Annotated in this window: 52 protein-coding genes, 5 tRNA genes, 1 pseudogene, 2 riboswitches and 1 other annotated feature (2 of these 61 only partly in view); of the genes and pseudogenes, 50 read left to right on the top strand and 8 right to left on the bottom strand. The window is 42.8% G+C overall.

Translation table 11 applies throughout. The annotated features are described in order from the left end of the window. The 5 genes from DOZ58_RS10820 to DOZ58_RS10800 all read left to right on the top strand — a co-directional run. Nucleotides 1–157: the end of an HAD family hydrolase gene (locus tag DOZ58_RS10820; RefSeq protein ID WP_111888289.1), read on the top strand. 518 nt of this gene lie to the left of the window's left edge; only the last 157 of its 675 coding nucleotides appear in the window; its start codon lies off the left edge, out of view; it ends in the stop codon at nt 155–157. Between the two features lie 221 nt (nt 158–378). Further along, entirely contained in the window at nt 379–921 is a 543-nt protein-coding gene (locus DOZ58_RS10815) for a CDP-alcohol phosphatidyltransferase family protein (protein WP_111888288.1), read from the top strand. A 26-nt stretch (nt 922–947) separates the two neighbouring features. Next, a complete protein-coding gene (locus DOZ58_RS10810) occupies nt 948–1,655 on the top strand; it encodes an HAD family phosphatase (protein ID WP_204355391.1) in 708 nt (235 codons plus the stop codon). A 125-nt stretch (nt 1,656–1,780) separates the two neighbouring features. Next, nucleotides 1,781–2,374 (top strand): TetR/AcrR family transcriptional regulator, encoded by a 594-nt coding sequence (locus tag DOZ58_RS10805; RefSeq protein ID WP_111888287.1) that lies wholly within the window; start codon nt 1,781–1,783, stop codon nt 2,372–2,374. Between the two features lie 26 nt (nt 2,375–2,400). Beyond that, complete coding sequence (locus DOZ58_RS10800) at nt 2,401–3,006, top strand: hypothetical protein (RefSeq protein ID WP_242988478.1); 606 nt, start codon at nt 2,401–2,403, stop codon at nt 3,004–3,006. Here the strand turns inward: DOZ58_RS10800 and DOZ58_RS10795 are convergent. After that, nucleotides 2,994–3,821 (bottom strand): alpha/beta fold hydrolase, encoded by an 828-nt coding sequence (locus DOZ58_RS10795; protein WP_111888286.1) that lies wholly within the window; start codon nt 3,819–3,821, stop codon nt 2,994–2,996. The genes DOZ58_RS10800 and DOZ58_RS10795 overlap by 13 nt on opposite strands. Before the next feature lie 230 nt (nt 3,822–4,051). Here DOZ58_RS10795 and DOZ58_RS10790 point away from each other — a divergent pair, with 230 nt between their 5' ends. After that, nucleotides 4,052–4,435 (top strand): toxin-antitoxin system YwqK family antitoxin, encoded by a 384-nt coding sequence (locus DOZ58_RS10790; protein WP_111888285.1) that lies wholly within the window; start codon nt 4,052–4,054, stop codon nt 4,433–4,435. Nucleotides 4,436–4,598: 163 nt separating this feature from the next. On the opposite strand, the gene DOZ58_RS10785 is transcribed toward DOZ58_RS10790, so the two are convergent. Then, entirely contained in the window at nt 4,599–6,047 is a 1,449-nt protein-coding gene (locus tag DOZ58_RS10785) for a TrkH family potassium uptake protein (RefSeq protein ID WP_111888284.1), read from the bottom strand. Then, a complete protein-coding gene (trkA, locus tag DOZ58_RS10780) occupies nt 6,044–7,417 on the bottom strand; it encodes a Trk system potassium transporter TrkA (RefSeq protein WP_111888283.1) in 1,374 nt (457 codons plus the stop codon). Before trkA ends, DOZ58_RS10785 begins: the two co-directional genes overlap by 4 nt. Nucleotides 7,418–7,669: 252 nt before the next feature. On the opposite strand from trkA, the gene DOZ58_RS10775 reads away from it, so the two are divergent. After that, a complete protein-coding gene (locus tag DOZ58_RS10775; RefSeq protein ID WP_111888282.1) occupies nt 7,670–9,334 on the top strand; it encodes a GspE/PulE family protein in 1,665 nt (554 codons plus the stop codon). A 9-nt stretch (nt 9,335–9,343) separates the two neighbouring features. Beyond that, on the top strand, nt 9,344–10,570 hold the full coding sequence (locus tag DOZ58_RS10770; protein WP_111888281.1) for a type II secretion system F family protein: 1,227 nt from the start codon (nt 9,344–9,346) through the stop codon (nt 10,568–10,570). A gap of 50 nt (nt 10,571–10,620) precedes the next feature. Here DOZ58_RS10770 and DOZ58_RS10765 read toward each other — a convergent pair whose 3' ends face one another. Beyond that, a complete protein-coding gene (locus DOZ58_RS10765; RefSeq protein ID WP_111888280.1) occupies nt 10,621–10,905 on the bottom strand; it encodes a hypothetical protein in 285 nt (94 codons plus the stop codon). A gap of 430 nt (nt 10,906–11,335) precedes the next feature. Here DOZ58_RS10765 and DOZ58_RS10760 point away from each other — a divergent pair, with 430 nt between their 5' ends. From DOZ58_RS10760 to DOZ58_RS10630, 27 genes are all read left to right on the top strand, one after another. Further along, complete coding sequence (locus DOZ58_RS10760; RefSeq protein WP_111888279.1) at nt 11,336–12,523, top strand: FprA family A-type flavoprotein; 1,188 nt, start codon at nt 11,336–11,338, stop codon at nt 12,521–12,523. 49 nt (nt 12,524–12,572) lie between these two features. Next, nucleotides 12,573–13,649, top strand: a complete 1,077-nt coding sequence (mnmA, locus tag DOZ58_RS10755) for a tRNA 2-thiouridine(34) synthase MnmA (protein ID WP_111888278.1) — start codon at nt 12,573–12,575, stop codon at nt 13,647–13,649. A 194-nt stretch (nt 13,650–13,843) separates the two neighbouring features. After that, a complete protein-coding gene (locus DOZ58_RS10750) occupies nt 13,844–15,928 on the top strand; it encodes a hypothetical protein (protein ID WP_111888277.1) in 2,085 nt (694 codons plus the stop codon). 12 nt (nt 15,929–15,940) lie between these two features. Then, a complete protein-coding gene (locus DOZ58_RS10745; protein WP_111888276.1) occupies nt 15,941–16,624 on the top strand; it encodes a response regulator transcription factor in 684 nt (227 codons plus the stop codon). A gap of 25 nt (nt 16,625–16,649) precedes the next feature. Continuing rightward, complete coding sequence (locus DOZ58_RS10740) at nt 16,650–17,924, top strand: cell wall metabolism sensor histidine kinase WalK (RefSeq protein WP_242988477.1); 1,275 nt, start codon at nt 16,650–16,652, stop codon at nt 17,922–17,924. Continuing rightward, a complete protein-coding gene (locus tag DOZ58_RS10735) occupies nt 17,921–19,060 on the top strand; it encodes an iron-containing alcohol dehydrogenase (RefSeq protein ID WP_111888274.1) in 1,140 nt (379 codons plus the stop codon). Before DOZ58_RS10740 ends, DOZ58_RS10735 begins: the two co-directional genes overlap by 4 nt. 89 nt (nt 19,061–19,149) lie before the next feature. After that, entirely contained in the window at nt 19,150–21,357 is a 2,208-nt protein-coding gene (locus tag DOZ58_RS10730; RefSeq protein ID WP_111888273.1) for an ATP-dependent helicase, read from the top strand. A 44-nt stretch (nt 21,358–21,401) separates the two neighbouring features. Continuing rightward, complete coding sequence (ligA, locus tag DOZ58_RS10725; protein ID WP_204355390.1) at nt 21,402–23,393, top strand: NAD-dependent DNA ligase LigA; 1,992 nt, start codon at nt 21,402–21,404, stop codon at nt 23,391–23,393. A gap of 148 nt (nt 23,394–23,541) precedes the next feature. Next, nucleotides 23,542–23,829, top strand: coding sequence for an Asp-tRNA(Asn)/Glu-tRNA(Gln) amidotransferase subunit GatC (gene gatC / locus DOZ58_RS10720; RefSeq protein ID WP_111888271.1), 288 nt, complete (start codon nt 23,542–23,544; stop codon nt 23,827–23,829). A gap of 9 nt (nt 23,830–23,838) precedes the next feature. Then, nucleotides 23,839–25,311 carry an Asp-tRNA(Asn)/Glu-tRNA(Gln) amidotransferase subunit GatA gene (gatA, locus tag DOZ58_RS10715; RefSeq protein WP_111888270.1) on the top strand — a complete coding sequence of 491 codons (1,473 nt, stop codon included), beginning with the start codon at nt 23,839–23,841 and terminating at the stop codon, nt 25,309–25,311. Between the two features lie 3 nt (nt 25,312–25,314). After that, nucleotides 25,315–26,760, top strand: a complete 1,446-nt coding sequence (gene gatB / locus DOZ58_RS10710; RefSeq protein WP_111888269.1) for an Asp-tRNA(Asn)/Glu-tRNA(Gln) amidotransferase subunit GatB — start codon at nt 25,315–25,317, stop codon at nt 26,758–26,760. Between the two features lie 119 nt (nt 26,761–26,879). Beyond that, nucleotides 26,880–27,629, top strand: a complete 750-nt coding sequence (rph, locus tag DOZ58_RS10705) for a ribonuclease PH (protein ID WP_111888268.1) — start codon at nt 26,880–26,882, stop codon at nt 27,627–27,629. A gap of 13 nt (nt 27,630–27,642) precedes the next feature. Then, nucleotides 27,643–28,242, top strand: a complete 600-nt coding sequence (rdgB, locus tag DOZ58_RS10700; protein ID WP_204355389.1) for an RdgB/HAM1 family non-canonical purine NTP pyrophosphatase — start codon at nt 27,643–27,645, stop codon at nt 28,240–28,242. 53 nt (nt 28,243–28,295) lie between these two features. After that, complete coding sequence (locus tag DOZ58_RS10695; protein WP_162624499.1) at nt 28,296–28,781, top strand: metallophosphoesterase; 486 nt, start codon at nt 28,296–28,298, stop codon at nt 28,779–28,781. Nucleotides 28,782–28,808: 27 nt separating this feature from the next. After that, the gene (locus tag DOZ58_RS10690; protein WP_111888266.1) at nt 28,809–29,714 is read left to right on the top strand and encodes an ABC transporter ATP-binding protein; all 906 of its coding nucleotides are present in this window, start codon (nt 28,809–28,811) and stop codon (nt 29,712–29,714) included. A gap of 8 nt (nt 29,715–29,722) precedes the next feature. Next, a complete protein-coding gene (locus DOZ58_RS10685; RefSeq protein WP_111888265.1) occupies nt 29,723–30,505 on the top strand; it encodes an ABC transporter permease in 783 nt (260 codons plus the stop codon). Nucleotides 30,506–30,635: 130 nt separating this feature from the next. Next, nucleotides 30,636–30,709, top strand: a tRNA-Gly gene (locus DOZ58_RS10680). Between the two features lie 19 nt (nt 30,710–30,728). Continuing rightward, nucleotides 30,729–30,805, top strand: a tRNA-Arg gene (locus DOZ58_RS10675). A 25-nt stretch (nt 30,806–30,830) separates the two neighbouring features. Next, nucleotides 30,831–30,907: transfer RNA gene (locus DOZ58_RS10670), tRNA-His, on the top strand. A gap of 21 nt (nt 30,908–30,928) precedes the next feature. After that, nucleotides 30,929–31,004, top strand: a tRNA-Gln gene (locus DOZ58_RS10665). 173 nt (nt 31,005–31,177) lie between these two features. Beyond that, nucleotides 31,178–31,253, top strand: a tRNA-Lys gene (locus tag DOZ58_RS10660). A 148-nt stretch (nt 31,254–31,401) separates the two neighbouring features. After that, complete coding sequence (locus DOZ58_RS10655) at nt 31,402–32,142, top strand: alpha/beta fold hydrolase (RefSeq protein WP_162624498.1); 741 nt, start codon at nt 31,402–31,404, stop codon at nt 32,140–32,142. A gap of 1 nt (nt 32,143) precedes the next feature. Next, nucleotides 32,144–32,683, top strand: a complete 540-nt coding sequence (msrA, locus tag DOZ58_RS10650; RefSeq protein WP_111888263.1) for a peptide-methionine (S)-S-oxide reductase MsrA — start codon at nt 32,144–32,146, stop codon at nt 32,681–32,683. An 82-nt stretch (nt 32,684–32,765) separates the two neighbouring features. Then, the gene (locus tag DOZ58_RS10645) at nt 32,766–33,134 is read left to right on the top strand and encodes a YccF domain-containing protein (protein WP_111888262.1); all 369 of its coding nucleotides are present in this window, start codon (nt 32,766–32,768) and stop codon (nt 33,132–33,134) included. Between the two features lie 134 nt (nt 33,135–33,268). Continuing rightward, nucleotides 33,269–34,300, top strand: coding sequence for a methionine ABC transporter ATP-binding protein (locus tag DOZ58_RS10640; protein WP_111889744.1), 1,032 nt, complete (start codon nt 33,269–33,271; stop codon nt 34,298–34,300). Further along, on the top strand, nt 34,290–34,949 hold the full coding sequence (locus DOZ58_RS10635) for a methionine ABC transporter permease (RefSeq protein ID WP_111888261.1): 660 nt from the start codon (nt 34,290–34,292) through the stop codon (nt 34,947–34,949). The genes DOZ58_RS10640 and DOZ58_RS10635 overlap by 11 nt, the downstream gene beginning before the upstream one ends. A 114-nt stretch (nt 34,950–35,063) precedes the next feature. Further along, complete coding sequence (locus DOZ58_RS10630) at nt 35,064–35,876, top strand: MetQ/NlpA family ABC transporter substrate-binding protein (protein WP_111888260.1); 813 nt, start codon at nt 35,064–35,066, stop codon at nt 35,874–35,876. A gap of 137 nt (nt 35,877–36,013) precedes the next feature. Here DOZ58_RS10630 and DOZ58_RS10625 read toward each other — a convergent pair whose 3' ends face one another. Then, nucleotides 36,014–36,343, bottom strand: a complete 330-nt coding sequence (locus DOZ58_RS10625) for a hypothetical protein (RefSeq protein ID WP_111888259.1) — start codon at nt 36,341–36,343, stop codon at nt 36,014–36,016. Nucleotides 36,344–36,462: 119 nt separating this feature from the next. Then, entirely contained in the window at nt 36,463–36,786 is a 324-nt protein-coding gene (locus DOZ58_RS10620; protein ID WP_111888258.1) for a hypothetical protein, read from the bottom strand. A gap of 289 nt (nt 36,787–37,075) precedes the next feature. Between DOZ58_RS10620 and DOZ58_RS10615 the strand changes: the two genes are divergently transcribed. The 3 genes from DOZ58_RS10615 to cobT all read left to right on the top strand — a co-directional run bounded on the left by DOZ58_RS10615 (nt 37,076) and on the right by cobT (nt 40,565). Then, nucleotides 37,076–37,747, top strand: a complete 672-nt coding sequence (locus DOZ58_RS10615) for a response regulator transcription factor (RefSeq protein ID WP_111888257.1) — start codon at nt 37,076–37,078, stop codon at nt 37,745–37,747. 23 nt (nt 37,748–37,770) lie between these two features. Then, entirely contained in the window at nt 37,771–39,435 is a 1,665-nt protein-coding gene (locus DOZ58_RS10610; RefSeq protein WP_111888256.1) for a HAMP domain-containing sensor histidine kinase, read from the top strand. Nucleotides 39,436–39,512: 77 nt separating this feature from the next. Further along, nucleotides 39,513–40,565, top strand: a complete 1,053-nt coding sequence (gene cobT / locus DOZ58_RS10605; protein WP_111888255.1) for a nicotinate-nucleotide--dimethylbenzimidazole phosphoribosyltransferase — start codon at nt 39,513–39,515, stop codon at nt 40,563–40,565. Nucleotides 40,566–40,810: 245 nt separating this feature from the next. Here cobT and DOZ58_RS10600 read toward each other — a convergent pair whose 3' ends face one another. Then, on the bottom strand, nt 40,811–41,401 hold the full coding sequence (locus DOZ58_RS10600) for a hypothetical protein (protein ID WP_111888254.1): 591 nt from the start codon (nt 41,399–41,401) through the stop codon (nt 40,811–40,813). After that, complete coding sequence (locus tag DOZ58_RS10595) at nt 41,398–42,234, bottom strand: ATP-binding cassette domain-containing protein (RefSeq protein WP_162624497.1); 837 nt, start codon at nt 42,232–42,234, stop codon at nt 41,398–41,400. The genes DOZ58_RS10600 and DOZ58_RS10595 overlap by 4 nt, the downstream gene beginning before the upstream one ends. 188 nt (nt 42,235–42,422) lie before the next feature. Further along, nucleotides 42,423–42,692, top strand: a binding site (T-box leader). A gap of 75 nt (nt 42,693–42,767) precedes the next feature. Between DOZ58_RS10595 and DOZ58_RS10590 the strand changes: the two genes are divergently transcribed. The 12 genes and pseudogenes from DOZ58_RS10590 to DOZ58_RS10535 all read left to right on the top strand — a co-directional run. Further along, nucleotides 42,768–44,066, top strand: a complete 1,299-nt coding sequence (locus DOZ58_RS10590) for a phenylacetate--CoA ligase family protein (protein WP_111888252.1) — start codon at nt 42,768–42,770, stop codon at nt 44,064–44,066. A gap of 11 nt (nt 44,067–44,077) precedes the next feature. Beyond that, entirely contained in the window at nt 44,078–44,515 is a 438-nt protein-coding gene (locus tag DOZ58_RS10585; protein WP_111888251.1) for an amino acid-binding protein, read from the top strand. A 128-nt stretch (nt 44,516–44,643) separates the two neighbouring features. Beyond that, entirely contained in the window at nt 44,644–45,291 is a 648-nt protein-coding gene (locus tag DOZ58_RS10580; RefSeq protein WP_111888250.1) for a TetR/AcrR family transcriptional regulator, read from the top strand. A 168-nt stretch (nt 45,292–45,459) separates the two neighbouring features. After that, nucleotides 45,460–46,152 (top strand): response regulator transcription factor, encoded by a 693-nt coding sequence (locus DOZ58_RS10575; RefSeq protein ID WP_111888249.1) that lies wholly within the window; start codon nt 45,460–45,462, stop codon nt 46,150–46,152. Continuing rightward, a complete protein-coding gene (locus DOZ58_RS10570) occupies nt 46,121–48,229 on the top strand; it encodes a sensor histidine kinase KdpD (protein WP_111888248.1) in 2,109 nt (702 codons plus the stop codon). The genes DOZ58_RS10575 and DOZ58_RS10570 overlap by 32 nt, the downstream gene beginning before the upstream one ends. Before the next feature lie 139 nt (nt 48,230–48,368). After that, nucleotides 48,369–49,193, top strand: a complete 825-nt coding sequence (locus DOZ58_RS10565) for a DeoR/GlpR family DNA-binding transcription regulator (RefSeq protein ID WP_371414167.1) — start codon at nt 48,369–48,371, stop codon at nt 49,191–49,193. Next, nucleotides 49,190–50,104 carry a 1-phosphofructokinase gene (pfkB, locus tag DOZ58_RS10560; RefSeq protein WP_111888246.1) on the top strand — a complete coding sequence of 305 codons (915 nt, stop codon included), beginning with the start codon at nt 49,190–49,192 and terminating at the stop codon, nt 50,102–50,104. The genes DOZ58_RS10565 and pfkB overlap by 4 nt, the downstream gene beginning before the upstream one ends. A gap of 16 nt (nt 50,105–50,120) precedes the next feature. Further along, nucleotides 50,121–52,047, top strand: a pseudogene (locus DOZ58_RS10555) (fructose-specific PTS transporter subunit EIIC). Between the two features lie 197 nt (nt 52,048–52,244). Continuing rightward, complete coding sequence (locus DOZ58_RS10550) at nt 52,245–53,681, top strand: YDG domain-containing protein (protein ID WP_111888245.1); 1,437 nt, start codon at nt 52,245–52,247, stop codon at nt 53,679–53,681. Between the two features lie 167 nt (nt 53,682–53,848). Continuing rightward, nucleotides 53,849–55,393 (top strand): hypothetical protein, encoded by a 1,545-nt coding sequence (locus tag DOZ58_RS10545; protein WP_111888244.1) that lies wholly within the window; start codon nt 53,849–53,851, stop codon nt 55,391–55,393. A 212-nt stretch (nt 55,394–55,605) separates the two neighbouring features. After that, nucleotides 55,606–55,769, top strand: a riboswitch (M-box (ykoK) riboswitch). A 237-nt stretch (nt 55,770–56,006) separates the two neighbouring features. Continuing rightward, complete coding sequence (locus DOZ58_RS10540) at nt 56,007–56,936, top strand: magnesium transporter CorA family protein (RefSeq protein WP_111888243.1); 930 nt, start codon at nt 56,007–56,009, stop codon at nt 56,934–56,936. Nucleotides 56,937–57,001: 65 nt separating this feature from the next. Beyond that, nucleotides 57,002–57,130: riboswitch (FMN riboswitch) on the top strand. An 83-nt stretch (nt 57,131–57,213) separates the two neighbouring features. Then, nucleotides 57,214–57,671: the 5' portion of an ECF transporter S component gene (locus tag DOZ58_RS10535; RefSeq protein WP_111888242.1), read on the top strand. It continues 112 nt past the right edge of the window; the window shows 458 of its 570 coding nt (coding positions 1–458); it begins with the start codon at nt 57,214–57,216; its stop codon lies beyond the right edge, outside the window.

Below are 57,671 nucleotides of genomic sequence, written 5' to 3'. Positions count from 1 at the left end.
AATCATACACATTGGTGATAGTTCTGCGGATGTTTTAGGTGCTCACAGGGCTGGAATCACAAGCTGCTGGATAAATAGAGATAACCGAAAATGGAACAATCCCATAAAGCCTGACTTTATTATTCAGAATTTTAATGACTTAGTAGACATTTTATGAAACAGAAAAAGTGCAATTAAAGCACCTGATAGTAGTCAGAGACACGATCGGAACGGGCAAAACAGTCACTTCCACAGAGCTTTCCAAGCATCTTGATCACAACGTGTTTTTGGGCCTGGACTGGTGTTGGATGATAAGTCCAGTTAAAATTAAAGTAATTGCGATTACGGTGTCGCAAGCCGCAAAAAAACACACAACGTGTCGAGCAAAGGATATAACGTATGAAAAAAGCGTACATACCCAACATAATAACTTCATGTCGAATTTTTTTATCTCTCGGTTTGTTATTGATTGACTTTCGCAGTGTTCTTTTTATCCTGGTATACCTGATATGCGGCTTAACGGATCTGTTGGATGGCTATATAGCCCGGAGAATCGGCAGTGAAACCTTGCTTGGGGCAAAGCTGGACAGCATTGCAGACTTGTTTTTGAGCGGTATGATCATCATTACGGTGATAAAGCAAAATCAAATCACGATGCTGATATTTGCCGGAATTATTATTGTTTTCATCCTGCGAATTGGAAATGCCGTGTTTTCAAAAATAAAATTTAGAAAGATATTATTTATTCATACGATCGCTAATAAATTATCGGGCCTATTTTTCTTTTTCTGCCCGTTAGTCTATCCTTTTTGGGGCAATAATCTGCTCATCATAACGGGGATTTTAGCTTTTCTGGCATCCCTTGAAGAGTTTCTTATCATACTTACCTCAAAAACCCTGGACCTCAACAGAACCAGCATTTTTTCAAAGCGCGAAAAATAGTTTAGAATTGAAGGAGAGGAGACACAATGAATATCTTGGATTCAGGTATAAACAAAATTGGTTTAATTTTTGATTTTAATGGTACGTTGTTTTGGGATTCGGACAAACATGAGTTAGCATGGCGGATATTTATCAAAGAATTGTGCAATAGAGAGATTAGTGACAGCGAATTTTTGCAATATGTACACGGGCGTAACAATGACTTTATATTAGGGTATTTTCTCGAAAAAAGTTTATCGGTAGATGTAATTGATGACTTGTCGGAAAAAAAGGAAATTATTTATCGCAAACTATGTACCGAAGATGCGGTAAATTTTAAATTAGCACCTGGCGCGATCCGGTTGTTGGATAATTTAAAAAAGCATAATATCCCAAGAACAATTGCAACGGCATCAACAAAAGTCAATGTTGATTTTTACAGAAAAGAATTTCAATTAAATAAGTGGTTTGATAATGACAAAATCATTTACAATGACGGAACGATAAAAGGAAAACCAAACCCCGATATTTATATAAAAGCGGCTAAAATGATACAAGTTGACGCCCAAAATTGTGTCGTGATCGAGGATGCGATCTCTGGAATACAGTCAGCATATAAAGCCGGAATTGGAAAGATTATCGCAATTTCACCCAAAGATAGACAGGCGATTTTCGAAGATATGAAAGAAGTGGATTGCATAATTAATGATTTTTATGAAGTGGAATGTGAGGTTAAAACCGTAAAAGATCGTTAAAAGGATTAATATAAAAAATACTGAACTTATTATTGAGCAAATGATCAATAATTATTGACAAGAGGTTTGACTTGATATATTATTTTGTTGAGCAAATGATCAATAAAATAACGAGGTGATCACGGATGGGAAATCGGGCGGAACAAACGGAAAAACGAAGACAGGCGATTTTATTAAGCAGCCTGGATTTATTTGTATACAAGGGCTATCACGGTACCACTGTCCGGGATATTGCCAAACGGTCGGAGGTAAGTGTGGGACTTCTCTTTCATTATTTTCCCACCAAGCAAGCTATTTTGGAAGAATTGTTGAAAATCGCTGAGGAAGGATTGGATTTAACAGAAACGCTGATGGAGAAATCCATCTCCCCGATCGAATTTTTCGAACAAATGACAGCAGTAATTCTTCAGGCGTTCCGGGACTCAACCAAGGCGGCAAAAATTTTTATGCTGGCCAATCAGGCACTGACCTCCCATTGGATACCAGAGGAATCGAAGGCACCGCTTTCCGCTTCGACCTCGGTTTATGAGACCGCAAAACTAATAGAAAAAGGCCAAACGCAGGGAAGTATTCGACCAGGCGATCCCCTTTCACTATCATTGGCCTTCTGGGGAGCGATTCATGGTGTTGCCGAAGCTTTGGTGAGCTATCCTCAGATTGCTGTTCCGGAAGCGAAGTGGATTGTCGATATGGTACGAAAACATCCCCAGGATGATTAGCAGAAATAACTAAGAAGAGGGAGAAGATGAATAACAAAACAGGAATGTACGCGTCTCTTGTCACGCTGGCGGCCGTTGTAGTCTTTGCAGTATCCATGATCGTGGGGAATAGTTCGGTTAGTTATCTGGCCAGTATGTTTATCGCCTGGGGGTTTATCCCGATGATTGGCGCATTTGTTGCCGATTCAGAAAAAGAATCAAAAGCTGTCAGTTATACGGCGCTAGTTTTTGCCGCCATCTATGGCACCCTCATTATGATTGTATATTTTGCCCAATTAACGGTGGTGCGGCTGGCGAATCTCAGCCTGCCTATAGCCCAGATACTTGATTACCAGAAATTCGGATTGTTTTTTAGCTATAATTTACTGGGATATGGATTTATGGCCTTAACCACCTTTTTTATTGCGCTGTCTTTTAAAGCGGAGTCAAAAGCAGATAAGGCGCTGAAGGTTCTTCTACTGGTTCACGGTCTTTTTGCAATCAGTTGTCTGGTTATTCCGATGATGGGAATTTTTAGTTCGGATATGGCTGGCAGCGGTCTCATTGGAATTCTGGTGCTGGAATTCTGGTGTGCCTATTTTATTCCGGTTTGCATATTATCATTTCTCCATTTTAAAAATCAGCGGCTCTGAACGAACGCCAAAAGATCCGTATTAAGTTGATCCTTATGTGTATAAGCGAGACCGTGAGGTGCACCCGGGTAGATCTTCAGGCTGGCGTGCTTGATGATCTTTGAAGAGGCGAGCGCTGCCGCACCGATGGGAACAATCTGGTCATCATCGCCGTGAATGATTAGCGTTGGCACATCAAACTTTTTGAGGTCTTCAGTGAAATCAGTTTCGGAGAAGGCCTTGATGCAGTCGAAGGTGTTTTTGCTGCCGGCTTGCATCCCCTGAAGCCAGAAAGAGTCAATCATGCCTTGAGAAACCTTTGAACCGGTCCGATTAGCCCCGAAGAATGGGCCACTGGCAAGATCTTTGTAGAACTGCGAACGATCAGCAATGGAGCCAAGGCGAATCTCGTCAAAAGCCTCAATCGGCAAACCACTGGGATTAGCATCTGTTTTTAGCATCAGCGGGGGGACGGCGGCAATTAACGCAGCCTTGGCTACCCGCTTTGTGCCGTGGCGTCCGATATAGCGGGCGACTTCACCACCGCCGGCGGAAAAGCCAATCAGAACAATGCTCTTCAGGTCAAGGGCTTCGATGATTTCTGAGAGGTCATCGGCATAGGTGTCCATCTCGTTGCCATCCCAGGGTTGGCTTGATCGTCCATGGCCACGTCGGTCATGGGCGATGCATCGATAGCCCTTTGAGGCCAGGAACAGCATCTGAGATTCCCAACTGTCAGCATTAAGTGGCCAACCGTGGCTAAAGACTATCGGTTGCCCGGTACCCCAGTCCTTATAATAAATCTGCGTACCATCGTTCATCGTAATCATACTCATTGTTTTACCTCCTGGTTTATTTTTAAATAGCTGATACAACTTTAATAAAATCGTGTCGTTATAAGATTTGCTATCATTTGAAAGTTACCCTTAATAATATGCCTCAAACAAAATTTGCGGATGGTGTAGTTAACGGTTATTGATTAATTATAAAACAAAGAATAACGTTTAAGATAAGATGTTGCAGTAAGTTTTGTACCTTGAGTGAAACGAAAGGGATGTTTATAAGCATGAAAATTAAAGATAAAAAAGTGTTGGTCAGAGAACGTTGTTCATATGGAGACTATGTTGAAGGTTTTCGACTAAAGGACGGTTGGATAAAAGGTAAAAAGTACGAGGATAAAAAAGTTATCGCAGAAGGTGATTTTTTTAATGGCTTGCTGTCCGAACAGGGTAAATATTACCATAAAAATGGTGAGGTTCGAGTTAAAGGAAATTTAAAAGGATATATGGAATTTGATGGTTTCGGAAAAGAACACTATGAGAACGGAAATGTGAAATATGAAGGTGAATATCGTTGCAGTGTTTGGAATGGCGATGGAAAATACTACGATGAAGCTGGTAATTTGCTCTATGATGGATTGTTTGAGAACGGAACACCGGCTCAAAAATGATTGTTGATAAATACAGCGTAAGAATTTAAAATGATGAGAAGAAACGAAAGATGAGCTTGGGAACTCGACGTTCGAATCAGTGAAGTTTAATTCGATATGTAAAATAGTCAGCAAAAACCCCTGAAACCATGGTTTCAGGGGTTTTTGTCTTAAAATTTGGTAGCTATCCTCGTCGCCAGGTTCTAGGACTAAGCAGAACCAGAATCGGGAAGATTTCTAATCGGCCCATAATCATCACCAGACTTAGTGAAAATTTGGTCAGATTATTAAAACCAGCATAATTTCCCGCTGGCCCAACAGCATCCAGTCCGGGACCAATATTGTTAAAGGTGGCAGCCACGGCAGTGAAAGCGGTGGTGAAATTGGGTGCCGATAGGGAGGTGATAATCAGAAAGATAACAAACATAAACGTGTAAGTAATCAAATACACACTGGTCTGTCGGCTGAGAACCGGACCTATAGACTTGCCTTCAAACAAGATCGGTAGCCGTCGGTTAGGGCTGACATTGACACGAATTTCTTGGATGGTTGTTTTAATATAAATAGCAATTCGACTGACCTTGATGCCGCCAGCGGTTGAGCCGGCCATGCCCCCAACGAACATCAAAAAGAGGAGAATAACCTTGGAAAAAACCGGCCAGACATCAAAATTGGCGGTGGCGTAGCCAGTGGTCGTAATAATCGTGGCAACCGTAAAAAAGACATCCCGGACAAGAAGATCAATTGACGAATACAAATGGCGGACATTCAGGCAGATTAGTAGCACAGCAAAAGCGATAAAGCCCAGATACCATCGGAGCTCTTCGTTTTTTAGAATATTTTTCATTCGCATAAAAAATAGAGCATAATACAAATTAAAATTGATGCCAAAGAGAATCATGCTGATGGCTAGCACGTAATCAATATAAGTGCTATTGTAATAGGCAATGGAGGCTGCCTTATTGCTAAATCCCCCGGTGCCGGCGGTGCCAAAAGCATGGATAAAACTGTCAAAGAGGGGCATCCCGCCCAAGGCTAGTAATAAAACCAACACAGCCGTCATGGATAAATAAATAACGTAGAGAATTCGGGCAGAACTCCGAAGCTTGGTTCGTACCTTACCAAAGGTCGGGCCGGGAACTTCGGCGCGCATAATAAAGACATCACCGGATTCGATTTTGGGCATAACCGCCAAAGCCAGAACAAGAACGCCCATTCCACCAATCAGGTGGGTAAAGCTCCGCCACCACAAAAGCGAATGAGAAAGTGATTCAATATTGGTTAAAATACTAGCACCAGTGGTTGAGAAACCACTGGCGGTTTCAAAAAACGCATCGATGGGATTGGGGATAGCACCGCTTAGTAAAAAGGGAAGACTTCCAAAAAACGATAGTGCGATCCAGGATAAAGCAACAAGCACCAGCCCTTCTCGAGCAAAAAAGTCAGTATTTGAGGGTTTGCGAAAACCGATCAGGAACCCACAACCACCAGTGATCCCAATGCTAAGAAGAAACGGGGATAAACCTTGCCAGCCTTCTTTATAAATAAGCGCAACAAGCAGCGCTGGAATCATCAGCAGGGCATTAATAAACAAGATTCGACTGAGAACGTAACCGACCATTTTCCCATTCATTGGCGGCCTCGGTTCTTTTCAAAAATATCATCAATGTCCTGGAAATTTTTATGCGTGGTGGTGACGACAATAACATCATCATGGGGTAAAATCCGACTCGTGCCTTTAGGATAGATAATTTTTCCATCACGAATAATACAGGCAATCAGCAGTCCTGGTTTGGTTTGTAGTTCAACAAGTGGAATAGCAATTTCACAACAGGATTCCTTGACCTTAAACTGTAGAACCTCAACCCGACCATCCAGCAAGCGATAAAAAGCACTGACGGTAGAACCCTGAGAATTTTCGATGGAGCGAATAAAACGAATAATGTGGTTGGCGATAAGTCGTTGAGGCGTGATAATCGATTGAAGTCCAACATTATCTAGTACCTTTAGCAAATCGGTCCGATTTACCTTGGTAATTGTTTTTTTTACCCCCATGCGGGAGGCGTAAATTGAAATCAGGATGTTCTCCTCATCAACCCCGGTTAAGGCAATAACCGAATCATATTCAGAAAAGTGTTCTTCATTTAGAAAGGCCTGTTTGGTTCCATCACCAAAAATAATTTCGCTTTGGGGATATTTAATCGCAAGTCGGTCAGCGTTATCGGCATCAATTTCGATAACCTTGATAATCATCCGCATTTTTATGAGCCGGGATAAAAGATAGTCGGTCAGCTTACCGCCGCCGATAATCACAGTGGAGTTGATTTTAACCAGGTCGGGTTGGCAGTGTTTGCTAAAAATCCGAACGTCGCCAGGACTGCCTGTAACCATGACGTGATCCTCGGCTCGAAGGATTGTTTCACCGTCGGGGATCATCACATGATCATCCCGAATAACAATACAGATCACCACGTCGCCGAAACGGCCGTTGTGGTCTTTGAGCGGTAAACCAACCAGCGGAGTGCCCTCTTTTAGAACCACCTCGATCATGTTCACCCGTCCATGCTCAAAGGCTTCCACATGCAATGCAGAAGGAAAAAGGAGCGTACGGGTTATTTCTTGAGCGGCTTCCAGTTCTGGATTAATAATTAAGGTGATACCTAAGATTTCTCGTAGAAAGGTCATTTGTTTTGAATATTCGGGATCACGAACCCGGGCGATGGTAAATTTTGCGCCAAGTTTGCGGGCCGTAATCGCCGCAATAATGTTCGTTTCATCATTGCGGGTGACAGCGATAAATACGTCGCAGGTATCGACCCCGGCTTCTGTCTGAATGTCAAACATAGCGCCATTACCATGAATACCGCTAATGTCATATGAGTTGATAAATTGATCCAGGCGTGTTTCATTGAGTTCAATGAGCATGATATTGTGATTTTCTCTGGCAAGATCGCTACAGAGAACTTCACCAACCTTGCCAGCACCGGCAATTACGATGTTCATAGGATATCTCCTGATCTAATAGTTTTAAATGGATGTAACTCCGCTTATTATATATAATCAGGCGGTAATTTGCAATAACAGTGTTTGGCCTTAAGACTTGAATCAGATTCGATAAGTTAGGTTGCTGTGGCAATAAAAGTCTTCTTTAACAAAGTCCGTTTGGAAATCTATGTAGTGCTGGATATTTATTTCTAAATCATTTATACTGCAATTATTAGATAAACGAAAAAGCTCTAGTCATTAGGAGGCGTGATGAAGGAAAATATGTTGGTTTTGGAAATGCTTCTCAAAAACAAGATGATTACCCGACAAAACATAGCTGAGCGAATTGATGAAGCAAAGCGGTCAAAAAACTCAATTCTAGATGTACTGGTAAGAGACCGTATTATTACAGAGGCGGAAATTGTACTGATTTTTCATAATGAGTGGGGGTTTGAACGCTATGATCCCTTAAAAGATGCCTTAGATCTTCGGGCTTTGAGCTTTTTTTCGAAGGAGCAGGCCAAGAAACATCTGGTTTTTCCATTGAATCAGGAAAATGATGATCAATTGACCGTGGTTATGGCGGATCCATCCCATGAAGAAACAATCCGCAGGATCAAGCGGATTGCTGAAAAACGACTAAAAATACTGGTTGCCGAAAAAAGTTGCACCCTGGGGTTAATTGAGAAATACTATCATCAAGAGTATGTCAATCAGGATCGCGCGGTGTTAATAAAACATCGAGAACAGAAAGAACTCACCTTGGAACCAAGTATAATCACCCTCGTGAACGATCTGATTGATGAGGGTGTTTCCCGGGGTGCCAGTGATATTCATGTAGAAGTCTTTCCCCAGAAGGTACAAGTGCGGTTTCGTATTGATGGCGTCTTAAAACCCATTGGTCAGCTAAGTAAAGAGACTTGGAGAGGCGTCATTACCCGCCTGAAAATACTGGCAGGCTGCGATATTGCCGAGCATCGTCATCCTCAGGATGGTGCGTTCACAACCAATCATGAGGGTCGCCAAATTGATGTCCGTTTATCGATTATTCCGACCATTCATGGGGAGAAGATCGTCTTACGCCTGCTGGATGAAAAAAAATTTTTAATATCAATTGATGAGCTGGGCTTTTCCAATCAACAAAAACAAGTGTTAAAAGAAATAATTAAAGCACCCCACGGGATGGTTCTGATCTGTGGACCGACGGGAAGTGGAAAATCAACAACTTTGTATAGCCTGCTCAACGGCATGGACTCCCGAACGCAGAATATCATCACCATTGAAGATCCGGTGGAGTTCCAAATGGAAGATATCAACCAGATTCAGGTCAGCGAAAAAACGGGGCTTAACTTTGCCAACGGGCTGAGAGCTATTTTAAGACAAGATCCCAATGTGATTATGGTCGGGGAAATCCGAGATGAAGATACGGCCGAAATTGCGACTAGGGCAGCAATTACCGGGCATTTGGTATTATCAACACTTCATACAAACAACGCCATTGCGTCGATCAATCGCCTAATGGATATGAAGATTCCCTTATATCTGTTGTCAGCGGCATTAAGAGGTGTGATTTCTCAAAAGCTGATTAAACGTTTGTGCCCTAATTGTAAAAAGAAAAGCTTCGCAACGGCGTTCGAAAAAGGATTACTGGGAATGGCGGACCAGGAGATTGAGCTTTTCTATCCGGAGGGCTGTTCCCTTTGTCATGGAACCGGGTATCTGGGGCGAATTGCTGTTCAGGAAGTGATGAAAGTTAGCAGAAAGATCCGGGAGGCCATCAGTAAAGGTGCGGATTATGACGGCATTCGAAAAGTCGCCATTGAAGAAGGGTTTAAGCCCATTGAAGAGTCCTTGAAACGTCATCTTTTACAGGGTGAAACGTCAATTTCTCAGGGTTTGGAGATCTTAGCCTTTGAAAATGAATGGCATCGTTAGGGTGGAATAATGGAAAAACAGTTTATTTATAAAGCAAAAGACCGGCGGGGAGAGACCATCACCGGAATGGTTGCGGGGCAAACTCTCCGGGAGGTCGCCCTGCACCTTCAGACTAGAAATCTGATTGTGCTGGAAATCAAAGAAAAAAAGAAGTCCGAAGGATTTCTAAATAAAGAATTTAATATTCGGATTCGTTCGGTAACTGATGATTCTTTTAGCCGCTTCTGCAGACAGTTTTACATCATGTTAAACGCGGGGATTCCAATTCTGAAATGTTTGGAACTTATTCGTGAGGAGACAAAAGATAAGGGATTTGCCCAAGATATTTCCGGGGTTGGCAACCGCATCCAATCCGGAGCGAGCCTTTCTCAAGCAATGATTGCTTATCCCAAGTCATTTCCGTCCTTGTTTGTTTTTATGGTTGAAGCCGGAGAGATGAGTGGAAATCTCAATACCGTTCTTTTTAAAATGGCCGAGCATTTTGAAAGTGAAGAAAAAAATCGTCGGCAGCTTCAGCAGATCCTCTTCTATCCCATCATCCTGAGCATTGTGTTTGTACTGGTATTGGTCTTTTTAATCACGATGGTACTTCCGACCTTTGCAGACATGTTTACGGTAATGAATGCGGAGCTGCCAGGACCAACCCGGTTTTTGATGGGACTGAGTCACGGATCAAGCGGCGGTTGGTCGATCGTTCTTTTGATTCTGGCGGGATTTGTAGCGGGAGCGATGCTTTTGTTAGAAATCGACGCGGTGGCAAATTGGCGGGACTGGCTAAAAATAAGACTTCCGTTCTTTGGAAGTCTGAGTCACAAACGGTGTCTGGAGAGAATCGCCACAACCCTGGGAATGTTTCTGGCAAGTGGAATCGACCTGCTGGCAGCATTAAAGCGTTTGGAGGGTGCTACCAATAATCGGTATCTCAAAAAAGAATTGATGGTGCTCCGGGAAAAAGTAGTAAGCGGCAAAAGTCTGAGTCAGGGAATGGCAGAAAGTGAGGCGTTTCCCGGCCTTTTTAGCCAGTTGGTCGCCATTGGCGAAGCATCCGGATCGATGCCGGAAGTGCTGGCAACGTTGAATCTTATTTATGCAGACGAGGTTAAGTCCAGAATTCAGTTGCTGCATACAGCGTTGGAGCCGCTTATTCTGCTGATTTTTGGCGGGCTGGTGCTGTTTATTCTGGCGGCGATTATGTTGCCGGTGTTTGATGTCTATTCGGTATACTCCAGCATGTAAAAGAAAAGGACATTCTCAGAAGTCTGAGAATGTCCTTGATTGTACTGAGACTAAATATGATTACGCCCGGATAAAATGGCGTGACATTCGTTGTAGTAGAATTTTTTTGCATCGCTTACGGTTAGTTCATCAAATAAATGATAGAGGGCGATTGCCAGAGTTTGAGTCGTTTTGATGTCCAGATTTGTGCGTTGGCAGGTTTTTAGAAAGTATCCCATACAAGCTTCCTTATTCCAGTCATCTCCACCCAGGAATAATCGACGCAATTCTTCTTTAATTTCTTTTTCAGTCCATTGCGAATCGGTTGAAGAGACAGAATCCTTTGTTTCAATCATTTTACCAGCTCCTTTCACTTCAGATAAATGTGTTAATCATCGTCATTATAGCATAGCTTCAAAAAAACTGTAAACGGAATGGAGGGTAAAATTTATACTAAGCTTTTGTTAAGTAACAAAGACAGAAAGTGGGAGAAAACTAAAGTAATGCACAAAAAATAGAAAAAAGTACTGGATTTTTAAAATGTAATCGGTTATAATAAGCCCATGGTGTGAAAACGTTTTAATTTCCTTTCTTAATTTTCTTAAAAAAGAGGTGTGTCGAGCACCTCTTTTTTATTTTTTGACCATCCTCACACCCCATACAAAGGCTCAACTTGGTCTTATTCGCGTAAGTGGTATGGGGTGATCATTTTTTTTGCTCTTGAAATATTTTCTATTTAAGGTTATATTTAAGGTCGAGAAAACATAAGGAAAGTGGGGAAATAACATGAATGCAGTAAAAATTAAAGACGATATATTTTGGGTAGGCGCGAATGATTATCAGACGACACTTTTTGAAGGACTATGGCCAATTGATCAGGACGGCGTTTCTTATAATGCGTATGTGATCAATGATGAAAAAGTGGCCATTATTGACACGGTTAAAACCATCAAAGCTGATGAGTATATAGAAAAGATTAAATCCATTATAGGCGATAAAAAGGTGGATTACCTGATTGTCAATCATATGGAGCCCGATCATTCCAGTGGAATTACTGATTTGTTGGCAGAATATCCGGATTTGGTCATTGTCGGAAACAAAAAAACGTTCCCGATTATGAACAATTTTTATAAGATCACCGAAAATCTTCATGAGGTGTGTGATGGCGATACGTTGTGTCTGGGAAAACACACCCTCCAATTTTTCATGACTCCGATGGTTCATTGGCCGGAATCCATGGTTACCTATGATATTAATGACAAGGTGCTCTTTTCCATGGATATTTTTGGCAGCTTTAAAACGCCAGAGGGCAGCATTTTTGATGATGAAAATGATCTGGCAGCCTTTGAAGAACCAACCCGTCGCTATTATGCCTGTATTGTTGGCAAGGTGGCCAGTCAGGCTTTAAAAGCACTTAACAAACTTTGCGATGTCGAAATGGGGACGATTTGTCCATCTCATGGCTTGATCTGGCGGGATAATCCCAGACATATTCTGGATATGTACGTCAAAATGAGCAAGAAGGAAACGGTTCCTGGTGTTGTGATTGCCTACGGTTCGATGTATGGTTGTACCCAGAAATCAGCAGAAATTTTAGCCATTGCCTTAAAAAACGAAGGCGTCAAAGAGGTAAAGCTTTATGATGTGGCTAAAACCGATATTTCCTTTATCATATCCGATATCTGGAAGTACAAAGGTTTGTTTTTAGGGGCGCCATCCTACTACGGACAGATTTTTCCGAAAATGGCCAGTTTGCTTTATAAATTGGGTGAAATAAAAGTTGACAATCATAAGGTTGGATTTTTTGCAAACTACAGCTGGAGTGGTGGAGCTGATAAAAACTTTAATTATTTTATCAACGAGGCAAAGGTCGACACCATTGATGAGATCCTGATGATTAAGGGAACGCCGGACGAACAGGACGTCATTGATTTAAATGAATTAGCAAAAAAAATGGCTAAAGAAATGGTTTGATAAAAATTAACGTGGATTTTGGTTGAAAAAATCAGAGGGGGAAATGTAAATGAAAATCGTTGTGGGTATGTCTGGAGGGGTTGATTCATCGGTTGCAGCATTATTATTAAAAGAACGTGGTTACGAGGTCATCGGTGTCTTCATGAAAAACTGGGAAGAACAGGATGAATCGGGGGTATGTACAGCCACGGAAGACTATGATGATGTGCGGCGGGTATGCGACGCTATTGATATTCCCTACTACACCGTGAATTTTGCCAAAGAATACTACGACTCTGTTTTTTCATATTTTCTGGAAGAATATAAAAAAGGGCGGACGCCCAATCCGGACGTTCTCTGTAACCGGGAAATAAAATTCAAACGCTTTTTGGATTATGCGCTAAAGGTGGTTGGTGGCGACTATCTGGCCACCGGTCATTATGCGCAAATCGATTTTGTCAATGAACAGTACCGGTTAAAGCGGGCCTTTGATCATAACAAGGATCAAACCTATTTTCTGTGCCAACTGGGACAAAAAGAACTGGCCGATGTGATGTTTCCAATTGGACATCTTTGTAAAGATGAGGTTCGCCAGATCGCGGTCAAAAACAATCTGGTTACCGCCGAGAAAAAAGATTCGACGGGAATTTGTTTTATCGGTGAACGTAATTTTACCAAGTTTCTCAGTCAGTACCTGCCCGCCCAGCCCGGTAAAATCGTTGATCTGGCCGGTAATGTGAAGGGTACCCATCAGGGACTGATGTACTATACTCTGGGGCAGCGAAAAGGCCTGGGGATCGGCGGTGAAGGAAGCGGAGAGCCCTGGTTTGTGGTCAGTAAAGATTTAGATAAAAATGAATTGGTCGTCGTCCAGGGGGAAACTCACCCGGCCTTGTACTCAAAATCTCTGGAAGCCATTGAAATGAATTGGGTTGGGGGTTATCCGCCAGCCAAAACGTTTAAGTGTAGCGCTAAATTCCGGTATCGTCAATCCGATCAGGCGGTAACGGTGCGAGTAACTCAGGATCGGATTTATGTTGAATTTGATCAACCCCAAAAAGCGGTAACCCCAGGACAGATAGTGGTTTTATATCAGGCCAACATTTGTCTTGGAGGCGGAACCATTGATGCGGTAGAGATGATTTAATAAACCCAATTTAAGCGATAAAAGAGCAACCTTAATTTAGTTTGCTCTTTTATTTTTTTTGAGTAAAAAGCCCAGTTTTATGGTAAACTATACACAGTGACATCAATACAATAGGTATGGCCTGTAAAAAAAGCAAGTGATAATTCATGAATATAGAGAAAAGTAAGCAGGACGATAGGGAAGGATTGTAAATAATGAAAACACCGTGTAATAAATGTGGAAAAACAATCGGTTTTTTTGATAGAAATTATAAATTAGATAATGATAGATTAAGTATAAAATATGATGTCCTTTGCGGCGACTGTAACAGTATCTTAAAAAAGGGTGTTGAAAAATTAGAGGATATGCACCAATGGATGATGAATAACCTTAAGAAAAATAAGGATGTTCAAAAAAATGGGATGGTCTCAGTCGAGGTCGATCTGTTGATTCTACTGGCCGTTGAGGCGCTCTTTTCGGTAGCACCAGACTACTATGATTTGAACTCCCCTCTTAATCAGACCTTTATTCGGGCCAAAGAAAGCCGTGGTGTCGACCGGCAACGCGATATCGTGCGGATCGTCCATATTCTACTGCTTTACGGGTTCGAAGCTAATTTAATTGAACAGGGACTCGACACCACCCGAAATTTTATTGCCTATATGATCCAGAACGAACAATTTTTAGAAGAAGTGGAAGTTAACTGTGGCGTTGAGGATGAACTCATTAAAGCCAATGTGTTTTTGAGCCGCCGGGGCCTGATCATCGATACCCTTGATAATCCCAAACTGATTTATATTTCCATTCCCAGCGATGTGCAGGTCGATTATCAGGTGCAATCATCAGAAATCATCAATGAAGTGATCCTGAAAAATGTTTTTTATCCCTGGGATAAGAAAAAAAAGGTAGTCCTGACCCTTGTTTCAGAAAGTGTGCTGTTTTCAGTGGCCAACGCCATTGATCGGTTTAATCAGAAGACCGGGAAACTTCAGGATAAGCTCAAAAAAGATAGTCTGGAATATTTTAATGACCGCGTGGTTGAAGATCTGGGAAAAATAAAACCCGGTGAATTTATCGAGGCAGTCCATTTGGATTGTTTACTTTTGTGTATTGTCAAAAACTTAAAAAGTCAAAAAATGTTTTCCATGGAGGCTTTGTTTGATCCCAAAGGCACCGCTATTGAACTGCTTTGGGCTTATTATCGACAGAATCTGAGGAACATGGGCATTGACAATAACGAAAAGATTGTCACCTACCTCCTTAAAAATTGTCTTTACACGGAAGGGTTTCATATCAAGCATGGTAATAAACCCAGTGACAAGGGTTGGGGATTTTTTACCACCAAGGGCTATATTATTTATTTTAGACGGAGTCATCAGGTGTTTTTTATCTATACCGAAACCTTCCCCAATCCGCTCTATCATCCCTGCAACCGGGTGACCTATGAGGACAAGCAGTATTTACAGTTGATTATGAATAATGGCCGAAGTCTGGGGGAAGAGCAGCGGGAACTGGATGAACTGATTTTTTATAGCGATGAACCGGAAACCATTGCCCAGATGGAACGTTTTTTTGAACGACACAACCTTTATTATCAGATGGAGACCTTTCTCAAAAAACAGAAAGAAGTTCAGCGAAAGCGGGATAAATATCTCCAGGTACAGCGGATTATTAATCATATTTTTAATGATTTTGGATTTTTGCCCTACTGTATCTATGATGAGTGGTATGTGATTCAAACCGAACTCAAAAAGGATGATATCCTGCTGAATAAACTGATCGATACCGATGCCGGGCTCAGAAAAAACTATACCCTAGGCCAGATCACCTATGCTCCCAAAATTATTGAAGCCTTCAACCGCGGGGCTGAAGCCGTTCAAAACTCGCTAAATATTGTCGAAGATTCGGTGGCTCGGGCGATTTTATGGGTCGCTTTTAAAGAGGCGGTCACCGAGACCCTATCTCAGGAATGGGTGCGGATTGCCGGCGAAATTCTGGATAAAGAAGATAATGCGCTTTCGGCGTTTTTCAAGTACGCGAATCTCAAGAAGATTGAGCCGGATAAGGTCTACTTTATGGGATTATTCATCTATCATTTGATGGACCGGGAAGTCCTTCAGTCAGATAATTTTCTGGAGAATTATGAGGGAGCGGTGCGGATTTTTCTGGAATGCCGTCGGGTCATTGAAGAACCAGATTTTAAAGGAACCGTTCTTCCGATGGAAAAATTGCTAGAAGAGGTGTTTCCAGAAAAAAAGAAGGATGAGAGTAACCTAAAGAAGGATGAGAGCAACCTATAGAGGAGAAAAACCATGCGTGTTCTTTTAGTTGAGGATGAAAAGCCCCTGGCCGCAGCATTGGGGAAGATTTTTGAAAAAAATAAAATATTAGTTGACGTTGTTAATGATGGGATCGAAGGCAAGTTACTCAGTGAGAATGATGTCTACGATGTCATTATCCTGGATATTATGCTGCCGGGAATGACCGGTTTGGAAATTCTGCGATCAATTCGGGAAGCGGGAAAGAATGTACCAATTCTTTTGTTAACCGCCAAGGATGACACCAAAGACAAGGTCAACGGACTAAATATGGGTGCCGATGATTATCTGGTTAAACCCTTTGTCACAGAAGAGTTGATTGCCCGGGTAAGAGCCCTGGGCCGTCGCCCCTGGGAGGTTTACCAGGATAATGTGATTCACTTTTCAAACATTTCATTAAATATTAATTCCGGGGAATTGTATGTCGATGAGGTCTTAAATCGGCTTACTGCCAAGGAAGCCCAATTGCTGGAAATGTTTATTCGGAATCCCGGTATGATCATCTCAAAAGAACAGATCTTGGACCGGATCTGGGGGATCGAGAGCCTGGCGATGGAGAATAGTGTCGAAATCTATGTCCATTATTTAAGAAAAAAGCTGGACACCTCGCAAACCTATATAAAAACCATCCGCGGATTGGGTTATGTTTTAAAGGAGAAGGAGAATGTTAAGCCTTAACAAACTTCGGATCAACCTTACTCTTATGAATACGGGAGTCCTTATCGGACTCCTATTATTTATTTCCGTTTTTCTGTACGTGGTTTTGAGTATGGATGTGGAGACAAACGTGAATAATAATCTTAAGATATACTGTTCCCAGTTGGCCAATGAAATTGAATATCTGGAACGACAGGAAGCGGGAGACGAGGTGACCGAAGAAGAAAAACAGGGATATTTTGAGTATGCCCGTAGTCTTGTTCAGAATAATATCTCCTATATAATTTTTGATCAACAGTTTAAAGTGCTGGATCAATCTTACTTGCTTCCCCTTGAAGAAGCAAAGCTGCTAGAAATTTCGAAACACTATTTTGAAGAGAACAAAGAAAAGTATCTGATTAGCGATTATAAGCAAGGCGATAAGGATTATAAGATTTGCACCTATGCGGTGGTCAACAAAAATGGTGAATTAAAAATTGTTCAGGCCATGAAAAATATGGCGTCGGAACGATCACTGTTAGGAAATGCACAGGAAATGGTGGGATTTACGATCCTGATCGGAGCCTCGTTATCTTTTCTGGGTGGCTATTTTTTGTCTGGCCGTTCTCTGATTCCGATTAAAAAAAGTGTCGAACGTCAACAGGAATTTCTGGCCGACGCTTCTCATGAGCTACGGACACCGATTGCCGTGATTCAGACAAATCTGGAAGTGGTCAAAGCCAGCACCGATGAAAGTGTGGAGAGTCAGCTGACCTGGATCAATAACGCTTATGATGAGATCCAGTGGATGCAGCACATTGTTGAAGATCTGATGTTCTTAGCCCGGGCCGATTCCGGGGATATGATGGTACAGCGAGAACCGGTCGATTTAACCTATATAATCAAGATGGTTTGTGAAAAAATGGCACCTTTAGCCGGGAAAAAGGGAATTTCTTTTAGCAACAAGCTGGAGGATGATCTGATCATTATCGGCGATGAAAAGCAGATTACCCAGTTACTGGTGATTCTTTTGGATAATGCGATTAAATACAGCGGTGAAAATACCAGTATTCGCCTTATTGGGAAGAAGACGCTTCAGGGGGTGTCAGTGGCGGTTATCGACCAGGGGATTGGGATTGCCAAAGATCAGATAGAAAAGGTAACGCAGCGGTTTTATCGGGTTGACAAGGCCCGATCCCGAACCGAGGGTGGAACGGGACTGGGCTTGTCGATTGCTAATTGGATTGTCGATGAGCACCATGCCGGTATGACCATTGAAAGTGAAGAAAAAAAAGGGACAAAGATTACACTCAATTTTGATAAGGGGGTAGATATAAAGTGAGCAGTTTAAAGTTTTGCGGAGACGAGATCATAACCGGTCCCGGCACCTTGGATACCATTAGAGAGATAGTGGGGCAACGGTTTTTTATCGTAACCGGAAGAACCGCTTTATTTAGAAATGGGACCATCAAACGGGCCGAAGCCCTTTTAAAAGAAGTTGCTAAGGATTATGATATCCTTAGCGGCATTGGAGCAAACCCCAGCGTTTGTGATGTAGAAGCGGGTCTGTTAAAGATGAAGGCGTTTAATCCGGATGTAGTGATTGCCATTGGTGGCGGTTCGGTTCTCGATGCTGCCAAGGTCATGACCCTGATGTGCGAGTACAATGGGTTAACCATCGAAGCGATCAAGGCTGGTCAGGCACCGGAAAAACGGGAGCGGATCAAACTGGTGGCGATTCCCTCAACCTCCGGAACGGCCTCTGAGGTTACCCGGGCAGCCGTGATTACCTTCCCGGAAGAAAATATTAAAATAGGGCTAAAAACGAAGGCCTTTATTCCCGATCTGGCTATTTTAGATGGGGAACTGACTTTATCAATGCCACCCGATGTGATAGTGGAATCGGGGATGGATGCCCTGACCCATGGTCTGGAAGCGATGATTAATAAAAGCGCCGATGACTTCACCAAAACCATGGCAAAAGGGGCCGTAGAAGGTTTACTTAAGTATCTGCGCCAGTCCTTTGAAAGCGGGGATATAAAAAGTCGGCAGCATGTTCACAACTTTTCCTGTCTGGCCGGGTTCGCCTTTCAAAATGCCGGTCTGGGAATGGACCATGGCATTGCCCATGCTTTTGGGGGGCGCTTTGGTACCAGTCATGGACTGCTAAATGCCATTGCTCTGCCCTATGTACTGGAATATAATGGGCAGGATCCGCAGGTGGCCGAGGAACTGGAACAGCTATCCCGGTTAATCGGGAAAAACATTATCGATGAAATTAAAGAGCTCAACAAAACTTTCGAAATCCCCAGCTCCTTTCAGGCTGCTGGCATCCCGGAAGAAGAATTTAAAGCCAATTATGATGAGTTACTAAAAAATTCGCTGATGGGCTCCACCCAGAGAAATCCAATTAAAATGGATGCAGCCAAGATGGATAAGGTCTTAACAAGCATTTATTATGGCGAAAAGAAATTTTAAGAATGAAACAAATTAGAGCGTTGCAAAACGGAGCCTGAAGTTCTTATAATTTTTGCAATTAACTATGAAATAAATATTTAGGAGAACACATGAGTTTATTAGACGGGTTAAACACTCGACAACGAGAAGCAGCAGAAACCATCGATGGGCCACTATTAATATTGGCAGGGGCCGGATCAGGGAAAACACGAACTATTATTCATCGCATTGCCCATATTATTGAAACAGGACAGGCATGGCCTTCACAGATTCTGGCCATCACTTTTACCAATAAAGCCGCCGGCGAAATGCGGGAGCGGATTGCCAAAATGAAGATTGAGGACAGTAAACGGATCTGGATGTCGACATTTCACGCCATGTGTGCCCGAATTATGCGAACCCATGCACAATGGTTGGGTTATGACGACAACTTTGTCATTTATGATATGGACGATCAGAAGCGTTTATATAAAAGCTTAATCAAAGAATTGGGCCTCAATGACAAATATTTTACCAACCAGTTTTTAAGCGGCGAAGTCTCAACGGCCAAGAATAATTTTGTCAGTCCGGAAGCCTATCTAAAAGAAAATTCCGGCGATTTCAGAAAAGAGAAGGTCGGACTTTATTATAAACGCTACCAGGAAAGCTTAAAAGCAAACAATGCCATGGATTTTGATGATCTGATCTACAATACCCTGGTATTATTTAAGGGCTTTCCGGAAATTCTGGAACAATATCAGAATCGCTTTAAATACATTATGGTGGATGAATATCAGGATACCAATCATAGCCAATATGAACTGGTTAACATGCTGGCCGCCAAATACAAAAATATTTGTGTCTGCGGCGATGACGATCAGAGTATTTACGGCTGGCGGGGAGCGGATATCAACAATATCCTGGATTTTGAAAAAGACTACGCCAACGCCAAGGTAGTTAAACTGGAAGAGAACTACCGCTCAACCCAGACGATTCTGGACTGTGCCAACGGTGTTATTGCCAAAAATACCGGTCGTAAGGAAAAGGCGCTGTGGACCAACAATGACGGCGATGAAAAAATTATGATTGCTTCGTTTAACCAGGGTTATGATGAAGCCCGGTTTATTGTTGATGAGATTAATGAAAACATCACCAAGGGCAATGGTATCTTCGGCGATTTTGCGATTCTGTACCGAACCAATGCCCAGTCCCGGTTGTTTGAAGAAGCGCTGATGCGGGCCGGCTTGCCTTTTCAATTAATCGGCGGAACCGGGTTTTATTCGCGGGTTGAAATTAAAGATGTCATTGCTTATTTAAATGTCCTGAGCAATCCTAAAGACAACATGGGCTTTATGCGAATTGTCAACGTGCCCAAGCGGGGGATTGGTTCAGCCACCATTGAAAAAATTGCCGAATACGCCAATTTTAAAAGCTTTAGTTTAATGCAGGCCTTCCATCATGTTGAAGAAATTCCGGAGCTGAGTCCCAGCGTCAAAAACAAGGTTCGGGCGTTTAGCGAATTAATGAAGAAATTAGAAACAATCCGGGAGACGGCCAGCTTAAGCGAGCTGATCACGGCGGTGATTGAAAAAACCGGCTATCTGGAAATGCTGGAAACCGGAAAGATGGATAAGGGTGAAAGCCGCCTGGAAAACCTTCAGGAACTGGTATCTTCCGCCACAGACTTTGAAAAAAATAGTGATGATCAAAGCCTCAGCGCCTACCTGGAAACGGTCGCCTTGTCGTCAGAAACCGACAAGTACGATGGTGATCAGGGGAAGGTTCTCCTGATGACGCTTCATAACGCCAAAGGACTGGAATTCCCGATTGTCTTTATTCCCGGGATGGAAGAAGGGATCTTCCCCCATGGCCGAGCCATGGATTCGCCGGAGGAAATTGAAGAGGAACGACGAATCTGCTATGTGGGGATTACCCGGGCGATGAAACGTCTTTACATTTCCTGGGCAGCGGAAAGAACCCTTTACGGACGTCGCCAACTGCAAACCCCATCGCGATTTTTAAAAGAAATGCCGGATGAAGTTTGCGTGGAAAATAAACAGCGCTATGAACGTAAGCCGGAAATTGACATTGAAACGAAAAAGAATAAGACTTTTTCTGAACGGGTGACCCAGTCGAAGGTAGCTATTCGCAGAAATAATGCCAATGCCGTTAACCTTCACAATGGTCCATCAGAAAATGGGTTTGCGTTGACGGATAAGGTTAAACATAAAAAATTTGGCATTGGTACTGTGGTTGAAGTTAAAAATAACATGATTTCAGTCGCGTTTCCGGGGGTGGGAATCAAAAAAATGGATCCGACGTTTGTGGAAAAAGCTTAGTTAAAATAGCGTTAAAAAGTAGCTATAAAGGATAGGAAATGAGTATGAGCAATGCCCAAATTGAAGCGTTAAGAAAAAAAATAGCAGCATATGACAGAGCCTACTATCTTGATGATGCGCCTCTGGTTTTAGACTATGAATATGATCAGCTAATGCAGGAACTGATTGCGCTAGAAACCGCAAATCCCCAATGGATCACCCCGGATTCACCGACTCAGCGGGTTGGTGGAAGTCCTTTAGCAGGTTTTGACAAGGTCGTCTACAGCCATCCCAAACTGAGCCTTGGCAATGCCTTTGATCCGGGCAATCTCCGCGATTTTGACCGTCGGGTGCGGCAGACCTGTCCCGAGGCAAGCTATGTGGTGGAATACAAATTTGATGGGTTGACGGTGGTACTAAACTACGAAAATGGTTTGTTCGTTCGGGGCGCCACCCGAGGCGATGGCGAAGTGGGGGAAAATGTTACTGCCAACCTCAAAACGATTCGGACGATCCCGCTGGGCTTGTCGGAGCCGGTGACCCTGGAAGTTCGGGGCGAGGTTTTTATGGGTAAGGCTGATTTTGAAAAATTGAATCAGCGTCGTCTGGCGGCGGAGGAAAGTCCTTTTGCCAACCCCAGAAATGCAGCAGCCGGATCGCTGCGACAATTGGACCCCAGGCTAACGGCCTCCCGGCCATTGGATATTTTTGTTTTTAATCTGGAAGTGGTTGAAGGTTTCGAACCTAAAACCCATCGGGAGACCCTGAATTATTTAAAAGATTTAGGTTTTAAAACCAGTACAATCAAAGCCTTTAGCGATATTGAGGCGATCATTGACTATTGCCGCCTGATGGAAGTGGAAAGACGCAACCTGCCCTTTGAAATCGACGGTCTGGTGATTAAGGTCGATGAATTAGCTTTTCGGGAGCGACTGGGAAATACCTCAAAAAGTCCCCGCTGGGCGATCGCTTACAAATTTGCCCCCGATCAGGCCGTTACCACTGTGGTTGCCATTACCGTTCAGGTTGGCCGAACCGGTGCTCTGACCCCAGTGGCCGAACTTGAGCCGGTATCGCTAGCGGGGTCAGTGATTTCCCGGGCAACCCTCCATAACGAAGACAATATCAGTACAAAAGACATCCGTATCGGTGACCAGGTGGTGATCCAGAAGGCGGGGGACGTCATTCCGGAAGTGGATCATGTGGTGTTTGAAAAACGATCGGGAAACGAGGTGGTTTTTCAAATGCCAAAACGCTGTCCGGTTTGTGATGAACCAACCTTTCGGATTGCCGGAGAAGCGGTGACTAAATGCCTGAACATGGCCTGTCCGGCGCAGGTGTTTCGAAAACTGGTTCACTTTACTTCCCGGGACGCAATGAACATTGAAGGGCTGGGACCAGGCGTACTGCGGCTGTTGATGGATGATAAACTGGTCGTTAACCCGGTCGATATCTATCATCTGGATGAGAAAAGAGAACAACTGATCACCCTTGAAAAGTTGGGCGAAAAATCGGTCGACAATCTTCTGGTCGCGATACAAGCCTCTAAAAAACGTGAATTATCCCGGCTTATTTTTGGTTTGGGGATTCCGCTGGTCGGCGCCAGAGGTGCTAAAATTCTGGCTGAACATTATCAGAAAATGGATAACCTGATCCTGGCCCAAGTGGAAGATCTCAAAGCGATTTTTGAAATTGGCGAAAAAATGGCTACCGAAATTGTCGATTTTTTTAAGACGCCCACCAATATTGAAATCATCAGAGGGTTAGAAGCCGCGGGGCTTAATATGATTCAGGAAACCAGAATCGATTCTCAGACCCTGGCCGGGAAGACCTTTGTGCTCACCGGAACCCTGCCCACTCTCGACCGACGGGAAGCTAAAGCATTGATCGAAGCTAATGGTGGCAAGGTAGCAGGCAGTGTCAGTAAAAAAACCGATTTTCTCTTGTCCGGAGAAAAATCCGGGTCCAAATATGAAAAAGCCCAGTCGCTGGGAATTACAATAATTGATGAAGAAGCGTTTTTAGCCCTTGTCACGGGTGGAGGGTTTGATCTATAATGAAGGGTGATTTTTAAAATCAAATTGACGGCTCCGGCTGTTAAGATAAAAATCAGTGCCCGAGCTATTTAAAAAATGCACAAGAAGTGCATCATGAATTGATTAGAAAAGTAAGATCGATAGTCAACAGTAAAGAAAGGATAACACTATGAGTTTAACACGAGAAGATGTCACCTACGTGGCCAATCTGGCCCGTTTGGAATTTTCCGAGGATGAAGTGACCGCCCTGGCCGAGCAACTGGGTGCAGTGCTTAATTATGCTGAAACCTTAAGCGGATTGGACACCTCTAAAATTAAAGCCACCGAACATGTGCTGGCGGTTCAGAATGTCTTTCGGGAGGATGAAATTAAGTCCTGTCTGAGTAATGAAGAAGCTTTGGCCAATGCGCCAGAGAGCGAAGCCGGGTGCTTTAAGGTTCCCCGGGTTATGGAATAGGAGGCAACAATGGAATTGTATCAAAAAACCATACACGAAATAAATGACCTTCTGGATAAAAAAGAAGTCACCGTTACAGAGGTAACCCAAGCGGTGGTTAACCGCATTAATATCGTTGAAAAAGCGACCGATGCTTATCTGAGTCTCCAGACCGAAGCGGCGCTAGAAACGGCTACCGCAATAGATGCCGAGCTGTCCGGGCGAGCAAAAAGAACGCCATTGGAAGGAATTCCCTATGGACTCAAAGATAACATGTGCACTAAGGGAATCTTAACCACTTGTGCCTCAAAAATGCTCGATAACTTCAATCCTCCTTATAATGCCGAGGTTTATCAACGGCTTAGCGAAGAGGGTGGTATTTTGCTGGGGAAAACCAATATGGATGAGTTTGCGATGGGTTCGTCCACTGAAAATTCAGCCTATAAAACGACTCACAATCCCTGGGATTTAAACAAGGTACCTGGCGGTTCCAGTGGCGGATCAGCGGTTGCTGTGGCTGCTGATACGGCTTTTTTTGCCTTGGGATCAGACACCGGCGGATCGATCCGTCAGCCCGCCTCATTTTGTGGGGTGGTGGGGATGAAACCGACCTATGGTCTGGTCTCCCGCTATGGTCTGGTGGCCTTTGCTTCGTCGCTTGATCAGATTGGGCCGTTCACCAAGGACGTGCAAGACTGCGCGCTGGTGCTAAATACCATTGTTGGTCATGATGCCAAGGATTCCACCTCCCTTAATCTTAAAAAAATCGATTATACTAAAAACCTCAAACAAGGGGTCAAAGGTTTGAAAATTGGCGTGGCTAAAGAATTTTTCGGCGAAGGGCTCCAACCGGAAGTTCGCAAAAGCCTGGAAGATGCCATCGTCATCTATAAAACTCTGGGGGCTTCGATTGTCGATGTGTCATTCCAACATCTGGATTATGCCCTATCCGCCTATTATATGATTTCGTCCGCTGAAGCCAGTTCCAATCTGGCCCGTTATGATGGCATTCGTTATGGTTTTAGAGCCGAAGAATACAATGACCTGATTGATCTTTACAAGAAAACCAGAAGCCAGGGATTTGGCGACGAGGTCAAACGACGGATCATGCTGGGGACCTATGCCCTCAGCTCTGGCTACTATGATGCCTATTATAAAAAAGCGATGCAGGTGCGAACGATCATCAAAGCCGACTTTGATCAGGTCTTTAGCGGCTGCGATGTGCTCTTGACCCCAACAGCACCGACTACCGCCTTTGGCATCGGCGAAAAAACCAGCAATCCGCTGGAGATGTATCTCACTGATATTTATACGGTACCCGTTAACATTGCCGGAATTCCCGGGGCTTCAATTCCCTGCGGTTTGGACAACAACGGGATGCCGATTGGGATGCAGTTGCTGGGGCCGATCTTAAGTGAAGAGACTCTGTTAAAAACAGCCTGGGCCTTTGAGCAGGAATCAGGCCTTAAAAATTTAAAAGCACCATTGGGAACGGAGGTCTAAATCATGGAATATGAAATTGTCATCGGAATGGAAATCCATATTGAGTTGGGGACAAAAACAAAAATATTTTGTTCCTGTCCGACCGAGTTCGGCCAGGATGAAAACACTCATACCTGCCCGGTTTGCCTGGGGATGCCCGGGGTGTTACCGGTACTGAATGAAAAAGTCGTTGAATACGCCACCCGGGCGGGTTTAGCCCTTAATTGCGAAATTGCCCACTTTAGCAAGATGGATCGAAAAAACTATTTTTATCCGGATTTACCCAAAGCCTATCAAACCTCCCAGTTTGATTTACCGATCTGTACCGGTGGCGTAGTTGGCATTGAAGTCGATGGCGTTAAAAAAGACATCGGCATCACCCGTATTCACATCGAAGAAGATGCCGGAAAGCTGCTTCATGAATCGGCCGACGGGACGCTTCTGGATGTTAACCGCTGTGGTGTACCGCTGATTGAGATCGTCACCGAGCCGGATCTGCGCAGTGCCGAGGAAGCCCGCGCCTTTGCCGAAAAGGTCAGAAATATTCTGGAATATACTGGCGTCTCTGACTGTAAGATGGAACAGGGTTCGATGCGTTTTGACGTGAATCTATCGATTCGGGAAAAAGGATGCGAAGTATTGGGAACCCGAACTGAAATGAAAAACTTAAACTCGTTCCGGGCGCTGATCCGGGCTGTTCAATACGAAAGCAAACGACAGATCATTGAGATTAAAAAAGGTCACACGATTATTCAGGAAACCCGTAAGTGGGACGACACCAAAGGGACCTCATCTTCACTGCGAAGCAAGGAAGAAGCTCATGATTATCGTTACTTCCCGGAACCGGATCTGGTCCCGATTGTGCTGGAACCCGATTACATCGAAAAAATTAAAAGCGAACTGCCGGAATTGCCGGAAGCCAAAAAACAGCGCTATATTGATGAATATAAACTACCGGAATACGATGCCGGGGTGCTGACAACCACGGGGGTCACCGCTCGCTTCTTTGAAGAAGCAGTGGCGCTGTATAATGAACCCAAACAGATTTCTAACTGGATGATGGTGGAAATTCCACCATTACTAAAAGAAAATGAACTGAGTATGGAAAATATTTCGATTACTCCGACGCAATTGGTAGCGTTGCTAAAACTGGTCAAAAACAATGAAATCAGTGGCAACACTGGTAAAGAAGTTTTAAAAGAAATGTTTAGTACCGGCAAAAACCCGGGCGATATTGTTAAAGATAAGGGTCTGGCGCAAATGAGTGACAGCAGCGAGCTGGAAGCCATCATTGAAAAAATCGTTTCGGATAATCCCAAATCGGTTGAAGATATAGGCGCCGGTAATGAAAAAGCCTATGGCTTCTTAACCGGTCAGGTGATGAAAGTAACAAAAGGAAAAGCGAATGCCCAGGTCGCTAACGAAATTATTCGGGCGGTTGTAGCTAAACATTTGGCATCGCATCGTTAGGATTTTTATAAGATAAAGCAAAACAATTGTTGGTACTAAGAAACAGAAATTTTGACTAAGGGGTTACTACAAGATTTGTGGTAATCCCTTAAATAATGAGAAATAGATAAAGGAAAACTATGGAAAACAGTGAAGAAATTAATGTAGAGAAAAAACGGATTGACGGTCGGGAAGCCCATGAATTAAGACCAATAAAGGTTACCCGACATTTTATTAAACATGCTCAGGGATCGGTGCTCATTGAAGTGGGCGATACCAAAGTCATTTGCACCGCCATGGTGGAAGACAAGGTACCACCATTTTTAAAAGGTCAGAAAAAGGGGTGGATCACTGCCGAGTATGAAATGATTCCCGGATCAACCAATACCCGTAAAAGTCGCGATCGCAACCGTGGCAAAATCGATGGCCGAACCATGGAAATCCAGCGCTTAATCGGCAGGAGTCTGAGATCAGTCATCGACCTTTCAATGCTCGGGGAACGGACCATCTGGATTGACTGTGATGTAATCCAGGCCGATGGTGGAACCCGGACCGCGGCGATTACCGGTTCATTTCTGGCCCTCCATGATGCCTTATCAGATCTGATTGAAAAGGGGAAAATTAAAGCAATGCCAATTACCAATTTTGTCGCTGCTACTAGTGTTGGGATTTTTGAGGGCGAAGCCATCGTTGACCTGTGTTATGAAGAAGATTCAAACGCTGAGGTTGATATGAACATGGTCATGACTGAAACCGGCGAAATCATTGAAATTCAGGGAACCGGTGAAGAACGTCCCTTTAAAAAGGAAGAACTTCAAAAGATGTTAGAACTCGGAGAAGCGAGCATTAAAAAAATCATCGCCTTCCAAAAAGGTACATTACAGGAATAACGGGTAAATGATAATGAGAACAATACTTTTAGCCACCGGTAATCCGGATAAGGCCAGAGAACTGAAGACGATGTTGGGAGCGGATTTTGAAGTCAAGACGATGAAGGATTTTGGCATTGACATTGACATCATTGAAGATGGTCAAACCTATGAAGCGAATGCGCTGATAAAGGTGCGGGCGTTACAGCCCCTTGTTAAGGGAAAAGACCTGATCATTATGGGCGACGACTCCGGCTTATCGGTTGATTGCCTTAATGGGGCTCCGGGGATTTATTCGGCTCGTTATGCAGGAGAAGAGGCCACCTATGCAGATAATAATAAAAAGCTTTTAAAGGAAATGGCAGATGTGCCGGAAATGAATCGGGGAGCTGCTTTTATCACCGTCATCGCGATGATTCTGCCTGATGGACGGGAGTTATGCTGCGAAGGTCTGGTCCGGGGGAAAATTGCCTTTGATTATTGCGGTGTTGGCGGATTCGGCTATGACCCGCTGTTTATCCATGAAGCGTCTGGCCGTTGCTACGGAGACATGACCAAAGCAGAAAAAAATCGGTTGAGTCATCGGGCGGTCGCTATTGCAAAGGCTCGGGAACTGTTGAATCAGGCACTTTAAAAACAGGACAATCGGATCCTTTAATTAAGCAGAAGGAAGGGATGGAGGATAAAATGAAAATTGGTGTAATGAGTGACAGCCATGGTAATTTAAAAGCGGTAAAACAAGCCGTCCAGGAGATGGGCCAAGTGGATGTGATGATTCATCTTGGAGACTATGTCGAAGATGCCCTCTATCTGCGTACGATCACAAATACCCCCATCCACATCCTGAAGGGCAATTTGGATTCTTTTGCTGATGATGGCAGTATGTCGCTGGAGACCATTTTGGGCGGCTTTAAATTTTTTGCCTGCCATGGCCATAAGTACGGCGTCAAGAACGATTTGCACCGTCTTTACGTTGCCGGGTTGGAAAAAAAGGCCGAGGTGATTCTTTATGGTCATACCCACCACGCTTATATCGAAGATGATGGCCGCATTCTAATGATGAACCCTGGCTCGGTGGGGGCTCCCAGAATGGGAGATCCTGAAAGCTATGGATTGATTATCATTGAGAATGGCGAAATTAACGCAAAAATCATCCCGCTTTGGCGCGACTGACAGAAAGACGGAAAAAGGAGGCAATCAATGCTGAGTATTAAAGATGTATCAATGACCTATCAAAAAGGGAAAAAAGAGGCTTTAAAAAATATCAATCTAGAAATTTTAGAAGGCGAATTTACCGCCTTGCTGGGGCAAAATGGGGCGGGAAAAAGTACCCTGATCAATATTCTTGCCGGTAATGTAAAAAAGACCCGGGGAGATGTCAGTATCGGCGGGTACAGCCTCGACAGAAATGAGCTTGAAACAAAAAAGATTATTGGCATTGTGCCCCAGGATACCGGGTATGATTTTGTTTTTACCGTAGATGAAGCGCTAAAAAAACAGTCCGGCTATTTCGGGATCAAGGATAACAAGGAATACATCGATGAAGTTCTGGACGCTTTGTACTTAACCGAAAAGAGAAGCGCCAGAATCCGGGATCTATCCGGAGGGATGCGACGGCGATTTTTAATCGCCAAGGCATTGGTTCATAAACCCAAAATTCTGATTCTGGACGAACCGACAGCAGGAGTCGATATTGAAATGCGGCATACCTTATATGATTTTCTGGTTAAGCTGCATGAATCGGGTACCACCATCATCCTGACCACTCATTATATTGAGGAAGCCGAAAAACTGTGTAAGCGGATTGTAATTATTGATGGTGGAAAAATTATTGCCGATGAGCCTAAAGAAGAGTTGATGGATGCGTTTTCCCGGGAATCCATCATTGAAGTTCATTTTGAAGATGAGCTAAGTCTAGCTGATTTTGATTTTTTAAGTGACTACCACCCGCATATCGAAGACAAAACCAGACTTCAATTGAAGGCCTCAAAGAAGGACTTGTCCAAAGTCTTTCGACAACTGTCAGAGAAAAACATGGAATTTACTAATCTGGTGGTGGAAAGACCAAAGCTCGAAGATATTTATTTAAATATCATCAAACATTAGGAGAACAGATGAAAAACAGGATATTTTACAATAGAATTGGATTTTTAACCCTCCTGAACAAGGAAATTCATCGGTTTATGAAGGTGCCAGTTCAGACGGTTCTGGCTCCGCTTATTTCAAACATTTTATACATGTTAATCTTTGGGGGGATGCTTCAAACCAGGGAGGTCGGGATCGAAGGGATTAGTTATCTTAATTTTTTAGTGCCCGGCTTAGCGACAATGGGGGCGATTTTTGCCGCGTTTCAAAATCCGGCGTTTTCAATGATTTCGCAAAAATTTCAGAATACCATTCAGGATTTAAACAGCTACCCGATCTCAATTACCGAAAAAATTCTGGCCTTTGTTTTTGGGGGGATGTTTCGTGGGGTGCTGGTGGGTATTCTAACCTATGCGGCAACAATTTTCTTTGTCGGTTATGAAGTAGTGCATCCACTGTTTTTTGTATTGGCATTAACCGCAACATCCTTTGTCTTCGCATCACTGGGTTTGATTGCCGGGCTGGTGCTGGATAACTTTGAAAAGATGAATTTTGCATTGGCAATTATCATTACGCCTCTTACCTATTTAGGTGGTGTGTTTTTTGAAATTTCAAAGTTGCCGGGATTATTATCTTCCATTAAATACATAAACCCGATCTATCCCCTGGTTAATGTTTCCCGATATGCCTATATTGGGGTATGTGAAGGCAATATTGTGATTCATGTTATTTTAACAATTGGCCTTGTTATTAGTGTATTTTTAGTGGCGGCGCATATTTTTAAAAAAGGTGTGGGCATTAAAACCGTCTAAGACATTTCATTTTTTGATGACGGATTACGGTGTGTTTGCAAAATAAAGCGAGCATCAAATAAAAAATAAAAAGTAGTTGACAACTCTTTCTATTTAAAGTATACTAACACTTGTCTCTAAGAGAGGCAATGCGGGTGTAGCTCAGTGGTAGAGCCCTGGCCTTCCAAGCCAGTCGCGAGGGTCCGATTCCCTTCACCCGCTCCATTTTTGCGAAAAGAATTGAGCGCCTGTAGCTCAGTAGGATAGAGCAACGGCCTTCTAAGCCGTGTGCCAGAGGTTCGAATCCTCTCAGGCGCACCATTTATTTTATCGTATTTATCTCGTGGTGGGTATAGTTCAATCGGTTAGAGCGTCGGATTGTGATTCCGGAAGTTGTGGGTTCGAGTCCCATTATCCACCCCATTTCAATAGCATTATATTAATAGGGGTATAGCCAAGTTGGTAAGGCACAAGATTTTGATTCTTGCATCCGTAGGTTCGAGTCCTGCTACCCCTGCCACTTTTGCTCGGCAGAGAAGACAGAAAAAAGACATGACCCATTAGCTCAGTTGCAAAGCAGAGAACCAAAAATGCACGACCGAAGGAAGTGAACATTTTTGTGTGAATCGCTTAGTTAGGCAAAGTTGAGTATTCATTATCGTTTGGAGACAAACAAAAAGTAAATTATAGCATGACCCATTAGCTCAGTTGGTAGAGCATCTGACTTTTAATCAGGGTGTCGGGCGTTCAAGTCGCCCATGGGTCACCATTTGAAATCAAAACCGCAGTGATTGCGGTTTTTTTATTTTTTGAAAAATGTTAAAATGACTTAAATGTTGTTTTATAACGGGTTGGGGTATAAAATAGAGCAAATCTGTATTATCATGTCATTTTGGAATGAAAAGGAGCAGATGGTTATGAAACAAGGGCAAAGCTTAATACGTATCAGCAAAATAATTGGAATGGTATTGGTGGCGCTTGTCATTATAACATTGACCTATCTGGGAGATTATTACCATGCTGATCAAACTGCCCATGAGGCCCTGATCTCAGGAAATCAGGTAATTGTCAGGGAAGAAGGAAATCTGACCATATTTATGCCAACAACAGGTCAGGATGAAACGGGTTTTATCTTTTACCCCGGTGGTAAGGTGGAAGATATCGCTTATGCTCCGCTGATGCGCTCACTGGCGGAACAAGGCTATCCGGCTGTGATTGTGGGGATGCCCTTTAATCTGGCCGTGTTTAATGCAAACGGTGCTGACAAGGTGTTGGAAGCGTTGCCGGAGATCGAGCATTGGATCATGGTGGGTCACTCTTTGGGCGGCGCCATGGCTTCGGACTATCTGGCCGAACATGAAGACAAGGTAGCGGGGCTGACTTTATTAGGTGCTTATCCCAATGAATCGCTTTCTCAGAGCAGTCATTCGGTAGTGACTCTATATGGCAGCGAAGATCAGATTATTAACCAACAGGGCTTTACCGAAGGCCGAAATAAGCTGCCGGTCACGGCCCGTTATTATGAAATAGCAGGTGGTAATCATAGCGGATTCGGTAATTATGGAGAACAGTCCGGCGATGGGATCGCATCTATTTCATCGGCTGAACAGCAAGCGATAACAATAGCAAAAATTATGGAAATCTGGAAAGGAAATTGATATGGAAAACAATAAAAAAGAAAACAGCAAAGAAATCGTTTTGGCTGGAGGTTGTTTCTGGGGAACGGAAATGTATTTTAAAGCCATCAGAGGGGTTGTTAAGACGGAGGTGGGTTATGCCAACGGAAAAACCCCGAATCCCTCCTATGAGGATGTGTGCCATGGAAATACCGGGCATGCTGAAGTCGTTAAGGTGCTTTATGACAATCAAGTGATCAGCTTACCATTTTTGTTAAGTCTGTATTTTGAAGTCATCGACCCGGTAGCGGTCAATCGTCAGGGGAATGATCGAGGCACTCAATACCGTACCGGCATTTATTTTTCGGATCCTTCCGATGAAGCGGTGATATTAGAATCAGTCGATCAGTTAAGGCAGCAATACGGGGTGCCCCTGGCCATTGAAGTATTGCCGCTTGAAAACTACAGCTCTGCAGAAGCTTATCACCAGGACTATCTGTTAAAGAACCCCGGAGGTTATTGCCATATCGGCAACCGTGAGTTTAAAAAGGCGGCGGTAGCCCGGGACCCATCTTTAAAATAAGAAGCGGGTCATTAAAAACTGACGTAAAAAGCAGTTACTTTCACAAGAAACAAATAAAGTGACATTGAAAAGAGGGAAAAGTATGAGCATCATTGGTAACATTATCTGGATTATTTTGGGGGGCCTGATTATGGCGATCGCTTGGCTTTTAGCCGGCATTCTCTGCTGCATTACCATTATTGGTATCCCGTTGGGATTGCAGGCTTTTAAAATGGCGCAGTTAGTCCTCTGGCCATTTGGTAAAACCGTTGATTATTCAAACATGGGAACCGGATCGGTAATCTTAAATATTTTGTGGATCCTGATTTTCGGTTGGGGTTTAGCCGCGGGATCTGCGATTCTGGGGATTATTTACTGTATTACCCTGGTTGGGATACCCTTTGGATTACAATGGTTTAAATTTGCCAAACTGGCATTGTTTCCATTTGGCGCACAAATTCGCGATATTTAAGTAGCCGAAGGTGCTATTAAGCTTGACAAGAAAATGAAATCGATACTATAATAAACGGTGGGTGTGTGTTAAACCCACTGTTTTTAAGATGGTTTTATTTATTTAAATTTGTTGATTATAGGAGGGTAAGGAACATCGAAACGAAAAAGACGTCCCAAAAACCCATCATTGAAATAAAGGATCTGGGGAAAACCTTTCGTCCTAAAAGCGGCGAAGTAAAAGCGTTAGATGGCATAAATCTAAGCATCGACCAGGGCGATATCTATGGAATTATCGGTATGAGCGGGGCTGGTAAAAGCACCCTGGTTCGCTGTATCAATCTTCTTGAAAAGCCCACCAGCGGCAGTGTTTTTATTGATGGACAGGATATATCAAAAATAGCCGAAAAAGAACTGAGAACGGTACGTTATTCGGTGGGTATGATTTTTCAGCAATTTAATTTGCTGATGCAACGAACTGCCGAAAAAAATATTCTTTTTCCCCTTGAAATTGCCGGGGTGGATAAAGAAACGGCCAAAAAAAGAACCGCTGAACTGTTGGAGTTGGTTGGCTTACCCGATAAAGCCAAGGCCTATCCTACCCAGTTGTCGGGGGGACAAAAACAACGGATCGCGATTGCCAGAGCCTTGGCTAATAACCCTAAGATTTTGTTATGCGACGAGGCGACATCAGCTCTGGATCCATCGACAACCAATTCCATACTCAAGCTGTTAAAAGAAATCAATCAAAAATTGGGCATTACCATTGTGATCATCACCCATGAAATGAGTGTGGTGGAGCAGATTTGTAGCCATGTGGCAATCATCGATAAAAGTAAAATTGCCGAAAACGGTGAGGTTGAAGAGATCTTTAAAAACCCCAAAACCGAGATTGCCAAAAAAATGATTTTTTCTGAAGGTGATCAGGGTTCGGTGGTGATGGGCAAAAACACGTATCGAATTGTCTTTGATGAAAAATCATCCAGTGATTCGGTGATTGCAAAAATGATCCTCGAAACAAAATGTCTGGTGAATATTCTCCATGCCGATATGAAAAATATTGATGGCTTTGCTTTTGGGCAAATGGTGATCCAATTGCCTGAGGATGAGCTGAGTGCGGCACGGGCCGTTAATTATCTCCGCTCACATCAAATTACGGTTGAGGAGGTGGGTACCCATGTGGGATAGTTCAATGACGGCATTGATGGTTCAAGGAACCCTTGAGACCCTTTATATGACATTGGCGTCAACACTTCTGGCCTATGTTATTGGGTTACCGATGGGCGTTTTGCTGGTCACCAGCGATTCCGATGGGATTGTCCCGATGAAGTGGCTTAATAAGGTACTCAACATGGTGGTCAATATTACCCGGTCGATCCCGTTTTTGATTTTGCTAATTGCAGTGATTCCTCTGACAAGGCTGATTACCGGGACAACCATTGGATCAACGGCAACCATTGTACCGCTGGTGATTGCAGCGGCACCATTTATTGCCCGGTTGGTGGAATCTTCTATTAAAGAGGTGGATTATGGGATTATTGAAGCCTCACTGTCAATGGGCGCCAGTCCCATGCAGGTGGTGACCAAGGTGATGATTCCTGAGGCGAAGCCCTCGTTGATTATTGGCGCAGCCATTGCGACCACCACTATTTTAGGTTATTCCGCGATGGCAGGGATTGTCGGTGGCGGCGGCCTGGGAGATATTGCCATCCGCTTTGGCTACTATCGTTATGAAACGGGTATGATGGTGATAACCGTAATATTACTGGTTTTAATCGTCCAGCTCTTTCAAGAAGTTGGTATGAAAATTGCCCAAAAACAGGATCGCCGAAAATAAAGAATCAGGATTTTACGATCCGCAGATAATTTGGGTTGACAGTAAACACCGCCCATGTTATATTACATATTATTCAACTAGGAATTATATGAAAGAAAAGAAAAGGAGAAGATCATGAAAAAATTAGGTTTAGTAGTATTGGTCAGTGTTCTCGGTTTGGCCCTATTTTCAGGCTGTGCGGCGAAAGGCACAGATGACAAAACCATTGTAGTCGGGGCCAGTCCAACACCTCATGGAGAGATTTTAGCGGTTGCTGGTGAAGTATTAAAAGAAGAGGGATACACCCTTGAAGTTAAAGAATTTACCGATTATGTTCAACCGAATTTAACCTTGGAAAATAAAGAGTTAGATGCCAACTTTTTCCAGCATCTCCCCTACCTGGAAGACTTTAATGTGAAAAATAATACCAAGTTGGTGAGTGCCGGTGCGGTTCATTATGAACCATTGGGCTTATATCCAGGTAAATTAAAAACTTTGGATGCCATTGTTGATGGATCAACGATTGCCATCCCAAATGATACAACAAACGAAGCCAGAGCACTTTTATTACTTGAAACAATTGGCTTAATCAAGGTTGATCCGAATGTTGGTTTGGAAGCAACACCAAAAGACATTATTGAAAATCCCAAAAATCTTGTTTTTAAAGAACTGGAGGCGGCTCAACTGGCACGCTCACTTCCGGATGTTGATTTGGCTGTTATTAACGGAAACTATGCCATTGAAGCAGGACTGAATGCCGGAACCGATGCCATCGCGAAAGAAGAAAAAGATTCCTTAGCGGCACAGACCTATGCCAACATTGTGGCAGTACGAACTGGAGATGAAACAAGTGAAAAAACATTGGCACTGATGAAAGCGCTGCAAAGCGAAAAAGTGATCAGCTTTATCGAAAGCAATTACCAGGGCGCTGTTGTACCGATGTCTTAAGTCCTAATTTCTGGAAACGTCTCAAACCGAGACGTTTCTTTTTTTATTAAAAATCGTCCTGAAGTAGAGTTATATAAATAAAAAAGCCGCAATGATCGTTTACGATCATTGCGGCTTTTAAAAGTAAGGGTGAATGATTAACGGGTTCTTCCGCCATGTCGCATTCCAGATCCATCTTGAGGATGGGTACCGCCGCCGACATCACAAACACCATCGCCGTCTGCGTCAACAAATGCGCCAGTGCCAGCGCCGCCAGTGCCAACAGGATTTCCGGTTAAATCACAGAGACCATCGCCGTCAGCATCACCGGTTCCCTGACAATTCTCATACAGTCTTTCGCCGCCGTTACCTTGACCAAGACCGGATCCATCACCAGCACCCCGGCCATTGCCGTTCGCGGCAAAGGTGGTACCTGCTGTTGCTAACATTAATGCTAACGATGTGACTAAAATTAATTTTGCTTTCATTGTAAATTCCTCCGTTTTTTTATTTTTGTGATTCTTTTACTACCTTCATTATACAATTGCTTTATGTCATTCATGTGTCAAAAAGGTCATATTAATAATTATTAAAATATGAGGTTCAATCAAAAACTTTGATTACCACGTTGCAGACCAGATCCATCTTGAATAGGGGTGCCGTCACCAATGTCACAAACACCGTCTTCATCAACAAGTGCATTGGTACCGGATTCATAGCCTAATCCGCCAGTGCCGACAGGATCCCCAGTGAGGTCGCAGATGCCATCACCGTCAGCATCAACTGATTCCTGACTGTTTGCATATTGTCGCTCTCCGCCGCTACTCTGACCAACGCCACTGCCCTGCCCGTAACCTGAAGCGGCAAAGGTTGTACCTGCTGTTGCTAACATTAACGCCAATGATGATACTAAAACTAATTTTGCTTTCATTGTAAATTCCTCCGTTTTTTTTCTTTCGATGTTTGTATTATAGGATAGCTGTATGTCATTTAGGTGTCAGATGTTAAAAAATTAATTTTTATAACCGTAAAGATGATATAAACAAAAGATGTATAAGGATATAACAAAGACAATTGTTTAAAGGTTAGAAAAAAATGAGGATGGTGTGTTAAAATATAAAATTATAAGTTGTCGTTTATAAAATCAATAAAAGATATGTTTTGACACAAAATTGCCATCAAAAAATGATAAGCTGATAAAGGTAGTGGAGGTATATATAATGAAAGGCATTCGCATATTAGTGGCTGAGGATGAAGAAAAACTGCGAGAAATCGTTTTAAAATATTTAAAAAAAGAGGGCTATGAAGGTTTCGGGGCGGCGGACGGAGAGGAAGCATTGGACCTTTGGACAGAAAAACAACCGGATTGTATTATTCTCGACGTAACCATGCCGAAAATGGATGGGTTTGAAGTGCTGGAAGAAATAAGGGAAACGGACAATGTGCCAGTCATCATGCTCACGGCTCGAAGAGAAGAAGAAGATAAGATTCAGGGATTTGAAGTTGGCGCAGATGATTATGTAACAAAACCCTTCAGTCCCCGAGAATTGATGGTCCGAATCAAAGCCTTGCTAAAAAGAAGCGGGGTTGCTACAACTGAAAATAAGCTTGATGTTTGTGGAATGAGATTAAATTCAGACGAACGACAAATAACAATTCATAATGAAATTATTAACCTCACACAAAAAGAATACGAGGTTTTAAGCTATTTTGTCAATCATCAGAAATTGGTGTTATCCAGAGAGCAGATTCTTGATCGGATTTGGGGATATGATTATGATGGTGATATACGTGTTGTTGATACAACCATCAAACGATTACGTAAAAAAATGGGAGATAAAGGAGAGTGCATCCAAACCGTCAGAGGGCTGGGGTACAAGTTTAAAGAATGAGAAGTTCGATTTTTTCGAGATTAATGCTCTATCTTGGGGCTTTCTTTCTGGTACTTTGTTTATTAACGTATTATGTCCTGGGTTCCTATTTTGAGGTATACTATACTGAGAAAAGAACCGCGGCCTTAATTGATAAAACGAATCAGGCTGTAACAATGTATAATCAGAATGGATTAACCCCCGAACTTCAATTATTTATTGATGTCGCTGAAGAGGAAGGGATTGTTGTTGAAATTATTGGGCAGCAAACGGGCGCTGAAGATAGCTCTTTTGAAGATGTTTCGATAGAAACTAGAACCGCTGAAATAGTGACAGCGAGTCAACGACGTGATGAGATTAATCAAATGGATCGTTTGGGACTGACAAGTGTTGAAAAAAAACGTTTGGCAGCAGGTGGTGAACACAGTGGTGAGGGAAAAGAAACGGGTGCTGGCGCCGGCAGTGGTGCCGGTAATGCGTCGGGATCGAGTAGTGATTCGGGCAGTGGTACCGGTAGCGGATCGGGCAGCGGATCGGGCAGTGGATCAGGTAGTGGTTCCGGTAGCGGATCGGAAAATGGTAAGGGCTCTGGTGCTGGTCAACAGAATAGTCTGGAGAATCAGGTGAAAGAGCATCAGGAAGATGAAAGTTTTATTATTGTGCTGGGAAATGATGATCACCAGGTTGAGTGGCTGACCCATAAGGTTTTAGCTGCTGATGGCGCCCTGATTATCGGACGTATTCCGCTTTACTCAGTTCACGAGGTCATTGAGATTGTGGAAAATTTTCTGCTGGTATTCTTAATGATTGTTTTTACGTGTTCGCTTGTTTTTGCCTATTTTTTTTCTCGGGGTATTTCAAAGCCCATTATTTCATTAAATCAAATTTCCGGAGAAATGGGAAATCTCAATTTTACAAAAAAATATCAGGGAACTAGAAAGGATGAGATCGGTCAGCTAGGAGAAACCTTGAATCATATTTCGGATGAATTGGAAGGGGCTATTTTAAAACTTCAGGAAGAACTGAGTAAAGAACGTGCATTTGAAAAGATGCGGCAGCGTTTTACCGCTCAGGTGTCTCATGAAATCCAAACCCCATTGGCGGTGATAAAAAGCTATGCTGAAGCATTAGAGGATGGCATTCTTGAGAATCGGGATGAAGAATTGGAATACTTTGTGACGATCCAGCGGGAAGCTGATAAAATCAGCGGAATCGCGAGCGATCTTTTAGATCTGGCCCAAATCGAATCGGGTGCCTATCAGCTTAAAAAAGAAAGCGTTTCTGGGGTTGAGGTCATCGCTTCGGTGGTTGAGCGGTTTGTAAATACCTATCCGGGAAACAATATCGTTTTTAATAATCATTGTGATCCAGAAAAAAAAGTGATCATGGACCGCAAGCGGATGGAACAGGTTTTTTATAATCTTTTAAACAATGCCATCAAACATGTCAGTCCAACTGACGGAATAATTCAGGTTGGCTGTGAAAGCCAGGAAAAAGAGTGGATTGTTTCTGTTTATAATGTGGGTAAGTCAATTCCGCAAGATGAGATTAATCAGATCTGGGAATACTTTTATAAGGCCCAATCGGATAAAAAAGGCACTGGTTTAGGTCTGGCAATCGTCAAAGGCATTATAATCTGCCATGGCGGCAAGGTGGCTGTGGATAACCGCGATAATGGTGTGTGGTTTGAAGTGCGACTTCCGCTGTAAAACTTAAAAAATTGAATTTTCAAAGTTCGCAGATATGTTATAATGAGAAAAAACAGTTGAGTTGACAGGAGTAAGAAATGAGTTTATTAAATGAAACAGTGGGAAAAATTAAGCCGCTTAATGAAGAAATGATCAAAACCGCCAAGGATCGAGTGGATTTTCTACTTAAGCCGGTGGGCAGTCTGGGAACACTGGAAGAGATCGCCGTGCAGTTAGCCGGCATTACCGGCGAAATGTATCCGGATGTCAGCAAAAAAGCGATGCTGGTTTTTGCTGCCGACCATGGCGTCTTTGAAGAAGGCGTTGCTGCGGCACCCCAGGAAGTAACCGACCTGATGGCGCAGATGATCGTTGCTGGCAAAAGCGGCGTTGCCGCTTTAAGCAAACAAGCTGGCGCCGATGTTTTTGTCTGTGATGTTGGGATGAAATCGGATTTGGAACCAAAATCAAAAATTTTGGATAAAAAAATCAGAAAATGCACATCAAATATGAAAAAAGGTCCGGCGATGTCCCGGGAAGAAGCCGTAAAGTCCCTGGAAGTAGGAATCGATGTGGCCCAACGCGCCATCGATAACGGGTATAATATTCTCGGCACCGGTGAAGTGGGGATCTCTAATACGACGGCTAGTGCCGCTATTATCGCAGTCCTTAGTGGTGTTGATCCGGGGGAACTAACTGGTGCCGGAGCGAATCTGTCGGAAGATAAGCAGGTTATCAAAGCCCAGGTGATTCGGGATGCCATTGCTCTTAATCAACCCGACAAAACCGATGCCATCGATGTCCTGGCAAAGGTCGGCGGATTTGAGATCGGTGCTATGGCCGGTGCGATGCTGGCCGGAGCCGCCAATCATATTCCGGTTTTAATTGATGGTTTTATTTCCACCGCTGCGGCCGCCATTGCCATCGGGATTGATCCCAAGGTAAAAGGCTATTTAATCTGTTCCCATGCTTCGGCTGAAAAAGGGGCCGCTTTTGCGTCGGAATTTATCGGTGCTAAACCATTTCTGAACATGGGTATGCGTCTGGGAGAAGGCAGTGGTGCTGCGATCGCCTTTAATATTGTCGAATCTGCCTTATACATGAATCGCGAAATGGCAACCTATGGCGATGTTGGTCTGGGTGTTGTTTAAGAATAAAATCCAAGAATTAAATCAATAACACGAAAGCCCATCAGAAGTGAAATCTTTTGATGGGCTTTTTCAGAATTTGTTTAGCAACAGCGCGTTTTGAGATACCAGGGGTCTAGAATTTAGCGCGTTTTAAAAGTTCGATTTGACCAATTATTAAAACGAACCCATAAATGATGGTTAGGGCAACGGGTAATGCCATGGCCGGGAGGCTGAAAAACTCCAGGCCGGTAAATGCGGCGAGGATATCAAAAACAGGCGGGAAAACCCAGGCGATCAAGCGGGGGGGTTTGGGGAAAATAATCGGCCAGGGCGCCCTTTGATATCCCCATGACAGCAACAAAGAACAACAGCAGCACGGCCATTTTTCGGTTTCGGATAATTCGGGGATGAAAAAATGAACCGGTCATGGCCCCTAAAAAGGCCATTAAACAATGAAGGGAAAGTCCGATCGCTACATCTTCAAACTGTAAATTGCGGGTAAATAAGTGATTGTTGTTGATAACATTTAAAACCAGCGGATACAAGATGCCAATGATACTCATAACAACGCCAATAATCAGCAGCATGGTCAGTCGGCTCAGGTAATAAAGAGTGTCGTTATTGATCCTTAGCAAAACTAGCTGTTCGGTAATCGGATTTTCAAGTTCAGCGTAGCTGAAACCGACATAGGCCATGATAAAGAAAAGAACACCGGCCGATTCGGAAAAACTGGAAACAATGGAAAAGGGCATGATCCCGTAAGCGGTAAATAAATAGATCAGGTAGATTAAAAAGGGGAGCAGTAATTTATAGGATTTGAGATAGGTTTTAAAGTGATAAACTAACAAATTCTTCATTGGCTTATCCCTTCCATGGTTCGCAGTTTAAACTTTTGTTTTAACAGCTCCTTTAAAACAACGTCACTCTGATCCCTTGAAACAATCAGTTTTAGACGGTTATGATCCCATTCTGCCTGCTCAATTAAAGTCTGTAGCGCTGGATCAATCGCTGATTTGGCCAGTGCTTCAAAAATCATCAGATCATATTTTATTTCCTTTAAGCCGGATAAATCCATTGGTATTAACTGATGATCTAATAGTTCGTAGGCGGAGTGAGCCAGTTGTTTAACGAGAAAACGCTCATGACAGGACATGATCGTTGCCACACCTTGTTGATGCAGCTTTTGAACCATGCGGATAAATAATTTTTGCGATTGGATATCCTGACCGGATAATGGTTCATCCAGCAGTAAGACGTCGGGGGGTGTAAGCAAAGCCTGGATAACGGCGACCTTCTGGATTGTGCCTTTGGAAAGATGTTTGATCGGAACAGCGCCCATGTCTTCCATCTGAAAGGCCTGAAATAACTCTGTCATGCGGGTGGTGACTTGTTTAGGTGCTAAACCGCCGATCAAACCCGTTGAATTAATAAATTCTTCGGGAGTTAAATCAATTTTGGGAAAATTCTCCGGGATGTAAGCTATTTTAAGTTGTGGCGCAGAGTCACGGGAGCCGGAAGAAATTATTGATAGACCACCGATTAGTTTGAGCAGGGTGCTTTTACCACTGCCATTGGGGCCCATTAAAGCGAGGGCGGATTTTTTTGTGATCGTCAGATTAATATTGTTTAGGATTAATTTTTTTCCGAAATATTTAGAAATTGAGTGAAGTGAGATAAGAATCGTGTCCATAGTAACCTCCTGGTCAATCATCAAGATTTACCTGCTGAAAAATTTAGCCACTCTAATCCTATCATATGTTTTTAGCAATATCCATACGTTTCGGCTAGTTCCTGGGGTTTTAAATAAGACCGTTGAGTCGGCTGGTCTAAAAAAATCTTGACATTATTTTGCGGTTAGTAATATAATAATTCAAATGATTAAAAACTGTGAATGAGGAAAGTAATTTCCGTTGGCGTCTTCAGAGAGTTGGTAAGGCTGGAAGCCAATGGCAATGACGGGAGTGAAGTTCCCTCAGGAGTTGATTGGCTGAATGGGTGTGAATAATCTATTTGCAGACTTATTAGGCAGATCCGGTGTTGCTCGCCGTTAGCAAGAGTAAGAACGGGATGGTTAGAAGTCCTGTTCTACAAAGGTGGATTAGTAACTAATCAAATTAGGTGGTACCGCGAGTCAGACTCGTCCTTTTCAATAAGGACGGGTCTTTTTATTTGCATGGCAATAGAATTAGAAAGAAAATTAAAAAGAAAATTTTGGAGGAAAAGATGTACTGGAATAAGAGCTACGAATGCATGCCAAGAGAAAATTTACAGGAACTGCAATTGGAACGATTAAAGAAAATGGTCAATCGGATCTATCATGATGTTCCCTTTTACCGTAACAAATTTCAGGAAAACGGGTTAATGCCAGAAGATATAAAATCACTGGATGATCTTCAAAAACTTCCCTTTACAACCAAGGTTGATTTACGGGATAATTACCCCTATGGCCTTTTTACCGTACCACTGGAACAGATTGTTCGCATCCATGCCTCGTCCGGCACCACCGGTAAACCGACGGTAGTGGGATATACCAGAAATGATATATCGATGTGGTCGGAACTGATGGCTCGCTGCCTGGTCGCAGCCGGTGCCGGTCCTCATTCAGTGATTCAGAATGCCTATGGTTATGGGTTATTTACCGGTGGTTTGGGGGTGCATTATGGAGCGGAACGACTGGGTGCATCAATTATTCCGATCTCTGGCGGAAATACGGCAAAACAGATTATGATTATGCAAGATTTTGGCTCAACCATATTGACATGCACCCCATCTTATGCTATTTATTTAGCAGAGGTGTTGGCGGAGTCGGGAATTGATCCGGCCAGCCTGAAGATTCGGGCTGGTATTTTTGGAGCCGAACCCTGGTCAGAAAACATCCGCAAAGAAATTGAGAAAAAACTAAAAATTAGAGCCTTTGATATTTATGGTTTATCGGAAATTATGGGGCCGGGGGTTGCCATTGAATGCGAAGCTCAGGATGGTCTTCATGTCTGGGAAGATCACTTTATTCCGGAAATTATTGATCCTGTAACATTAGCGGTGCTGCCTTATGGTGAACAGGGCGAACTGGTGATCACCACCATTACCAAAGAGGGGATTCCGATTCTGCGTTACCGCACCCGGGATATTACCACCATCAAACCGGAGCCCTGTGCCTGTGGACGAACCCACTTGCGCATCAGTCGACTCCAGGGACGCTCCGATGATATGCTAATTATCCGTGGCGTCAATGTCTTTCCGACCCAGATTGAAAGCGTGTTATTAGAAATTGGTGAAGTGGAACCCCATTATCAATTGGTCGTCAGACGAGACGGCTCCTTGGATACCTTAGAAATTAAAGTAGAGCTCAGTGAAGCCTTGTTCTCGGATCGAATCAGCAATCTGGAGAATCTGGAAAAACGGATCAGAGAACGGATTTTGTCAACCATTGGCATTAGCGCCAAGGTAGCGCTGGTAGAACCCAAGAGCCTTCCCCGAAGCGAAGGAAAAAGCCAACGGGTTGTCGATTTAAGAAAGATTTAGGAGAAGAAAAAATGATACGACAAGTTTCCATTTTCATCGAGAACCATGAAGGCCGACTCAATCATATCCTCAAAATTCTGGCCGATAATAAGATCAATATTCGGTCACTAAATATTGCTGATGCTACCGACTTTGGGATTGTGCGACTGATTTTGCAAGAAACCGAAAAAGGAATTGAGGTGCTTAAAAAAAATGATATTATCACCACGGTTACACCGGTTTTAGCGGCTGAGATTTCTGATGATCCCGGCGGATTAAGTACCCTGGTGGATGCTCTGACTCAGGCAAAAATAAATATTATCTATGCCTACTCCTTCCTGCCGAAAAAAACCGACAATGCTATTATTATCATTCGGGTTGAAGATGAGGTCAAACAAAAAGCGATAAAAACCCTGGAGAAGGTGAAAGAGGTGAATCTTTTGGATCGGGAAACCTTATTACTGAAATAATTGATCGATTTAGGGTAAATTAGAAACTTTTGGCTATTTTACTATTGACATTCCGCAAAACTTTTCGTAAGATCAAAGGTATGAATTAAATGTAACTAATAAAATGATTTATACAGGAAAGGCAAACCATGGCAACGTCAAGAAAAGGAATCCAAACAAAGAGCAATATCATCACAACAGCAAAGGTTTTATTCTACGAGAACGGTTATAATAAAACCGGTATCCAGGACATTGCGGATCACGCTGATGTCAAGCTGGGAACCATTACTTATTATTATAAAAAGAAAGACGATATGATTACCGATATCTACAATGTTTTCTTTTTGGCATTGTACGATTATGTCTCATCGGTATCTGAGAATCTTAATCTTTATACCAAGTATTGTTATTCCCTGGTGCTGTATTATGAAGCGATCTTAAACGATGAACATAATAAAACCCTTTATTATGAGGTGCTGGTTAAAAATGTGAATCCCCACGGACGAACCAATATTACCAATACCCTCAATCGGTCCTGTCTGGATTTTCTCAACAAGAACTATATTGAGGCCGATCTGGAAGTGATTGCCCGTTCAGAATACGGGGCTCGAAAAGAGCTTTTTATCGATTTTTATGAAAAGAACATCAAGTTTACCAGCCGGGCAATGATTTATTTCTTTATCCGAAATTTATTCAGACTGATGAATCTGGATGGCGAAATGATCGAAAATACGATTCAGCAGGGCTTTGAATTCTCAAATAAAAACAAACCAGAAGATATTAAATTTTTAATCTAGGACGATTTTAAGGGCAGCAATCCAATGGATGCTGTCTTTTTTTGTGATTGGGAGTCGGAGAACAAAGGGTTTGATTGTAAGAATTTCTTAAGGAAATTCGGCGTTGTTTTGACAGAAGTTTGTGTTAAAGTTAAACCAGAATGAAACAGAAAGGCGGAAGCTAAGATAATGAGTATTTTAATATGTGATGATGAAAAAGAAATCGTTGAAGCCCTGGAACTTTATTTAAAAAATGAAGGGTATACGATTTTAAAAGCTTATACAGGAAAAGAAGCCATCGCTCTGGTAGAAAAAGAGGAGGTCCAATTGATCATTATGGATGTGATGATGCCAGAAATGGATGGCCTTCGGGCCACGATGAAAATAAGAGAGACAAAAAATATCCCAATCATCTTTCTATCAGCAAAAACCGAAGATAATGACAAAATTATGGGTTTAACCATGGGTGGTGATGATTATATTAGCAAACCCTTTAATCCCATGGAGGTCATCGCCCGGGTTAAGTCGCAACTAAGACGCTACAACACCCTGGGCGGATGTCCGGAAAAAGTGGGTACCTATTGTACGGGTGGCCTGGTTCTGGAAGATGACTATAAGCGTTTGACGGTGGATGGCGAAGAGGTGAAATTGACGCCGGTAGAGTACAAGATCATGCTTTTTTTGATGTCAGAGAAAGGAAAGGTTTTTTCCATTGACCAAATTTATGAGAACGTCTGGGAAGAACCGGCTTATAATTCGGACAACACCGTGGCCGTCCATATTCGGCGGATTCGCGAAAAGATTGAAATTAACCCAAAAGAACCGAAATATTTAAAGGTGGTGTGGGGCATTGGCTACAAAATTGAAAACTATCGGGACTAATCAGAAATTTAAAATTACCTGTTCAATTTTGGCGGTGGTCTTTATAACCCTCAGTTTTGCGGCTTTATTTGAAGCCTACTGGTTTAATTGGGATTATACGGCGAATACGAACAATTATCTGGAGAGTGACGAGCTGGGGAATAAGGTGCTGACCGCCTATGATCGGATCGATCGGGTTTATAATTTCTACCAAAGTGAAGAAAATATTCGTGCCGGAAACGCGATTGACACGACCGCGTTAGAGGATTATAAATGGGCTTTATTAGCAGAACAGGATATTTACTATCCGGAAAATATGGGTGTCTCAACCGAACAGCAGATGCTGGATGATCCGGTTTTCTGGGAACCCTACGCGGACAAGCTGGAGGCGAAAAAAAAGCAGCTGATTAATGAGAGTCTCTATCGGTATGAACGATTAAAAAAAGAACTGGAACAAACCCTGGGATTATCCTATGTTATTGAGCGGCAGGGTGTTAAAAACAGTCAACCCAAAGACGTCGCCCAGGATGACCTGCTTAATCGACGGGTAAATTTCACCTATAATAAGGGGGCGGTTTCGTCCAGCCTGCCTAATCTGGATCAGTATGAAAGCTTAGACTATGCCGCTCAACCAGATTTTATTGTAACCATCGGATTTGATGATGCCTATATCGCTCAACGAGAAGTCGGGTATCAGGCCGAACGGTTACAATTTATCTGGCTGATAAGCATTTTTGTATTGTTTTTTATTCTGGCGGCCATTTGTGCGCTGCTAGCTTGTATTTCAGCCGGGCAAAAAAAAGAAGTGGTCGGGATTCACCTTTTACCAATCGACGCATTCTGGATTGATGCTCATTTTTTATTGTTGCTGGGTGTGGAAACCCTGGTCATTGCAGCGATTGTATTTTTCTATGATCAAAATTTCCCCAGGGCGGTTATGATCATGCTCTTTGCCGTAGGTGCCGCTTTAGGACTAAACTTTTTATTGTCGCTGGTGCGAATTTTAAAAGATGGCAGTTTTTGGCAACGGTTATTATTACTCAAACTGACTAAACAAATATGGAAATTTATAAAAAACCAATTCAAGAAAATAACCCTCTATTACAATGATGTTATGAAAGGATCCCCGACTGTGAAACGATTTATGTTTTGGGCTATTCTGCTGGTGGTTCTGGCTCTGTCCGTACAGGTGCCAATTCTTGGCATTTGCTCGTTTATCTGCATTATTTACCTGCTTTATCTGGGTGGTAAAAAAGCGAAGAAGTATGACGGCATTCTGGATGGACTGGAACGAATCAAAAATGGCGAGGTTGACTACAAACTGACTGGCTTTGAGGGTGCGTTAGGAGAATTGGCCGAAGGGATTAATGCCATTGGCGATGGCATTTCCCTGGCCGTATCCGAAGAGGTAAAGAGCCAACGGTTAAAAACCGAGTTGCTGACCAATGTATCCCACGATATTAGAACCCCGCTGACATCGATTATCACATCCATTGATCTGTTAAAAAATGGAAAGCTGGATTCAGAGGAAAATCAGAAATATTTAGATATCCTGGAAAATAAGGCTCACCGCCTGAAAGTGCTGACCGATGATTTATTTGAAGCGGCGAAAGCTTCATCGGGGAATGTCGAAGTTGAGTTTCAGGCCGTCGATATGGAAATGCTGATGACCCAGGGGTTGGGTGAGATGGAAGAAGAACTGTCAAAGTCACAGCTTGAGTTTATTACCCAATATCCCAAGGATCTTTTTGTTGTCACGGCAGATGGTCGTCTGATCTGGCGGGTCATCGAAAACCTGCTTTTTAATATTTTGAAATATGCTCAAAAAGAATCTCGGGTATACATTGAGTTTTCAAAATGTGACGAAAATAAAACGGGCACGGTTGTTTTTAAAAATGTCTCAGCCCAACCCTTAAATATTTCACCAGAAGAACTGATGGAACGATTTAAGCGCGGTGATGAAACCAGAAACAGTGAAGGCAGTGGTTTAGGGCTGGCCATTGCCAAGGACTTAATGACAATCCAGCAGGGTGAACTGAAACTGGAAATTGATGGCGATCTTTTTAAAGCTGCGATCATTTTACCGCTGGCCGAATAAATAAGTGAATATGGAAACATTTAGGAGATAGAAGAAAAAATTCTATCTCCTTTTGATTTGCAAAGAAAAAGTGGGTAATAAATCAGTAAACAATTAAATCAAGTAAAAAAGAGGTGCAATTGCGCGTTTTTGATTATAAATGACTAAATGTGAAATAAAATGGTTGACGATGACTGGGAATGGTGGTATTATACTGAAAAGAGGTGAGGAAATGATTGTTGAAGAACGGTTGGCAAAAATACTTCAAATGGTTGAAGAAAAAAGAGTGGTGACGGTATTGGAATTGTCTGAATCCCTTGATATTTCTGAATCAACCATTCGTAGGGATCTCACAACGCTGGACAAAAATAAAAAACTGCGAAAGGTTCATGGTGGGGCGGCAGCCATTAACGGACGTTTTGCGGCCACTGAGTTCGACGTTGTGCTCAGAGAGGATCATCATCGGACCGAGAAGCAGGTGATTGGACAATTCAGTGCGGGATTGATTGAGAAAGATGATTTTGTCTACATTGATGCCGGAACGACAACCGAGGCCATGGTTGATTCCATCAATGAAACGAGTGCTGTTTATGTGACTAATGGTATGGTTATTGCATCAAAACTGAGTAAAAGGGGCTGTCGGACAATTATTATCGGCGGTGAAATCAAACCCATCACTGATGCAGTAGTGGGAAGTGAGGCATTAAGTTGTCTGCGCAAGTATAATTTTTCAAAAGGCTTTTTTGGTACCAATGGGATTGATGTGAAAGCGGGCTTTAGTACTCCGGACCCGACTGAAGCACAGGTTAAGCGGGAAGCTTTCAGTCGTTGTAAGACGGCCTACGTTCTGGCGGATCCCACTAAATTCAATTTGACTGCACCGGTGAGTTTTGGGGCCTTGGATCAAGGCGAGATCATTACTACAAAGCTGGAAAATGGTCATTATAAAAAGTATACCAAAATTTGGGAGGTGGATGAGACATGATTTTTACCGTAACCTTTAATCCGTCTTTGGATTATGTGGTCGGGCTTTCATCTTTTCGAGAAGGTGAAGTTAATCGCAGTGAATGGGAGCATATTTACCCGGGGGGCAAAGGGATCAACGTATCCATGGTTCTTAAAAATCTGGATATCCGAAATATTGCCCTGGGTTTTGTGGGCGGCTTTACGGGAAAGGAAATCGAACGGCGTATCAAAGACTTTGGTTGTTACACCGATTTTGTTAAATTAAAATCGGGCAATTCGCGAATTAACGTTAAAATAAAAGCTGGTAAAGAAAGTGAAATCAATGGACAAGGGCCTGGTATTGGCAAAAAAGAACTGAGTCAGCTATTTAAAAAGCTCGAATTTATTGAAACCGGAGATATGCTGGTTTTAGCTGGAAGTATTCCGGCGGCATTACCTGAGGATACCTATGAAAATATTATGAGGTTGCTGGAAAATCGCGGCGTAAAAATTGTCGTGGATGCTACCGGCGAGCTATTGTTAAGGGTTGTTAAGTATCAGCCTTTTCTGATAAAGCCGAATAACCATGAGTTGGGGGACATGTTCGGTGTCACCTTGACGAGTCGGGATGACATCATTACTTATGGCAAACGATTGCAGGAAATGGGCGCCAAAAATGTGTTGGTATCGATGGCTGGAGAAGGCGCGCTTCTCGTTGCTGAAGATGAAAGTATTCATGAAATGAAACCACCGGAAGGCGTGGTTAAAAATTCAGTTGGAGCAGGAGATTCGATGGTCGCGGGATTTATTGCTGGCTATCTTAAAAATCAGGATCTACGTGAGGCTTTTGTGATGGGGGTTGCAACGGGAAGTGCATCTGCCTTTTCAGAAACATTGGCAACCAGAGAAGAGGTTCTGAAGTTGTTGAACAAGATCGAAGAAAACAAATGATAAGGAGGAATAAAAAATGCGGATTATTGATTTATTAAATGAAAAGGGCATTGATCTCGCTGGAAAACCAGCATCCAAGGAAGAAACGATTGAACAATTAGTGGGGTTGATGGCTAAAAGCGGAAAGATTGCAGATAAAGCGGTTTTTAAAAAAGCGGTAATGGTCCGGGAAGCAGAAGGAACGACTGGAATTGGAGAAGGGGTTGCCATTCCTCATGGGAAATCCGCGGTGGTCAAAGACGCTGGGCTGGCAGCTATGGTTATTAAAGAAGGAACTGACTTTGAGGCTTTAGACGGAGAGCCGGCCTATCTTTTCTTTTTGATTGCGGCGCCGGAAGCAGCAAATAATCTCCATCTGGAAGTGTTAAGTCGGTTGTCCACTATTTTGATGGATGAAGAATTTCGTAAGAAGCTCATCGCCTCAAGTGATAAGCAAACGTTTTTAAAGCTCATTGATCAAAAGGAACAGGAAAAATTCGGGGTTGAGAAGACGCCAGAAACGCAGGAAACAGACAGAAAGTATCAACTTCTGGCAGTCACCGCTTGTCCGACGGGGATCGCCCATACGTACATGGCAGCAGAAAGTCTGGAAAGCAAGGCCAAACAAATGGGGGTTACCATTAAGGTGGAAACCAATGGTTCTGGCGGGGTCAAAAATTTATTGACAGCTGAAGAAATTAAAGCAGCCGACTGCATTATTATTGCCGCTGACACTAATGTGGAAATGGGCCGTTTTAATGGGAAACAAGTTATTCAAACAAATGTAGCCCAGGGAATTCACAAACCCAAAGAACTAATAGAAGAAGCTCTGGCGGGAAAGGCAGCAGTGTATTCTGGGGGTGCCCAGACAAGCGAAGAACCCGCTGGTTCTGGGAAAAATGAAAGTGTTGGTCGTAAGGTTTATAAAGACTTAATGAACGGCATCTCTCACATGTTGCCCTTTGTTATCGGTGGTGGGATTCTGATCGCTCTGGCATTTTTGTTTGACGACTACAGCATTGACCCGGCAAATTTTGGAAGTAATACCCCCATTGCGGCCTTTTTGAAACAGGTGGGCGATACGGCCTTTGCATTTATGTTACCGGTCTTGGCGGGTTATATTGCCATGAGCATTGGGGATCGACCGGCTTTAGCCGTTGGTTTTGTTGGTGGTATGCTGGCTAACACCGGCGGCGCAGGTTTTCTTGGGGCATTGTTTGCTGGTTTTGCCGCGGGCTATCTGGTAGTGGGTCTGAAAAAAGTCTTTGCAAAATTGCCGGCCAGCCTGGAGGGTATTAAACCGATATTGATTTACCCCTTCTTTGGTATCTTGCTGATTGGCGCCTTAATGGTCATTGTCATTAATCCCCCGGTTGCAGCACTCAATGCGGCTTTAAGTGCCGGTTTGAACAGCATGGGGACATCCAGTAAGGTCATTCTTGGTATTGTTCTGGGTGGTATGATGGCAGTGGATATGGGCGGGCCGGTCAATAAGGCAGCCTATACATTTGGTCTGGCGTCACTGGCCACTGGTCAGTTTGATATTATGGCGGCGGTGATGGGGTGATGGGGTGATGGTCGGCGGGATGGTGCCGCCTCTGGGTATTGCCCTGGCAACCACCATCTTTAAAAGTCGCTTCACTAAAAAAGAACGGGAAGCCGGGATTGCCAATTATGTAATGGGGCTTTCTTTTATTACTGAGGGAGCAATTCCCTTTGCCTCAGAAGACCCGCTACGGGTTATTCCTTCCTGTATTGTTGGTTCAGCCCTGGCTGGTGGATTATCGATGTTTTTTGGTTGTACATTACTGGCTCCGCACGGTGGCATTTTCGTATTCCCGCTGGTAGGCAATCCATTTGGTTACGTGATCGCCCTGGCGGCCGGTTCAGTCGCCAGCATGTTGATGCTCGGAATTTTGAAAAAACCAAAAAGCAGTGAGGTTGATGAATTAGAGATTATATAAAAATCGTCACCCTAAAAACCCACCTGAATCAGGTGGGTTTTTAGATGTCATTTTTATGTAATGATTGTAAAGAAATAATCACAAAGTAAATTATAAACGAACAATGGTCTGGTTTCATTGTATACAGAGCTATAAATCGGTATAATTGAACAGAACGTCAGGGTATTGTGATAATTTGTATAAAAAGGAAGTAATCAATGAAAAAGACCAACAGTATCAGGCTGTTTTTATGCTTAGTCTTGACGATCGTTTTGAATGCGACCTGCTTTTATATAAGCGTCCTGGCAGAAAATCAAACTGAACAGGGATCGCTACGTCCGGTTATTCTCTTCTCATCTGATATCGTCTACAATGGAGGACCGCAGGTTTTGGCCACAGTAAATCCCGTTGCCGAGGGACCAGATCTTGATTCGGAACTGATCGAGATCACTTATAAAGGGATTCAGGCAAATGGAGAAATCTATCCCTTGTCAACCAATCCGCCTTCGGAGGTGGGAACCTATCAGGTGTTTGCAGTCTATCGGGGTGACGAAGCCTATGCGAAGATTGAAGATAAAAAAGAAATTAAAATAACGCCGATTGAACTCAAAACATCAGAATTCATTACAGAAAAGCCAATTACTAAAATTTATGATGGTAACATCATAGTTCCTGAGATTGCCTTAAAGGGATTGGGAAACCGGGGTGTTATCGCTGCGGATATCGATAAGGTTGCATTTGACTATGCATCGGCCAGTTTTTTATTTAAGGATGTGAAACCGACAAATTCAAATTTAGTCGTTCTGAAAGAGGTCACGATTTCAGGCGACAAGGGAAATAACTATCTCATTGTCGACGAAATAACAGAGACCAAACCATTGGTGAGCATCAACGTATCATTAGTGGCCAGTATTTTGCCCAAGCCGGTAGAGGTTCTCCTTGCCGGTCAGAATAAGGTTTATGATGGAACCCCAAACCTCAATGAGTATCAACTATCTGTCAATAAAACAGATCTGATTAAGGGCGAAGAATTAGGTGTTTTTGGAGCGGCAGATTTTTATCCTTATTATGGAGAAATTAATACTCGGCAAAAAGATGTGGGAAAATATTATGTATGGGCGTCAGGTGGCTTCTATTTGTATGGCATCGATGGGACCAAGACAGAAAATTATATAATCAACAACCAAACCATCATTTCCAAGGAAAAATATAGCATTACCCCGGCCGCAATAACGGTTATCCCTGGCTATGTTTCGAAAATTCAGGGCGAAGCAGACCCGGCATTAACTTACACTGTCTGGCAGGAGGATTCAGGAGATGGTTTTAATAAAGGATTATATGCTGATGACGTGATGTTCGGATCTTTAGAACGTGAAGCAGGAGAAGCGGTAGGGACCTATGATGTTTTTTTAGGGAGTTTGGATAATCCGAATTATCACCTTAAATTAGCTGATGGAGCGAATAAATTTGAAATTATAAAAAAAGAAGATAAGGTGGCTGTGTATGGCGGAAATGAGTACAGCGATGGCGGCAGCGGAGCCGCTGAGAAGGAAGAGGCGTTGCCGATCCCTTACATGGGCATTGCTTTGTTGCTGTTGTTATTGATTGCGGGAGCCATCTTCTTTGGGAAAAATCGTTTGACCAAAATGGACTAGTTTGAAATAAAAGATCTGTCAATAAAGATAGATCTTTTTTAGTATCATAAAGGGGAGGGAGACGATGTAGAGACAAGTTAAGAAAAACGTTTACAACGGTTTGGATTAATAGATCATAGGATGCTAGTGGTTATAGCAAAAATGGATCAGATGGAAAGGGAAAGAAAATGAATAATGAAAAATTAACTGGACGGATGTGGCAAACAGGATTGATTGCAGCATTGATTTTAATGCTGCTACCGATGGGAATTTGGGCAGAAGCAGATAATCAACTGGCAACGACGGTATCGATCGCCAGTTCACCAGCCTCGGTGACATTCAACACATCAGCAGACGAACTGGATAAGGCGGTCTATAATGCCATGAACATCGTAGTGGTGGATAGCGACGATAATAAAATTGATTTCACTAAGGACGATATTGTTCTCGACTACAATCGACAGGTTGGCACGCAAAAGATAAACGTTACCTATATCGGCGACGAAAAATATGAGACCAGTATGGCAACTGGAAACATTATTATCAATGAGGTTCCTAAGAAAGATACCCGACTGGTATTGAAAGTCAATCCGCCAGCGGTAGGTTATTCCGCTGATGCTGCGACATTAGATAAAGCGGTATATGACGATCTGGTGATTCAAGTGGTCGATGGTGATTCCAACAAGATTGAATTTTCACCGAGTGATATTACCCTGACCTTTAATCATGCGGTGGGAACGCAAAATGTTGTTGTCGCTTATAAGGGGAATTCCCAATACAATCCGAGTCAGGTTAATGCTTCAGTTCAGATTATCGGAAAGCAGGATACCAGAGTATCCATTGCTGCGAAGCCGCCAGCAGTAGCCTATACCAGTGATTCAGCAAAACTTGATTTGGCTGTTTATCAGGCATTGAGTATTGTGGTTGTTGATGCGGGAAGTAACAAAATAAATTTTACCGCAGCTGATATTGAGATGAGTTATAACCGAGCCCCCGGGAAACAGGATGTTACCGTAAAATACAAAGGAAATGATCAGTATTCGCCAAGTATGGCGACTGTCGATATAGAAATCACTGGCCAGGTCGATCCTCCGGCACCAGCTAAAGAAAATACAACCATCAATCTGGCAAAACCGCCGATTACAGTGGACTATACCAGTGACGCTGGCAAATTGGATGCTGCGGTTTATCAAGTGCTTGGAATTCAGGTGGTTGACAGCAAAAATAATGCCGTTAATTTTACAACAACGGATATTGAGCTGAGTTACAATCGCGTTGCGGGCGATCAACCGGTGACGGTAAAATATAAAGGAACCGACAAATATAACACAAGCAAGGCAACGGAAACGGTTATTATTGCAGAAAAAAAAGATAGCGCATTGGTTATTGCGGCAAATCCACCAAGTGTTGAATATGATCGTGATACAAAAAAAATGAACGACGCAGTGTATCAAGACCTTGCCATTGCAGTTGTGGATGAAAATAATAATGAAGTTAAATTTAACCGAGATGACATTGAGTTAAGTTATAAAAACGAAGTAGGTGAACAGGAAGTTATTGTCAAATATAAAGGTAACAATTATTTTAAAAGTGCTGTTGCAACAGTACGGGTAAATATAGTAGAATCAAATCCGGCTGATTCATGGATGGTTGCTGGAATTATTGGTGCCATTGTTGTTGTACTCGGCATTATTGGGGTTGTCATTTATCGAAAAAAACATAATGCTTCTTAATTAATCAGATTGGCAACAAAGAGAATAAGGATCTGTCTCAGACGGATCCTTATTAAAATATGTCAGATATAAAGCTGCTTTGTGTTTGTTGGGATAACCGTTAGGGGTCATCGCTAACAAGGTCGTAATTTACGGCATGTTAACTTAAAAATGATTGACAACAATGAGACAAAAAGATATAGTTATGGGTATAAATAGATAAAAGAACAATATGTTTCTTTTGTTAGGTGAGGCTCCTATACAGATATGGCTGCTGCCCGGAAACATCGAAAGATGCCAATGGGTCAACAGGTACTATCGACTTAAGGTTTTACTTAATGCAGTTGGGCGATGCCCTATGCTGTATAGTGCCAAAACTCAACGAATAGAGGAATCATTATTTTTGCTATGCAAAAATCTCCTCTGTTAAAGTGGAGATTTTTTTATTTATTTAGACGCCAAAGAGCCAGAAGCAAAGTAGCAAATGGTCTTTCTTTGGTGTGAATTAAAAAAAAAGGAGTGAGATAAGATGGACGCAGACCCTGGAGAGAAGCGTATTGAACAAAATGACCAAAAACTGAGCGCCCGGAATATCTTAGGGATCATGGGCTGCTCTTAATAAAGGAGGAAAGCAATGATCAAAATCTATAAAACCATTGAAGGCAAGATTCAAGAAGTTGAGTCCATTGAAAAGAACAGTTGGATCAACATGGTTAATCCAACTGAGGAAGAATTACATTTTATTACCAGAGAACTAGAAGTAGAATCTGATTTTCTCAGAGCGGCACTGGATGAAGAAGAAATTTCCCGAGTAGAGCTAGAGGATAATAATCAGGCCCTTATTACCATTGATGTTCCGGTTATTGAAAAGGATACGAAGATGGTTCTTTATACGACGATTCCAGTTGGAATTATCCAAACCGAAGAGAATATTATTACGGTATGTTTGAGAGAAAACACCCTTATTGATGATTTTGCAAAAGGTCGGGTTAAAAATGTCCACACAAATCTAAGAACCCGTTTTATCTTTCAGATTCTTTATCGGGTTGCCAGCAGATTTTTAATCTATCTGAGACATATCAATCGCATGAGTACCGACATTGAGCGACAACTTCATATTTCCCTGAAAAACAAAGAACTCATTCAGTTGCTTGATTTAGAAAAAAGTTTGGTATTCTTTTCAACATCCCTAAAAGCGAACCAGGGTGTGTTAGAAAAACTGCAACGAGGGCGTATTATTAAGCTCTATGAAGAAGATAAGGAATTGTTGGAAGACGTGCTCATTGAAGTGCAGCAGGCCATTGAGATGTCAAATATTTATGCCAATATTCTTAGCGGAACGATGGACGCATTTGCATCAATTATTTCAAATAACTTAAATATTGTGATGAAGATACTAACGTCATTGACCATTCTTATGGCCATACCGACAATGATTGCCAGTTTTTATGGGATGAACGTAGAAGGTTTGCCAGTTCCCAATTTTTGGACGATCATTCTGATTTCTGTTGCGTGTACTGGGGTTGCTGCCTTTGTTTTATTTAAGAAAAAGATGTTTAGTTAGAGTTGGCTAAAAATTATCATTGACAAAGAAATTCAACCGGGTATATAATAAATTTATAAATAAATAGTCTGTTTCAGGGCGAGGTGTAAGTCCTCACCGGTGGTGATGTGCGAAAGCAATAAGTCCACGAGCCGAAAGGCCGATCTGGTTGGAATCCAGAACCGACGGTATAGTCCGGATGAAAGAAATGGCGTACAAATTTTGCACGCAAAGCCCTTGAAAAGAAATTTTCAAGGGCTTTTAATTTACTGAACAGACAATTGAAGGAGGATTTTTTATGAAAATCAAGACAAAACAACTGACTCAGATGGCGGTATTGGCGGCAATGTCGATACTATTGGTTTCTTTAATCCGTTTTCCAATATTCCCGGCGGCCCCATTCCTGGAGTACGATCCAGCAGACATTCCCCTTCTTATTGGAACATTTATGTTTGGCCCATTAGGGGGATTGATATTAACTGCCGTGGTTAGTGTATTGCAAGGTGTAACAGTAAGTTCGTCTAGCGGTATTATTGGAATTTTAATGCATCTCTTTGCAACCGGCTCCTTTGTGATTGTTGCCGGGAATGTTTACAAAAGAAACAAAACCAGAAAAGGTGCGATAACAGGGCTTGCCCTTGGGACAGTAACAATGACAGCAACCATGGCATTATGGAATATTGCTATTACCCCTTTCTTTTTGGGAATACCGATAGAAGCTGTTCTTCCAATGATCATTCCGATTATTATTCCTTT

Origin of the sequence: Acetobacterium sp. KB-1, from assembly GCF_003260995.1 — a bacterium.
Lineage (GTDB): Bacteria > Bacillota > Clostridia > Eubacteriales > Eubacteriaceae > Acetobacterium > Acetobacterium carbinolicum.
The sequence above is the reverse complement of the archived record's forward strand: the minus strand, read 5'-3'. Positions and strand labels throughout refer to the sequence as shown.

Excerpts from the sequence above, each read along its gene's own strand:
- DOZ58_RS10815 (WP_111888288.1), top strand. The coding sequence starts at position 379 with ATGAAAAAAGCGTACATACCCAACATAATAACTTCATGTCGAATTTTT.
- DOZ58_RS10810 (WP_204355391.1), top strand. The coding sequence starts at position 948 with ATGAATATCTTGGATTCAGGTATAAACAAAATTGGTTTAATTTTTGAT.
- DOZ58_RS10805 (WP_111888287.1), top strand. The coding sequence starts at position 1,781 with ATGGGAAATCGGGCGGAACAAACGGAAAAACGAAGACAGGCGATTTTA.
- DOZ58_RS10800 (WP_242988478.1), top strand. The coding sequence starts at position 2,401 with ATGAATAACAAAACAGGAATGTACGCGTCTCTTGTCACGCTGGCGGCC.
- DOZ58_RS10795 (WP_111888286.1), bottom strand. The coding sequence starts at position 3,821 with ATGAGTATGATTACGATGAACGATGGTACGCAGATTTATTATAAGGAC.
- DOZ58_RS10790 (WP_111888285.1), top strand. The coding sequence starts at position 4,052 with ATGAAAATTAAAGATAAAAAAGTGTTGGTCAGAGAACGTTGTTCATAT.
- DOZ58_RS10785 (WP_111888284.1), bottom strand. The coding sequence starts at position 6,047 with ATGAATGGGAAAATGGTCGGTTACGTTCTCAGTCGAATCTTGTTTATT.
- trkA (WP_111888283.1), bottom strand. The coding sequence starts at position 7,417 with ATGAACATCGTAATTGCCGGTGCTGGCAAGGTTGGTGAAGTTCTCTGT.
- DOZ58_RS10775 (WP_111888282.1), top strand. The coding sequence starts at position 7,670 with ATGAAGGAAAATATGTTGGTTTTGGAAATGCTTCTCAAAAACAAGATG.
- DOZ58_RS10770 (WP_111888281.1), top strand. The coding sequence starts at position 9,344 with ATGGAAAAACAGTTTATTTATAAAGCAAAAGACCGGCGGGGAGAGACC.
- DOZ58_RS10765 (WP_111888280.1), bottom strand. The coding sequence starts at position 10,905 with ATGATTGAAACAAAGGATTCTGTCTCTTCAACCGATTCGCAATGGACT.
- DOZ58_RS10760 (WP_111888279.1), top strand. The coding sequence starts at position 11,336 with ATGAATGCAGTAAAAATTAAAGACGATATATTTTGGGTAGGCGCGAAT.
- mnmA (WP_111888278.1), top strand. The coding sequence starts at position 12,573 with ATGAAAATCGTTGTGGGTATGTCTGGAGGGGTTGATTCATCGGTTGCA.
- DOZ58_RS10750 (WP_111888277.1), top strand. The coding sequence starts at position 13,844 with ATGAAAACACCGTGTAATAAATGTGGAAAAACAATCGGTTTTTTTGAT.
- DOZ58_RS10745 (WP_111888276.1), top strand. The coding sequence starts at position 15,941 with ATGCGTGTTCTTTTAGTTGAGGATGAAAAGCCCCTGGCCGCAGCATTG.
- DOZ58_RS10740 (WP_242988477.1), top strand. The coding sequence starts at position 16,650 with ATGAATACGGGAGTCCTTATCGGACTCCTATTATTTATTTCCGTTTTT.
- DOZ58_RS10730 (WP_111888273.1), top strand. The coding sequence starts at position 19,150 with ATGAGTTTATTAGACGGGTTAAACACTCGACAACGAGAAGCAGCAGAA.
- ligA (WP_204355390.1), top strand. The coding sequence starts at position 21,402 with ATGAGCAATGCCCAAATTGAAGCGTTAAGAAAAAAAATAGCAGCATAT.
- gatC (WP_111888271.1), top strand. The coding sequence starts at position 23,542 with ATGAGTTTAACACGAGAAGATGTCACCTACGTGGCCAATCTGGCCCGT.
- gatA (WP_111888270.1), top strand. The coding sequence starts at position 23,839 with ATGGAATTGTATCAAAAAACCATACACGAAATAAATGACCTTCTGGAT.
- gatB (WP_111888269.1), top strand. The coding sequence starts at position 25,315 with ATGGAATATGAAATTGTCATCGGAATGGAAATCCATATTGAGTTGGGG.
- rph (WP_111888268.1), top strand. The coding sequence starts at position 26,880 with ATGGAAAACAGTGAAGAAATTAATGTAGAGAAAAAACGGATTGACGGT.
- rdgB (WP_204355389.1), top strand. The coding sequence starts at position 27,643 with ATGAGAACAATACTTTTAGCCACCGGTAATCCGGATAAGGCCAGAGAA.
- DOZ58_RS10695 (WP_162624499.1), top strand. The coding sequence starts at position 28,296 with ATGAAAATTGGTGTAATGAGTGACAGCCATGGTAATTTAAAAGCGGTA.
- DOZ58_RS10690 (WP_111888266.1), top strand. The coding sequence starts at position 28,809 with ATGCTGAGTATTAAAGATGTATCAATGACCTATCAAAAAGGGAAAAAA.
- DOZ58_RS10685 (WP_111888265.1), top strand. The coding sequence starts at position 29,723 with ATGAAAAACAGGATATTTTACAATAGAATTGGATTTTTAACCCTCCTG.
- DOZ58_RS10655 (WP_162624498.1), top strand. The coding sequence starts at position 31,402 with ATGAAACAAGGGCAAAGCTTAATACGTATCAGCAAAATAATTGGAATG.
- msrA (WP_111888263.1), top strand. The coding sequence starts at position 32,144 with ATGGAAAACAATAAAAAAGAAAACAGCAAAGAAATCGTTTTGGCTGGA.
- DOZ58_RS10645 (WP_111888262.1), top strand. The coding sequence starts at position 32,766 with ATGAGCATCATTGGTAACATTATCTGGATTATTTTGGGGGGCCTGATT.
- DOZ58_RS10635 (WP_111888261.1), top strand. The coding sequence starts at position 34,290 with ATGTGGGATAGTTCAATGACGGCATTGATGGTTCAAGGAACCCTTGAG.
- DOZ58_RS10630 (WP_111888260.1), top strand. The coding sequence starts at position 35,064 with ATGAAAAAATTAGGTTTAGTAGTATTGGTCAGTGTTCTCGGTTTGGCC.
- DOZ58_RS10625 (WP_111888259.1), bottom strand. The coding sequence starts at position 36,343 with ATGAAAGCAAAATTAATTTTAGTCACATCGTTAGCATTAATGTTAGCA.
- DOZ58_RS10620 (WP_111888258.1), bottom strand. The coding sequence starts at position 36,786 with ATGAAAGCAAAATTAGTTTTAGTATCATCATTGGCGTTAATGTTAGCA.
- DOZ58_RS10615 (WP_111888257.1), top strand. The coding sequence starts at position 37,076 with ATGAAAGGCATTCGCATATTAGTGGCTGAGGATGAAGAAAAACTGCGA.
- DOZ58_RS10610 (WP_111888256.1), top strand. The coding sequence starts at position 37,771 with ATGCTCTATCTTGGGGCTTTCTTTCTGGTACTTTGTTTATTAACGTAT.
- cobT (WP_111888255.1), top strand. The coding sequence starts at position 39,513 with ATGAGTTTATTAAATGAAACAGTGGGAAAAATTAAGCCGCTTAATGAA.
- DOZ58_RS10600 (WP_111888254.1), bottom strand. The coding sequence starts at position 41,401 with ATGAAGAATTTGTTAGTTTATCACTTTAAAACCTATCTCAAATCCTAT.
- DOZ58_RS10595 (WP_162624497.1), bottom strand. The coding sequence starts at position 42,234 with ATGGACACGATTCTTATCTCACTTCACTCAATTTCTAAATATTTCGGA.
- DOZ58_RS10590 (WP_111888252.1), top strand. The coding sequence starts at position 42,768 with ATGTACTGGAATAAGAGCTACGAATGCATGCCAAGAGAAAATTTACAG.
- DOZ58_RS10585 (WP_111888251.1), top strand. The coding sequence starts at position 44,078 with ATGATACGACAAGTTTCCATTTTCATCGAGAACCATGAAGGCCGACTC.
- DOZ58_RS10580 (WP_111888250.1), top strand. The coding sequence starts at position 44,644 with ATGGCAACGTCAAGAAAAGGAATCCAAACAAAGAGCAATATCATCACA.
- DOZ58_RS10575 (WP_111888249.1), top strand. The coding sequence starts at position 45,460 with ATGAGTATTTTAATATGTGATGATGAAAAAGAAATCGTTGAAGCCCTG.
- DOZ58_RS10565 (WP_371414167.1), top strand. The coding sequence starts at position 48,369 with ATGACTAAATGTGAAATAAAATGGTTGACGATGACTGGGAATGGTGGT.
- pfkB (WP_111888246.1), top strand. The coding sequence starts at position 49,190 with ATGATTTTTACCGTAACCTTTAATCCGTCTTTGGATTATGTGGTCGGG.
- DOZ58_RS10550 (WP_111888245.1), top strand. The coding sequence starts at position 52,245 with ATGAAAAAGACCAACAGTATCAGGCTGTTTTTATGCTTAGTCTTGACG.
- DOZ58_RS10545 (WP_111888244.1), top strand. The coding sequence starts at position 53,849 with ATGAATAATGAAAAATTAACTGGACGGATGTGGCAAACAGGATTGATT.
- DOZ58_RS10540 (WP_111888243.1), top strand. The coding sequence starts at position 56,007 with ATGATCAAAATCTATAAAACCATTGAAGGCAAGATTCAAGAAGTTGAG.